Here is a 57,050-nt window from a genome sequence, read left to right as displayed (position 1 = left end):
GTGGATTTTGGAAGGCAGAAGTTCACCCGGCGGGTGAATAAACTGAAAAAGGAAGAATTGTGGCAGAACGAAATGGACGGATATACGGAAGAGTATCTCGATTACATCAAAGTTCTCGCCAACGGTCTTGCCAGCAAACCTGGTGCAGTGATTGAACAGAAGTTTTATTATGACGCATGGGCGCCGGGAGGCTTTGGCACGGCGGACTGTATCCTGATCCATGGTGATACCATACATATCATTGATTTCAAATACGGAAAAGGGGTTCCGGTCAGCGCAGAGAAGAATCCACAGATGATGCTGTACGCGTTGGGAGCCTACGACACTTACAAGCTGCTGTACCCTATACAGAATATCAAGATGACCATCATCCAGCCGCGGCTCGATAGTGTATCCGAATGGGGATGTACGCTGGAGGAGTTGCTAGAGTTCGGTAAGTATGTAAAAGAACGCGCAGTTCTCGCTATAGACGGGAAGGGAGATTTTGCGCCGGACGTATCAACTTGTAGGTTCTGCCGGGCAAAGGCCCAGTGCCGCGCTCGGTCGGACTATAACGTGAAGCAGGCATTTGACCTTGGAGAGCTTCCGCCGCTCATCACACACGCAGAGGCGGGAGAACGGCTGGCAAGATTGGCCGATGTGGCAAAATACCAGAAGGACTTACAGGAATGGGCGCTGGCCGAGTGCCTTGCCGGAAACGAGGTGCCCGGATGGAAAGCCGTGGAAGGCCGCGGCTCCCGGGATTGGATAGATATGGACAAGGCATTCGAGGCATTGCAGGCCAGTGGGACGCCGGAAGCACTTCTGTGGGAAAAGAAGCCGCTTACCCTTGCACAGATTGAGAAGATGCTGGGGAAGAAGGAATTTGACACCTGTGTCGGCAGCATGGTGGTCAAGAACCCCGGGAAGCCGGCACTGGTAAAGGAATCAGATAAACGGGACGCAATTACGAATAAAATAACAGCCGCAGAGGCATTTAAAGAAGGAGAATAAGGATATGGAAAATTTAAGTAACGTAACAACAGGAAAAGTGAGATTGTCTTATGTGCATCTATTTAAACCTTACGCGTATCAGCCGGGGCAGGAAGAGAAGTATCAGGTGACGGTTCTTGTGCCAAAGAGCGACACCGATACGATGGGGCGCATTAACGCTGCTATCGAGGCGGCAAAGCAGAGAGGGATATCCGAGAAGTGGAATGGACAGTGCCCGCCGCTCGTGCCTACTCCGGTGTATGACGGGGATGGTGTCCGGCCGTCTGACGGCATGGCTTTTGGCGCGGAATGTAAAGGCTGCTGGGTGTTCACTGCCAGCGCGAAGGTGGATTATCCCCCGGAGGTCGTAGATAAGATGGGGAACCCTATCATCAATCAGTCAGAGGTCTACAGCGGGATGTATGGACGTGTCAATGTGACATTCTATCCCTACGCATTTGGCGGGAAAAAGGGTATTGGCTGCGGACTCGGCCCTGTACAGAAGTTGGAAGATGGAGAAGCACTTGGCGGCAGTGCCCTGAGCGCTGCACAGGCTTTCGGGACACCGCAGGCAGCACAGCAGCCGAATCCTTATGCACAGCCAGCTTACGGACAGCCGCCAGTGCAACCGGCTTATACCCAACCAGCACAGCCACAGCCGGCGCAGTCTAACATCAATCCGATTACCGGATTGCCATTTTAAGCAGGAGGGGCGTTCACGCCCCTTTCATTGACAGGAGAGATTTATGGCGACACATCATCTGAGTATAGATATTGAGACAAAAAGTAGTGTAGACATCGGAAAAGCAGGTCTATATAAATACGCCCAGTCCGAGGATTTTGAGATTCTCTTGTTCGCATATAAGCGGGATTCACAGGAAGTACAAATCGTAGACCTAGCATCTGGAGAAATAATACCGGAACATATCCTGAACGCACTTGGGCGTCCGGATGTCATCAAACATGCATATAATGCGGCTTTCGAGTGGTACTGCCTCAATCGGGCCGGATACAGCACGCCCCTTGAACAATGGAGGTGCACGATGGCGCATGGCCTGTACTGCGGCTATACCGCAGGACTGGACGCCACCGGAAAAGCAATCGGCCTACCACAGGACAAGCAGAAGCTGACGGCTGGGAAAGCGCTCATCCGGTATTTCTGCGTGCCATGTAAGCCGACGAAATCTAACGGGAATAGGCGGTGGAATCTGCCAGCGCACGCCCCTGAAAAATGGGAGCTGTTCAAAGAATACTGCAGGCAGGACGTAGTGACAGAGCATGAGATCCTGAGACGGCTGAAGCAGTTCCCTATGCCCGAAGAAGAGATAAGGCTTTGGCAGATGGACATCAAGATGAATGCTTTTGGGGTACGTGTGGATTCAGAACTGATCGCTGGTGCGCTGATGATCGATGCGGTCAGCACCAATGAACTGGTGCAGGAGGCATACTGCCTTACGGGACTGGCGAACTCGAACAGCACCCAGCAGCTTCTTGCATGGTTACAGAAAGAGGGCGTAGATGCGCCCAACCTGCAGAAGGCAACGGTGGAGGAATTGCTCCAAGGGAAAGGACTTTCTGAGAAGGCACGGCGGGTACTTGAAATTCGTCAGCAGATGGGGAAGACCTCCATAAAGAAATACGTTGCTATGGATACCGCAAAGGGCACGGATGAGCGTGTCCGGGGACTGACCCAGTATTATGGTGCGAACAGGACCGGCAGGTGGGCCGGAAGATTGGTACAGATGCAGAACCTTCCAAGGAATTACCTGAAAACGCTGGATTATGCAAGGAATTTGGTAAAGGCTCAGAATTACGACGGTCTGAAACTGTTGTACGGAAATGTACCGGATACATTATCACAGTTAATCAGGACTGCTTTTATACCCTCAGAAGGTCATAAGTTCGTGGTAGCGGATTTCAGTGCCATTGAGGCGCGGGTAATCGCATGGCTCGCAGGGGAACAGTGGGTCAATGAGGTATTCGCCACTCATGGAAAGATTTATGAGGCCACGGCTTCACAGATGTTCGGCGTACCAGTGGAGAAGATAATAAAGGGAAATCCGGAGTATGCCCTCCGACAGAAAGGCAAGGTGGCCACGCTGGCCCTCGGTTATCAGGGCGGGGTCAACGCCCTCATTACGATGGGGGCACTGAACATGGGGCTGTCAGAAGAGGAGCTTCCTGACATCGTGCAGCGGTGGAGGAACGCGAATCCAAGAATCCGGGATCTATGGTATGCGGTAGAACAGGCTGCGTTGACGGTGATGCAGACAGCACAGCCGCAAGGCATCCGCGGGCTCATCTTCGCTGTAGAGGGCGACTTGACCTATGGGCAGTCCTTTCTTACGGTGCAATTGCCCAGCGGCAGGAAACTGTTCTACCCCAAACCGTTCCTTCAGGAGAATCAGTTCGGGAAGATGGCCATCCACTATTATACGGTCGGACAGCAGACGAGGAAATGGGAAGTCACATCCACCTATGGCGGGAAGATGACCGAGAACATCATACAGGCGGTCGCCCGCGACTGTCTGGCCGAGACCTTGAAGCGTATCGATGCCCGAGGCTTACAGGTCGTCTTCCACGTACATGACGAGGTCATCATCGATGCGCCCATGGACGTGACCGTGGATGAGATATGTGACCTAATGGCAGAACCGATATCTTGGGCGCCGGGGCTCATCTTAAAGGGCGCAGGATTTGAAAGCAATTATTATATGAAAGACTAAGGAGGCAGGGGAGTGGTAAACAACAGGAAGATGCTTATCAGCATGGCTGGAAGCCGGAATATGAAGCATTGGCCGAGAACTGAAATCCTCTGGTCCGAGTTCACGGATAGATTAAGGACTCCAGTCAGGAGCACGGAGACTTTGGAAGAGTATCTGGCCATGACGAAGCACCAGCAGTCCGAACTAAAGGATGTGGGCGGGTTCGTGGGCGGCACTTTTGCGGGAGACCGGAGAAAGGCCTCCCATGCAGAGGGCCGGGACCTTCTTACGCTGGATATGGACAATATACCTGCAGGAGGCACAGAGGATATCTTAAAACGAGTTTCAGGACTTGGCTGTGCTGCGGCAGTCTACAGCACGCGCAAGCACGCAGGCTATGCTCCGCGGCTGCGAGTTATCGTGCCGCTTGACCGGACAGCGACGGCAGATGAGTATGAACCGGCTGCACGGAAACTGGCATCCCTTCTCGGGATAGAATTCTGCGACCCGACTACGTTCGATGTGTCGCGGCTGATGTATTGGCCGAGCTGCTGTAAGGATAGCGAGTACATATTTGAAGTATATGACAATCCCTTCTGCAGCCTTGAAGGCCTGCTTTCCATGTATGGCGACTGGCATGATATCCAGCAATGGCCTCAGGTACCCGGGGCGGATGCCGTAGAGCGGAGGCGTCTTGCTAAGCAGGAGGACCCGACGACAAAGAGAGGAGTCATCGGCGCGTTCTGCCGGACTTACAGTATCACGCAGGCTATGGAGAAGTTCATACCGGGGATGTACGAAGAGACCACTATGGAGGGGCGCTATACCTTCACAGGAGGCTCTACGATTGGGGGAGCTATTGTCTATGACGGGGACTTATTCCTATACTCCCATCATGCGACAGACCCCTGTTCCGGACAGCTCGTAAATGCTTTTGACATGGTACGGCTGCATATTTATGGCGACAAGGATGCCGAATCAAAAGAAGGGACCCCGGTCAATAAGCTGCCGTCTTTTGTGGAGATGAGCAAACTGGCCTTATCCGATAAGACCGTAGCAGACCTAATAGCAAAAGAACGTTATGAAAAAGCACAGGAGGCTTTTAGGACTGAGCCGGTGCCGGGGACAGGACCGGCACGGGAAGAATACGACCTTGACTGGATAGGGCGTCTCACGAGGAATAGCAATGGCCAGATAGAAAAGACCATCAACAATGCGGCCCTTGTCCTAGAGAACGACCCCTTGCTGAAAGGAAAGATAGTGACCGATGAATTCGCCAGCTGCGGCATGGTGCTGGGAAGGCTGCCGTGGAGCAGGGAAGAGGGGAAACGGCGCTGGAAGGACTTTGACGATGCCGGATTCTATAATTATATGGAACTGTTCTACGGTATCACTGGAAGAGAGAAGCTTGATAATGCACTTATGATCGTCGGCCAGCAGCACAGAATCAACGATGTGAAAGAATACCTGCAGGGACTCTCATGGGACGGCGTGAAGCGTCTGGACACGTTACTTGTGGACTATCTTGGCGCAGAGGATACGGCTTATACCCGTGCGGTCATGCGGAAGTCATTATGTGCCGCAGTGGCAAGAGCCGTCATCGGCGGGGTGAAATTTGACTATATGCCAATTTTTACAGGGCCACAAGGAATAGGAAAGAGCACGTTCTTAAGCATCCTCGGGAAGGATTGGTTCTCGGACTCCCTGACGACGTTTGAGGGAAAGGAGGCTGCTGAGCTGATACAGGGGACATGGCTCAATGAGGTGGGGGAACTTTCTGCATTTACTAAGCAAGAAACACAGGTTATCAAACAGTTCTTAAGCAAGACACATGATATCTATCGTGCGGCATATGGTCGCAGGACAGACAAGTATCCCCGCCGGTGCGTGTTCTTCGGGACTTCCAATGACAGCGAGTTTTTGAAAGACGCAACAGGAAACCGGCGCTTTTGGCCGGTGGATGTGGGAATACACCCGGCAGGGAAGTCCGTGTGGGAACAGCTGCCTCAAGAGACAGACCAGATATGGGCGGAGGCATATGCGTACTGGCAATTAGGGGAGACATTATATCTATCAAAGGAAATAGAAAAGATGGCCGAGAGGGCGCAGGACAGCCACAAGGAGTCTTCAGGGAAAGAGGGACTCATCCGGGAATTTCTGGATAAGAAGGTCCCGGATAACTGGGGCAAGATGAAACTGTCAGATAGGCGGATGTACTTGAATGGGAATCTGAAATTATCAGATGACCGTAGACTGACAGAGAGAGTACATGTATGCGCAGTAGAGATATGGTGTGAGTGCTTTGGGGGAGACCCCCGGCTTATGCAGCGCCGGGATAGTGTGGAAATCAATAATATCCTGCTTGGGTTCAAGGACTGGAAAAGGCTGGAGACACCGAGGAAATATGAACCATATGGTTCCCAGAGATGTTTCGAAAAAGTAACTACAAAAGAATGTAGTTGAGCAGAAAAAGTTTGTAGTACGTAGTTTTTTCAAGACTACACAGTCTACATAAAAAACACAATGTAGTCGCTACTTTGTAGTCAGGGAAAACGCCATAAAATCAACAAAAACTAATATATAACTACATAAACTACAAACTTTCTATATAAGTAAAAAAATAGATAATAAAATAGTATACCGCGCTACCTAAATCGCCTAATACGGACACATCATATACGCGTATGCGCACGAAGGTAGGCGGGAGGAGGAATTATGAGGGAAGCAGAAATTGAAAAAATCTTGGTAAGGGAAGCCAAGCGGCAGGGAGGTCGGGCCTATAAGTGGGTGAGCCCCGGGAACGATGGTGTCCCAGATAGGATAGTTATCTTTCCGGACAGGGTGCCGGTCTTCGTCGAGCTGAAGTCGGATACCGGGAAACTGAGCGCCCTACAAAAAGTACAGATAGACCGGCTGAGAAAACTTGGCCAGCAGGTGGAAGTAGTCAAGGGCATCGATGGAGTCAGCCAGTTCTTTCAGGATTACGGGTATGGGGAGGTAAGCAAAGAAATTGATAGCAAATACGAGCTGTGAAGGAGAACGTGTGATGGTTAAGGACATTGCAGGATATGAGGGACTTTACGGTATTGATGAAATGGGAAATGTTTGGTCATACAGGAATAACCTAATTCTTAAGCCATATGTGAATACCGGAGGATATCTGAGAGTTAATCTTTGTAGTCATGGGAAAGTAGAGCACAGGTATATTCATAGACTTGTGGCGGAGGCTTTTTTAGATAACCCCATGGGGTATGAAATTGTGAATCACATTAACGTAGACCCTCGGGATAATAGATTGGTTAACCTTGAGTGGTGTGACCAAGGCTATAACATTCGGTATTCGAGGGATATGGGAAACCAGAACGATATACCTGTTAGAGCATTTTCACCAATTACTGGAGAAATTAAGGAATTTAAAAATTTAAGAGCCGCAGGTGAGGAATTGTTCGGAAAGTGGTGGGCATTAAGATATCTATGTCGGAGGCATGGGAAAAATTTAACAAGGGCATGTGGATGTTTGAGGTGATTGAAAAATGAAATTTGTACCACATGAGTATCAAAGATTTTGTATTCAAAAAATTATAGACACCAAAAAAGTTGGTATTTGGCAAGATATGGGTTTAGGCAAGACAGTGACCACGCTGACGGCTGTCAAAGAGCTGAAGTATGACCGGTTCCAAGTCAGGAAGGTGCTCGTGATAGCACCGAAGAAAGTGGCGGAGGGAACATGGGCAAAAGAGAAGGATAAGTGGGACCATACAAAGATGCTGCGCATATCATCGGTCCTTGGCAGTCAGGCAAAGCGTATTCGTGCCCTCAACACTCCTGCGGATATCTATGTCATTAACCGGGAAAATGTGGTGTGGCTGGTAGACTATTACCGGAACAGCTGGCCCTTTGACATGGTGGTCGTGGATGAGTCCAGCAGTTTCAAGAGCCACAAGGCGAAACGCTTCAAGGCATTGGCCAGCATCGGGGCGCACATAGAGCGGCTGGTGGAGCTTACTGGAACTCCGTCGCCAAATGGCCTTGACGACCTGTGGAGCCAGATATATCTGCTGGACGGCGGTGAACGGCTGGGCAGGAAGTATACGCAGTTCAGGGAGCGGTATTTCGACCCCGGGGAACGTGGGCAGAACGTGATATACAACTACAAGGCGAAACCCGGTAGTGAAGATAGTATTCTGGAGAAGATATCGGATATCTGCATCAGCATGAAGGCAGAGGATTATCTGCAGCTTCCTGATGTTACATACCATGAGATACCCGTTGTTCTGGATGATAAGGCCTCGAAGGCTTACCACGAACTGGAGAGGAAAATGGTGCTGGAACTTCCAGAAGCAGAAGATGATATCAGTGTTACCAGTGCAGCGGCCTTAAGCAACAAACTCCTGCAGCTTGGGAACGGGGCAATCTACGACGAAGGCCATGAAGCCCATGAAGTTCATGGCTGCAAGATAGAAGCCTTTCTGGAATTGATAGAATCCCTGCAGGGAAAACCGGCGTTGGTGTTCTATAATTTCCAACATGACAGGGCGCGTATCCAAAAGGCTTTGGAGAAATCGAGATTACGGGTCCGTGAGCTGAAGACGACACAGGATGAGGATGCGTGGAATAACCATGAGGTCGATATCCTGCTTACCCATCCTGCCAGCAGCGCCTACGGACTGAACCTGCAGCAGGGCGGCAATCACGTAATATGGTTCGGCCTGACTTGGAATTATGAGCTATACACACAGGCCAATAAAAGGCTGCACCGTCAGGGACAGAAGGAAAAGGTCATCGTGCATCACCTGATCTGCACGGGTACCCGTGACGAGGATGTCATGGAAGCCCTAAAGCGAAAAGAAGATGTGCAAGAGTGGGTGATGCAGAGCCTGAAAGCAAGAATCCGAAAGATCAAAGATGAACATAAAGCATAAGAAGGAGCTGAACAAATATGAAGTATAGAACAGAAAAGCATATCGTTGGAGACGATGGAAAGAGATTTAGAGTGGGCGATACGGTCAGCTTTTACCATCCTAACGGTGCTGGATGCTGCGGCGTGCAAATAACAAAAATCACAGATACTGGATTTCATTACAGCGCTGGCGGTAGACGGGAGAAGAGCGTGCAGTATAAGGACTTGGAAGAAATTGATTCGTTAAATTAACCTTTAAGGAGGAAAAGCATGGATGAATATGTAGTCATATGTCCATATTGCGGGGGTAAAATGCAGTGTACAGAACCGCATATACACACTAATAGAAATGGAATTGGTGTCAAATTGCAATGTCATTTTTGGTGTCCCGATTGCCGTTCTGGTGCACCGTGGGTTGACAGAGATTTTGCATCAGGCGATGAGTGTAGAGAAGCTGCATATAAAAAAGCTCTTGGGCGCGTAAACTGAGATTTGACGGAGGTAAGAAATTGAAAAATAAAATCATAGTAGCGGCTATTATGCTACTTACGGTAATACTTATTACGGCATGTTCGGACTTGGTCCGAGGAACATCGAATGATAACGAGGAAGTTCGAGAGGAGGATGAAACAGAACAAACAAATCCTTCTCCGGACGAGCCTGCGGTCAGCATTGATACGCACAAGCGATTAGAGGGCTGGACGATTACGGTATACGCAGAAGAGGAACGAGTCTTCCAGTACACAGGCGATATAGAGCTGGGCAGGCCCAGAGAAATTATTGTTAGGATAGAGGAGGGTGTGGATGTCGGGGAGTAATAAATTCAGTCAGGTGCGACACTTGGACGAACTGGAGACAATCAATCCCGGAGCTGATGCCAAGCGTTGTTTTGAACGTACACCATATCAGTATCCTGATGTGTCTGAGATAATTAAAAAAATGAGGAGAGGGGATGCCAATGGAAAAGTCAGTCCTGAGCGATTACATAGATGCTTGTGAATTCTTGAAGGAGACAGAAAAGGAGATCAAGAAACTCGAAGGTAAACGAAGGATAGTCCAAGATAAGGTCAAGGGCAGCAATCCGGAATGGCCCTACGAGGAGCGTTCCTTCGCGCTGGGGGGAGTAGTAGAGACAGATGAAGACTCGGACCGGCTACGGCATGAGAGAAGGCTTCGGGAAATACAACGGGAGGCTGCAGAAGAGTTGAAGCTTCGGGTCGAAGAGTGGATGATAAATATTCCATTCCGGATGCAGAGAATTATCAAATATAAGTTTTTTAATCGATTGTCATGGGATGAAGTAGCGGTGTTATTGAAGGCAAAGTCAGGAGAGAGTATCCGCAAGGAATTTGAAAATTTTATGAAACAATGAAAGTTATTCCGCTTTTTCCGTTTTTTCCGTTTCCAAAGTGCTAATATGATATTAAGCCGAGTTGGAAACAACAGTGCATGATTTTTTTGGTCTTCAATGACCCTCCTCACGATTGTTTACTTTACAGAAATGCCCTATTCGTCAAATGTCGACAGATAGGGTGTTTTTGTTGAATATTGCCAGAATATGGAGTATTATGAGAATATACATTGTGTGGAGGGAGATTTTATGGGAGATATAAATTTATATAAACCTGAATTTAATTTGGAAAGAGATACTTTTCTAGGAACTAAAGAGGTAAAAACTAAAAAACTATTTTATTTGTCTAAGATGGCGCAAGATGAACAATGGAATTATTCAGGGGAAAATGAAAACAAAATATTATATAATTATTTGTGTTATACATATGATAGATTAAAGCAGGAAGATTCTATCAAGCGGAACGAAGAACGTTATAAAATTTTAGTGTGTGATAACGATGAGTATATGTGTTTTAACACGGGCTTATTAACACGTAGTAATGGTACAGATATTTATGCATACTTTGGGAAAAATACAAGTGCTTATGCTAGGTCAGGGCAAAATTGGTTTCTGATAGGATTTTATCAAAAGACTGATTCAGAGATGTCAAAATTTAAATATTATCCAGAAATTGCAGATTATTTTACAAATCCAGCAGACTTTATATATGATAAAAAACTTCAGTTGTACATCGATTATGATCATATCATAGATGATAACTATGAACGATTTGAAAAATTAGGTTTGAGTGATAAGCATATTATTAAGGCTTTATTGGAAAATGCTGTAAAAACTATAACAGAAAAGGTAAAAAGAAACTACAAATTAGCTATACCACAATTCTATACAGATAAAGGAACTATGCAATCTAAAATACAGCTATTGCTTCCGCTATTTCTATTTGGAAGGGAATATGCCGATTTAGCTTTAGTTGTTGATAAGTCAGAATATAGATATGTAGGAAAAACAATATTAACTTTGGAGTGGGCTTATGTGAATTCAAGAAGAATTGTGAGACCGGATGCAGAATGGTTAAAAATATAAAAAAAATGTAAAAAAACTATTGTAAAGCGTAAAAGGATGGGGTATATTAAAGGTAGGTTAATGAGGAGGTTAATTGAAGACTAAATAGGTTATTTATTTTGTTTTAGTTGTTTATAAAAAAAGGATATAAATTATAGGTTGATTAATATGTTAATATATTTATAGAAGAGCACCCTCCGGGGTGCTTTTCTAATGCAATAAAACAGGTTAAAGAGCCGAAAGGTTTTTTAATATATACAACCTCTTGAAATAATACCCACGAACAGTATTACAGAAAGAGGGTTAGACATGAATAGTTTTATATCTTGGATTGGCGGCAAGAAGCTGCTAAAGAAGAAAATCATTGAACAATTCCCAGAACACTTTGACAGGTACATCGAAGTATTTGGAGGTGCAGGCTGGGTGTTGTTCGACAGAGAAAAGCATGCAAACATGGAAGTATACAACGACATCAATGGGGATTTGGTAAACCTATTTCGCTGTGTCAAGTATCATCCAGAAGCGCTGCAGAAAGAACTTGAGTGGAGCTTCGTATCCCGTGAACAGTTCTTTGACTATATTTCCCAGAATGATATCCGGGGAATGACAGACATACAGAGAGCCGCAAGGTTCTATTGTAGAATCAAGTTAAGCTTTGGTGCGGACCTTCGGTCGTTTGGTGTGCGGTCACGGGATATGCAGAAGACAATATCTTACCTGCAGGAAGTATCAGAGCGATTGAACAGAGTAGTAATTGAGAATGCTGACTTCGAACGGTTGTTGAAGACATACGACCGGGAGTCGGCATTGTTTTATTTGGATCCACCCTACTATGAAGCAGAAAAATATTATCCTGATAGATTTCAGCCGGAGGACCATACACGTTTGCGGGATGCGCTTTCCCGAATTACGGGGAAATTCGTGCTATCTTACAATGATTGTCCGGAAGTTAGGGAATTATATACAGGATATCATATTGTTGAAGTAGAAAGGCTGGATAACCTTGCAACGAAAACTAACCCACGTCGTTACAGGGAGTTAATCATAAAGAACTATTAAATTGATGTGGGTATTATTTTGAGAAAGCCAGAATTGAAGGTGGTGAAGTGGCCGGCTATGATAACATAAAGGATGCAAATATGAATCGAACTCCGGAGGAACGCCGGGAATTAGCACAAAGAGCAGGAAAAACATCTGGTGAGGCAAGGCGGCGTAAGGCCAACTTCCGAAAGACCCTGAACCTGCTTTTAACAACAGAAGTGAATACGGATATGACACCGGTATTGAAGGCGCTGGGGGTAGACAGTACCCTTGAGTCAGCAATGCTGATGTCCATGATACGGGCAGCACTTGAGGGAGACGTTAAGGCTGCCAATTTTGTTGCCCAGTATGCAGGACAATCACAGCAGACGGAAGCTGATGAGGAAGAGCAGCGTATCCGGACTGATAGAGCTAAGAGGGCAAGAGAGCAGGAGGTTGGAGATGCTAACGGGGCGGAGGAGAATATACAATCCTTCTTGAAGGCTATGAACCCAACACAAGAGGAGCTTGATAATTTGTTTGCTGAGGAGGTTGAGGACGATGCCAAAGAAGCAGAAGAAGCCGACGGCATTTAAGTTTATGCCCTTTTCGAATCAACAAAAACGGCTTATGCACTGGTGGAGGCCCGGACTTGTATCTGCAAATAATGATTTTGTTATTGCGGATGGAGCAATCCGTTCGGGAAAGACAATAGCCTGCATCATTGGTTTCCTTACCTGGTCACAGGAAATGTTTTCGGGAGAGTCCTTTATCTTGGCAGGAAAGACGATGGGGGCGCTGAAAAAGAACGTCATCCGACCTATGCTCCAGATACTGGAAGCGTGGGGGTGGCCATATACATATATCCGTTCTGGAACTGATGCAAGAGTAGAGATTGGCAGTAATGTTTACTATCTATACGGTGCAAATACAGAAGCCGCACAAGATGCATTGCAGGGATTGACGGCTGCAGGAGCTTATCTGGATGAGGCGGCACTTTTTCCAAAGTCTTTTATAGACCAAGCCATTGGTCGATGTTCGGTAGAGGGATTTAAAATTTGGATGAATTGCAACCCGGTCGGTCCTCACCATTACATCCGGGAAGAATACATCCTGTGCGCAAAAGAAAAAAGAGTATATCATCTGCATTTTAAAATGACCGATAATTTAACATTATCCCCTAAGATGCTTGAGAGCTACAAGAGGCGCTGGGCACACGGAAGTGTATTTTACAAGCGTTTTATACTCGGGTATTGGGTGGCGGCAGAGGGGCTTATTTATCAGCAGTTTGCGGATAACGTGGCTGATTATATAATAACCAGCAAGTGGCTGCTGGACAATGAAATCATGTATGCAGTAATCGGGGTCGATTTCGGAGGTACGAAGTCGGCTCATTCTTTTACTTTAACAGGATTTACGAAAGGCTATAAACAAGTAGTTGTTCTGGATGAATACTACTGCAAAAAACGTATCAATCCAAAGCAGTTACAGGATGACTTTGTAGGTTTTGTTCGTCGGGCAAGGATAAAGTACAAGGTATATGAGGCATATTGTGATAGTGCAGAGCAGACTCTGATTGCCGGACTGGAATCTGCCTGTATGCAGGCGCATGTAGCTATTGATATCAAAAATGCGATTAAGGGGCCAATTAATGACCGAATTGCTTTTTATAACAGCCTGATAGCACAAAACAGGTGGAAAGTCATGAAGCATTGCACTCACATCATAGAAGCATTTGAACAGGCTGTGTATGATGATAAAAAGCCGCATCAGGATATCAGGCTTGATGATGGTCTGATGAATGTGGATAGTTTGGACAGCACAGAATACAGCACAGAAGCGGTGCAGGATGACATCTTGTATATCGCTGCATAAGAAGGAGGTGATAGAAATGGGAGTAATACAGAATTACTTACAGAAACGCAAGAGCTTTGGAACAGTTGCCGATTCCACGTACAATCATATTTCGGACTGGCTTGCGTGGTATCGGGGCAGTGTCAAGAAATTCCATACATACTGGATATATGACGGCATCCAGAGCAAGAAGCAGGAACGTTATAAGCTGGGAATGGCGAAGAAGGTCTGTGAAGACTGGGCTAACCTCTTGTTGAATGAAAAGGTGGCAATAAAAGCTGGGGATTTTGATGAGAAGTTATTAGAAATCCTAGAGACTAATAACTTTTTTGTGCGTGCCAACCAGCTCATAGAAATTACGTTTGCGCTAGGTACAGGGGCATTGGTTGAATATCTGGATGCAGACGAGAATCCGATGATTGATTATATACGAGCAGATATGATTTACCCACTATCTTGGGATAACGGGGATATTACTGAGTGTGCATTTGGAAGTATTAAGACAGTCAATGAGGAAGAAAGAATCTACCTGCAGTTACACCGAAAAGGGATAAGGGAAAAAGGAGAGGACGCAAATCTATACTATATTGAAAATAAGTATCTGGATGCGAAGACAGGAGACGAGGCGGAGCTTCCAGACGATATTAAGGAAATTGTCCCCACAAAGTGTGATAAGCCTCTCTTCCAGATTATCACGCCGAATATTGTTAATAACTTAGAGCTTGATAGTCCCATGGGAATCTCCGTATTTGCAAATGCCGTTGACCAAGTCAAAGGTAGCGATTTGGTCTATGATAGCTATATGAATGAGTTTGTGCTCGGACGTAAGAGAATCTTAGTACCTTATAGCCAAGCAAAAATAGATATGCAGAAGGCTGGTAATGCAGAACCAGTATTTGACCCGAATGATACAGTCTATTTTGTAATGCCGGGAGACAGGCAGGGTGATATGAAGCCCACAGAAGTAGATATGAGTATTCGGGCGGCTGAGCACGAACAGGGCATTAATAAATGTTTGGACCTAATGTCTTTGAAATGTGGTATGGGTACGGGCCGGTATAAGTTTGACAAGGGTGGTGTAAAAACTGCAACAGAAGTCATATCAGATAAGGATGACCTATATCAAAATCTACAGAAACATAAAACACCTGTAAGTACGGCACTGGTAGGCATGGTAAAAGCACTGTATTTTCTTGAAAAAGGTTCAGGGGATATAGAGGTTACAGTGGACCTTGATGATTCTATCATTGAAGACACCAATACTACGGTCGACCGGAATATCAATCTTGTACAAGCCGGTCTGCGCTCAAAGATAGCCGCAATTATGGAGATTAATAAGTGCGGCGAGGCTGAGGCTAAAAAAGAATTAGAACGCATTAAACAGGATAATCAGATAACCGGACAGGATATCGATTGGACAGAAAGCGAAGAAGATGAAGAGGCAAATGATGAAGTACCAGAGTCCGGAGGTGATGATGTAGATGAATCTTCTGGAGAATCAACAGGCGGCAGAGCGGATTGACAGTGTATACATAGATTTGGAATCTTCTTTGATGCAGAACATTGTCCGGCATTTAAAAGGCTATGAACAGCCTATTGCGTCGGACAAGTGGCAGCTTCAGAAACTTGCGGAAATCGGGAAGTTGAATCAGGAGAATATTAAGCTTATCTCTCAAATGGCCGGAATCAGTCAGACTGCAGCTGAAAGGATGCTGCAGGATATGGCAGAGGAAGCAATCAACGCGATTGACCCGGGACTGCAGTATCTTGCAAAGCGGAACCTTGCCGGAGAAGCCGTTGCGGCATCTAAAAGCAGGAATGTGGAACAGGCGGTCAAGGCCATGAACAGGCAGGCAAAAGATGTTCTAAACAAGAGTAATACGACGATGTTGTATAAAGCTCAAGAAGCGTATAAAGGGCTTGTGAACAGCATTGTTAAGACTGCAGAAGAAATCGCTGATAAGCAGAGCTTTATTGACTTATTAAATAAACACGCCACCGCAGCTACGATTGGAACTGAGTCTCGCCAGCAGGCTATGAGGAAGTGCATCCGGGAATTTAGCGAGAAAGGAATTCCTGCGTTTGTGGATAAGAAGGGCAGGAACTGGACACCGGAGGCTTATGTTAATATGGCCATGCGGAATACGGCTAAGAACACAGCGGATGAAGTGCAAACGGCGCGTTGCAGAGATGCAGGTGTCAATCTGATTGCCATAGATAGCCATTCCGGGGCACGTCCCAAGTGTGCAAAGGACCAAGGAAAGATATTCTCGCTGGATAATACCAGCGGATATACGGAGGATGTAAACGGGAAGAAGATAAAGTATTATCCTTGGAGCTCATCCAGTTATGGAGCTCCAGACGGTATCCTTGGAATCAACTGCGGACATCATAAGCGGCCATTTGTTCCCGGAGTGAATATTCAGCGTTATTTTCCCACGGAGGACATGGATGCAAACAATGCACTATACAAAGAAACGCAGGTACAGCGTGCGCTCGAACGGGATGTCCGGAAACAGAAAAGGGAATGCATGCTGTATGATGAACTGGGAGATGAGGAAGCATTTGAAAAAGCTGCAGTCAAATTGAAACAGGAAGAGGCACGACTGAAGAACTATGTTGACGGCAAGGAACATCTGCACCGTCGTAAGGACAGGGAACAGGTCGTCGGATTTGATAAGGGAACAAGCGCAAGAGCGGTATCTGTTAATAAGGGGGTACAGAAGAAGTATGCCAAACAACATTTGAATTCCGTTTCCTTGCAGGATACAGCAAAACAGGGTATAATAAAAGCAGAGAGATTTGAAAGTAGAAAATTTGCCGATAAATTACTCCGTCCAGAAACAGAAAAACTCTGGCCGAAGCTCACTCCGTTAGAGAAGGATTCAGCTTTTCGCTATACCGAAGGTTCAGGCAGATTCAATCGACCACTGAGAGGATATGATGGGAGCTGGGATAATTTTGTTGGAATAGGGAAAGTTTCGCTTGATAATGAGGGGGCAGAGAAATATATACGCGGCTTAAAGGATGCAATCAATAAGTCTGAACTGCCTAAAGACATGTGGCTGTTCAGAGGTTCTGACGTGCAATCACTTGCGGGCCTTCTCGGTATTGATAAAAGTAAAATTGTTCCTTCAAATATATCTGCTATAAATCGAAAATTTGCAGGTATGCCAATTACTGACCAAGCATTTTTCAGCACCGGTGTTTCAGCAGATTCAGGATTCCGGGATAAGATATCATACGAGATATTGGCACCTAAAGGAACGAAAGGGATATATGCAGAACCATTCAGTGCCTTTGGTAATACAAATACATGGGGAGAATGGGATGGCAAAGAGAAAGGCGTGTCAGTAGGAACAGAAGCAGAGTTTATATTACAGGCAGGTACGAGTTTCGTAATCAAAGAAATAAAAGAAGTATCTGGAAAAGTAACTGTTGTTATGGAGGTTATCAGGTAGAAAGGGGCAGGTGCTATGAGTAGATTAAATGGATTAAGGCCCATGTCGGGAATGCAGATGCCAGATGTCGAAAAGATTAAATGCAGGACGTGCAAATTCGCAGAAAAGGAACACATAGGTAGGGCTTGGTGCGAAAAGTATCCTCAAGGCACGTATAAACCGTATGAGGTATGCTTTGATAATACTGATTGTCCCGATTATGAGGAAGGGGAAGACCTCTTACCATACGAAATTGAAATATAAGTACCACTTAATCAGAAATGGTTGGGTGGTATTTTTATGCCCTAAAATACGGGTTGGCAACCGGAGACAGTCGCACAGACTATAAACGGTGAAAGGAGCAGAGAAAATGAAACACATGAATCTAAGAAAGAAATTAATGCCTATGAACATCCAATTTTTCGCGGAAAGTTCAGAAGAAGGCAAGGACGGCCCAGATGCTGGGGGTGACGACCCGGACGGTGATGACCCGGACGAAGACGGAGAAGAGGATTCTGAGGAGAAGAAATATACGCAGAAAGATATAGACGATGTCGTAGAAAAACGTCTGGCAAGAGAAAAACGCAAGTGGCAGCGTCAACAATCTCAGAAGCCCAAACAGAAAACTGATAGTAAACCCAAGGAATCAGACAATGATGTCGAAGAGACCGAGGCAAGTGAAAAAATCAGGAAAGCAGAAGAAAAGGCAGCCGCACTTGAATTAAGATGGACATGTCTGGAGCACGATGTTAAAAAAGATTGTGTTGATGATGTTCTGGCACTTGCGAAAGTATACCAGAACAAAGACGATAATCTAGATATCGAGGATGCGATTGATAAGGTTCTGGAAAAATATCCACAGTTCAAGGATGGAGATACTTCTGATGACGACGACGGTGAACCTGATAAAAAAGGTTGGGGACAACGCCACGGAAAGCCACCTAAAAAAGAGAAGACTGTGGACGATGTATTAAAAGAACAACTATTTGGTAAATAAGAAAGGATGATTACTATGGCAGCATTCACATTAGCGCAGGCTAAAAATTTAAGTCAGGATAAACTGACGAACTATGTAATTGATGAGTTTAGAAAGTCCCCCTTGTTGGACGCAATGGTATTTGACGATACTGTGAAGCCTCAGGGAGGAAACACAATGACCTATGTGTACAACAGGCTAAAAACAATGGCAACTGCGGAGGGAAGAGCACTCAATACTGAGTACAAGCCACAGCAGGCGGACACAGAACAGGTGTCGGTAAATCTTAAAGTATTTGGTGGCTCATTTCAGATTGACCGAGTTATTGCAAACTATGAAAAACAGGTTCTTGATCTGGTGAAATTTCAGCTTGAACAGAAGACAACGGCGGTCCGTACCTTATTTCAGGATTGGTTCATCAATGGAGACAGTGCAAAGGATACAACTGCATTTGACGGAATGGCGAAGGCCCTCAAGGGATCCAGTACCGAAGTAACATTAGACGCAAGCTCCCTTTTACAGCTTGATTCTGCGGCGAACGTAAAAGCAAACTGGCAGTCCTTCCTGTACGAGCTTCGGCAGGTGGAGAAGCTACTGGATGGAGAGCCGGGAGTTATTGCGGTTAATAACGATTTGTTTGCTGTATTTCAGTCCGTTGCAGATTTTTCTACCCAGTTCCAGCAGACAAAGACGGAGTTGGGAACTCATATTGTGAAGTACGGAAATGCGACAATCATGAAGATGGGCGATAAGCCGGGAACATCTACGCCGATTATTGAGACGGATGCTACAGCGGGTACCACAGATATGTACTTATTCCGTATTGGTTTGGATGCGGTTCACGGTGTAACGCCTGAGGGCACGAAAGAGCCTAAGATATTTCTTCCGGATATGACAAGGCCGGGAGCGGTGAAGACAGGAGAAGTTGAGATGGTGGCAGCTATGGCGCTTAAAGCTACCCGTTCCGCTGCTGTTCTACACGGTATTCAGGTTGCTCCGGCACAAAAAGTAGGGGCATAAATGAGGATTGGGGGCGAGGGAATGCCTTATGTAACACAAAATTATTATTATGATGCATTTCATGGGGAGCCGGTAAATGAATCCGACTTCCCATCGCTTTTAGAGCGGGCTTCTGAGCTAGTGGAAGAGATGACCATGTATCGCATATCTTCTCATCGTATGGAAACTTACGGATGCGAGATACAGGAGCGTATAAAAAAGGCCGTGTGCGCCCAGATAGAATATTTGGATGCGAACGGTGGTAGCGACATGGACAATGGTGCAGACTTCCAGAGCGCTGGCCTTGGGAAATTTAATTTTTCCAAAGCATCGGGGGCGTCTGGAAGTACAGAACAATCTATATACGCACCGCGTGCGCTTCGTCTGCTGGCACCTACGGGACTTCTTTATAGGGGAGGTGGCTGCTATGCGCCCTATACCTAAAGCGCTTCTTATACACACTGTTACGCACGCCAAGGAAGAAAGAGTAGACCGTTGGAGTGAAGGATGCCTTACTGACGAGCAGACATTACAGCGAGTCCGAATAGAACCATCAAGCAAGGTAGTACGAGATAGTAATAGTGCCGAAATCCAATTAGCAGCGACATTGTTCTACGATTGTAAGAATAGCCGGCCGCGAGGAGTGGCGTTCACCGAAGATGATATCATTATTTTTAACGGACAAAAACATAAAATCCAGCTTGTTGAGCCACTTTACGATGAGGGCAGGTTGCACCATTACGAATTGGGGCTGATTAAACATGCCTAAGATAAGTACCAGAGTAACTTTTAACAGACCAGCAGCTGTAGCACGCATTAAGGCGGCCAATAATGCGGCGCTTACTGATATGGGAAATCAGGCGCTTGAAGATGCTAATATGCATGTTCCAGTAGACCAACATATTCTGAAAAATAGTGGGTTGGCGTCAAGTGATAAAAAAGCGGTAGAAGGGAAGTTCATGTTGCGTTGGGCCACGCCATATGCACAGTATCTTTGGAATGGTGACGTAATGTATGGAAACCCCACGAACCGGACGTATGGTCCAAAGAAACTATCTTTTACAAGCGCGTTGGCGCAGGAAGAATGGGCGAAGTACGCCAAGGAAGTTTACGGGGAGGAATGGAAGAAAGTATATCAGGCATCGTTGAAAAGGAGGTTGAGACAGTGACACCGCAATTTGAATTTTTTGATATGCTGATCAGCATTATAGAAAAAGAGTGTAATGTCCAGATTGACGTTGATGAACTTAAGGCACAGGGCGGCATTTATGCGGAGCTGGGCGAGGGATTTACTGGCACTACCTATTATAACAAGCAGACTGTGAAAACTCTGCCGGTGCTATTCCTGTGTCGGCATAAGAGCCAGAAGCAATGCTTAGAATGGCTATCTTCCATTAGTAATTATTTACAACGGTTGAAGGCATATCCTAAAGGAGACACTTTTAGCTGGCTTGATTCCACTATTGCGAAAGAGCCGTCTAAAATCGGCAGGGACGAGGACGGGACGTATCATTATTCCTGTATCATAAACAATATGATTCACTGTTAAGAAAGGACAAAAAAGCATGAAGTTAGATATTCAATTTTTCGCAGAGCCGGCACTACCTAAAAATACAATCACGCCGGAAATGAACTATGAAACAGAAGCATTTATAAATACTGCGCCAGAGGGCGATGTGGCAGCTTGGGCAAGCCTTGCAGAGCTTACTAAGAACATGGCTCAGTCACTCAACGAAGTACTGTATCAGGCAACTTATTACGCAAATAAGGGCTGGGGAAGTACCGAGGTGACGGGTGCGCAGATGACTCTTACCCTTACAGGGGATGTAAAAGCGGGTGATGAGGCTTGTAATTACATTTTGAGTGATAAGGTCATGTACGAGCTTGGAAATGCAAGAAAGACACATCTGAAGCTACAGAAAGGCAAGAAGGTAATTATCTGGCCAATAACATTGGCGAACATCACGCCGGCTTACGGTGACTCCGGAGCTGTTAACGCTCTTACAGTTACAATTCATGGAAATGGCCGTCCGGCAATCAGTACAACAACGTAGGGAGAGCTAGAGGTGCTCTCCCTTTTTGGAGGTATAAATATGGCTTATCAAGCAAAGCGGCATAACACATACACAGAAGAGTTTGAACTTGTAAATGAATTTGGTGAGGTAGTACACACTCTTCATGTCAGTATAGACCCCGGAAGTATGGTAGAAAAATTAAGCGGGCAGTACACAGAATTGCTTAGAACACAGACGGAAATCCAGAGTATAGACCCAGAGGAAAAGGGGGAGTTGATTGGTGCATATCAGAAGTTGGGCAATGCAGTGATTGCTATTTTGAAATCAGTTTTTGGGGATGATGACACAGAAATAATCCTCGAATTCTATAACAATCGTTATAATGAGATGGCTCTTGAAGTCATGCCATTCATTACGGACGTTGTGATACCTAAAATACGTGAAATAACCCAACAAAACAGAAAAAGTATCCAGCAGAAGTATAACCGAAAACAGCGGCGCGCATTTAAGAAGGTGAAGTAAATGGGGTTCCTTACTGAGATACCCAGACGGGAGATTGTTACCAGTAAAGGGAAATTAATTGTAAATCCTGCATTTGATACAATTCTTGAGATACAGAAACTATATCGAGAAGAAGGTCTTACTGACTATGAAAAAGCAGAGCAGGCATTAAGGATGCTTGTAAAAAACGACTGGAATCTTAGGCTATATAGTCCCGGCGAAAAACTCAAGGTATTGAATGAGATCTATCGGTTGCATGTGAATGTAAAGAAACGGCCGGAACTGAGGAAGTCGCCAATTCCAATTCTTGATTTTGAAGAGGATGGCGATTATATCTATGCTTCGTTCATGCAGGACTATCATATTGACTTAATAGATGAGCAGGGGCGGCTTCCTTGGAAGAAGTTCCTTTTTCTATTCAATGGTCTGTCTGATAAGACCAAGATTAAGCGGGTGATGCGCATCCGGGATATGGAGATACCGCCCTTTAATGGTAAGAATCAGAAGCAGGTTCAGGAGATAATTGAACTAAAATCATATTACGCGCTGCCTGTTCGAGGAGGCGGGGGACAGTCAGGATTGGACCGCTTGTTCAGCACGCTGGAAGGGATGGCAAGACATTGAAAGCTGACGGAAAAAAGATTAAAAAAGTGCCGTGCCCGTATTGCGGTACTGGACAGAATGTTTTTTATATTGAAGGAGCTAAGTGTAGCAAGCTCTATATCAAGTGTAAGAATAAAGACTGTAGGAAAGAGTTTGAGATAAGACTATAACAGCCATTGTGCCACTGTGCCGGCGTTTCAATAAAAAGGCAGGTGGGTATATGTGGCAAAAGAAGGCGAGGTAATCTATGAACTGCGGGCAGATGACAGTAAGGTAGAAGCAGATCTCGCCCAAGCGAATAAGAAAGTAGAAAAGTCTGTCAAGAAGTCTGCGGATGAGACTGTAAAAATAGAAGAACAGAAGACGAAGAGTATAAAAGCAGAGTCCGATAAGACAGTAAAAAATGCTGAGAAAGCAGCCGATAATGTCTCGGAAGCATGGGAAGAAGCTGGCAAAGACGCTGAGCAGGCAATGAAATTCGAGGTCGAGGATAAAGCGGTAGACATCAATGTAGAAGCTGATATTTCTAAGGCTGAATCAGACATAGATAGCCTGAGTGCTGATGATATGGAAGTAGATGTCAATGCTGACACCGGAAAAGCAGAAAACAAGATAAAGAATGTGAGCCGGGATAAAAACATTGATGTCGATGTAAATGCTGACATAGCGGATGCCGAAGAAGGAATTGAAAGTCTGGCAGATGTGGCAGATGACGTAGGTGAAGAAATAAGTAATGGACCTCTTGGCAATATAGGAGGTTTCCTATCATCATCCTTTGCAGATGCTGCATCCGGAGCGGTTCCGCTACTGGGCAAAGTAGGTGAACTGACAGAAGGACTGTCGGGTTCCGCTATTGCCGCTGTTGGTATTGGCGCGGCATTTGTCGGTGTAGGAGCACTTGCGGTAGGTACTGCGGATAACATGCAAAGTGCTATGAATCAGTTCGCTGCTGCTACGGGAACTAGTAAGGAAGAGACTGAACGCTATCAAGCGGTGCTTGAAGATATCTATGCCGATAATTATGGAGAAAACTTCGCAGATATTGCGGACGCGATGGCAAGGGTAAAGCAGAATCTTGGGGATATGGACGATGCCAGTCTGCAGAGTGTTACTGAATCCGCATTTGCGCTGCGGGATACCTTTGAGTATGACATAACAGAATCTACTCGGGCGGCCAAGGCAATGATGGACAACTTTGGGGTATCAGGCGATGAGGCAATGAATCTAATCGCGGCGGGGGCCCAGAATGGACTTGACTATTCCGGTGAGTTACTTGACAGTATCTCCGAGTATTCCGTACAGTTCGGAAAAGTCGGACTTGATGCAGATGACATGTTCGCAATCTTTCAAAAAGGCGCTGAGACCGGAGCATGGAATCTGGACAAGATTGGCGATGCCGTCAAAGAAATGTCTATCCGTGTGATAGATGGTTCTGATACCACGCGAGAAGGATTCGAGACAATCGGTCTCGATGCGGATGAAATGGCGGCTAAGTTCGGGCAGGGCGGGGAAGCTGCCAAGGAAGCCTTTCAGCAGACGATTGAGGCGTTGGCAGAACTGGAAGACCCGTTGGAACAGAATACGGCGGGAGTCGACCTGTTCGGGACTATGTGGGAGGATCTTGGGCCCGAAGTTGTTACGCAGTTGGCCGATATACAGTCAGGAGCGTATGATACCGCTGATGCCATGAACCAAATCAAAGATGTCAAGTACGATGACCTTGGCGCTATGTTTGAAGAATTAAAGCGCAATGTAGAAGTGCTGCTGGTTCCATTGGGAGAAGCACTCCTTCCATTGCTGTCTACGTTGATAGAATCGGTGCTTCCAGTTATTACAGACCTTCTTGGCCCGCTCATAAGTCAATTCGCGGCGTTGCTTGAGCCAATCGTGACATTGATAGGAGCTGCAGTACAGCCATTGATATCTGCGCTCGTAAGCCTTGTGACAACAGCGATTCAGCCACTTATGCCGGTCCTGAATGCCTTGATGGGAGTGTTCAGTGCAGTTTTCGGGAGCATAAGTGGAACAGTCACAAGTATTATAGGGAACATCACGAATATCTTCCGGAATTTAATTGATTTCGTGAAGAATGTCTTTACCGGGAATTGGAAAGCAGCATGGAACAACGTCAAGGAAATATTCTCTAATGCAGTCAGCGCCTTGGTTGGTATATTTAAAGCGCCGATTAATGCGATTGTAGATGGTTGGAATAGTCTGGCAAGCAGTATCGGTAGTGTAACAGCACCGGACTGGGTTCCGATTGTCGGTGGAAAGTCATTTAGCCTACCCAAGATGTCACGTCTGAAAATAGGAATGGACTATGTTCCCAATGACATGTTCCCGGCGTGGCTGGATGAGGGTGAAGCGGTGCTGACCAAAGAGGAAAATGCACTGCTGAGGTCGCACGGTGGACTTGAGGGCATGATAGGTAAGATAGAGCGTTCTAGCCAAAATGAAATAAATGTTTCAGTGACTGGTGGTACAGATATAGATTATAACAAAATAGGAGAAGCTACAGCAAACGCCCTGATACGAGCAGAAGTAGGCTTTATGTGTGATGAACGTATATTTGCAAGATTGATAAAGGATTTGATTAATTATGATTGATATATATTACGAGAATAATGCCCGCGAAAAAATCAGTTTTGTCAAATGGCCGTATATGATTTTTGATGGAGATATCTTTGATTCTGAATGGGATGAGATTGAAAATGATGACCATATACAAGGATTTGAAAAGAAGATAACTGAGAAAAAAATCTCTCTAACAATCTCCGAGTATGGCCCCAATTTCAAGAAATCCATGGATGCGTTAGAGGATGTTCCAGAGAAAGATATTCTGGAAGGAGTGCCGGGGAAGCTGTGGGCAGGGAACTGTTATTTAAAGTGTTATATAAAGGCGACTGAAAAAGATAGATGGGTAAATGATTTGCAGCATATAGATGCAGAACTTAAGATTATAACGGATTATCCTTATTGGATAAATGAGGTAGAACACCGATTCTTGAGGAACTCTGGCTTTGCACCGGGGGATAGCATCTGGCTTGAGTATCCGTATGAATACCCATACGAATACGCAAAAGATAGGAATTCTCAGTATCTTGTGAACAGTAATTATACTGGAAGTGGCTTCAAGATGATTATATATGGGCCATGTATCAACCCTATAATTCGTGTTGCAAACCATGTCTATGAAATACGGACGACTTTATACGAGGGAGAATACGCGGTTATTGATTCAAGCTCTCGTAATGCGGTAGACCGGTCTATCATAAAAGTCTTGAATGACGGCACCAAAGAAGACCTATTTAATAGTAGGAACAAAGACAGTGAGATATGGGAGAAGATACCACCCGGAAGAAATACGGTTACATGGAATGGAAACTTCGGATTTGATATCGTACTTTTCAATGAAAGGAGCTCTCCACTATGGAATTCATAACAACAAATAAATATGGAGAAGAAAATGGGTATTTGAGGCATTGTGGTGTGGAGCTAAATGTGGGGCAAGATAATGACTTTGAAATCAAAGTTCAGAACAAATATTATGACAAAGAAAAACATTGGTTTGGTTGTCTGTTCTACTGCCCTGATACGGAATATGGTGGCATTATTCGTGGAATAAATCCAGTTACGGAAGACGGTATTGTAAAGCTTACAGGGCCAATATGGAGAGGGATGCTTGCGAAGAAGGCAATCCGGCCAGACGTGAACGATTACCTATATCTAAATGGGGAGGCTAATCTGGTATTAAAAGGTTTGATAAAATCCCTGTCGCTAGATAGTCTGTTCGCAGTTTCGGATGATGATAGTGGGATAGTGTTTCATAACTATCAAGTGCCCTTACAAGAATATCTGTTAACCGGTTTTACGGATGCGCTCGAACGTTATTCAGGCCGCGTAGAGATTAAGTATATAAGTGGTGAGGCTAATGGTAAGGGATATGTGTTACTGCAGGTAAAAAAGACGGTGGATTATTCGGAACAGATTGAAATAAGTGAGGATGGTAATGTCAAGCTCAACATCCTTGATTATCGAGATGGCGTGAACCATTTGATATGTCTTGGAAAAGGGGAGCTTGCAGAACGCCATCGAGTTGATTTGTACGCATGGCCAGATGGAAGTGTACGAAAAGAACAGTATTACACAGGGCTCGAAGAGAGTGTACTCTACTATGAGAATACCAGCTCTGAGAGCGTGGATGACTTAGAAGCAGATGGTAGGGACAAGTTTGAGGATGTGAAAAATTATAAACAGCTCCGCATCGCTGTCTCTGATATGGACCTTGAGCTTGGAGATATTGTTGGCGGTCGAGAAAGAATAACAGAGATTACCATGAAGAGTCCGGTAGTGCGAAAGATTATCACTGTCAATGGAAAAGGCAAACTTAGCATAGATTACAAATTGAAGGGAGAGAATTAGATGATAAAATCTGAATTGGTCGATGGCTTCAAAGGCGATGGGCATGTTGAAGTCGAACAGCTTGGTGATATTAACATTGGTACTTACGGTCCAGATGATTATGTGCTAGAGACCGGTAAGCAATTACAAGCTCAGGTCATTACGAATAATAAAGTTCGTATATTTGATGGCGTGATGGTCATTCAGGGCAGGCGTGATGTAATTGCGGCCAATGCTTATACAGATGTGCCAATTGACAATGGGGCGCAGGGAGTAAAGCGAAATGACATTATTGTAAGGAGATACACAAAAGACTCTGCGTCAGAGATTGAAAACACTGAATTTGCTGTAATAAAAGGAACTCCGGGAGCTGCCGCAACAGATCCGGTGGTTACAGTTGGGAATATCAGGAATGGTGACACATTGCATAACATGAAACTGTACCGTGTGCGAATTGAAGGACTTAATATTGTTGGGGTAGATAAGCTCTATAAGACAAACATGAGTTTGTCCACGTTAAATAGCAATTTAACGGCTTTAAATAATAATTTAGGATATGAATTAGGAAGTAGCGGATATACATATTATAAAAAGTATAATGACGGTACGCTCCTAATGTGGGGTATCGTAAGTATTGGCTACACCACTGGCTCGGGGACTATTAATTTCCCAATTGCTTTCAAGGATACTCTTTCTTATCAGCTCTTTGTGCAGCAAAAGTATGTGAGTTCGGCGTATGTATTTGAGATTATATCAGCGCAAAAAATGACCGGAAGTTTAGCAAACGTGTACAGCCGGAAGTATCCTACCACAACTGATAAGGTTGAGACACATGATGCCGACTGGTTCGCAGTAGGCCGTTGGAAATAACGCATAAATAAAATTTACTTCCAGCGACCGACCGCTATAATACTGATATCAGTCAACAATCCTGACGTACTTACCGGGTTGCAGAATGTCAGTCCTACCGATTGTAAGTCACTAGATGCACGTATGCTCGCCACATATGTCATACCTGCGGAACCGGCAGAAGCGGCTATCGAAGGTTTTGTAATGAATGCTTTTTCAAACTCGAAATATTGGGCTCCTGTGTGATACACAGAACCATATGCCGTGCTGTAGTTGTATGTTGCGCTCTTGGCAATCCAGCATAGTTGCGTACCATCTCTATAACGTACATAACCGGCGCCAGATTCTACGATGCCTCCGGTGCCTAAATTGCTATTTAACTGTGCTAAACTCATGTTTCTTATAGAGATTGAAAAGATGTTACCTGTTAATCAAGAGCCTCAAATAGGCTCTTATTTTTATGTGCGACGTCGCACAGAAAGGAGATTCTATGAAACTTATTTTTAATGATGGCGCCGAGCTGACTATTCAGCAGGCTTATGTCGACTCGGCCGGTGCTCTTCGAATCAAAACAATCAGCGCCACACAGGAACAGCTCCGAGCACTGTTCCAAGACACTGTCAAAACGGCAAAAATGACTGTCGAGGAGATGGGGCAGACTCAAGCCGTGTATGAGGGATACACGAGGTATGACGGAACAATGGTCTATACTGGTGGGATTCTTGAGCCCTGTTTGTACAAGAAGGGCGAAACGCCGGCGGAAATCATGGCGAAACTTCAGGCTGAAAACACAGAGCTAAAAGCACAGAGCGAAATGCTCACAGCTTGTATGCTGGAAATGTCAGAGCTGGTATATCAGTAATGGTAACTCTATTAACCAATTTAATCATATTATTCACACGAAAGGAAGGTATAGAAATGATGGCAATGTTATGGGCACAGCAGATTATGTTAGGTAAGAAAACTTATGGACAGGTACCTCGATTGCTGAAGGAGCAGGTACGCGAGATTCTGGTAGACTCTGGAATGGAAGAGCTAACAACAGAAACTACACAGTAGGAGGCAGCATGCAGGTTGATTTCGGAACGCTATTAACGGTTGTATCCGTTTTCTTTGCGGTATATTTTGCCGCGAAAAATAATAACAGACAACAGGACGCGGATGTCAGCCACAGGGCATCCGAGACGGCGATGATTAGTCAAAAACTAGACAATATTAATGACGACACCAAGGAAATCAAGAAAGAACTCACGGATGTGAAAAGGAATGTAAGTGAGCTTTCAGAGCGTGTAATTATTGTGGAGCAGTCCACGAAATCGGCGCATCACCGAATAGATGATATGGAAGGGTACGATGAAAGTGGACGGAAAATAAGAAGGAGAAGAAGGCAATGAAAAATAATCAAAAGAAATGGTTAAAAGCGGCGGCGGTACGAGCTGTTAAAACGGTAGCACAGACCGCTGTAGCAACAATTGGAACCGCAACGGTACTCGGAGAAGTAGATGTAATGATGGTTGTTTCAGCATCCGTATTGGCCGGAGTGCTGTCCCTGCTGACAAGTGTGGCAGGCTTGCCAGAAGTAGAGGAGGAATAGAGGCATGGCAATAAAGATAGTTCAGGTCACATTGAATGGACAGACCTATGATGCAACCTATGACAGCGCATCGGGAAAGTATAAGGTCACGCTCACAGCTCCGTCTACGACATCTTACAATCGGGATGGACATTATTATCCACTTACCGTAAAAGCAACGGACACGGCGGGAAATATAACCACTAAGGATGATAAGGACAGCACCCTTGGCAGTAGCTTGAGGTTAAGAGTCAAGGAGACGGTCAAGCCAGCCATTTCCATTACATACCCAACAGCAGGCGCGGCTATTATCAATAACAAGCCAGCATTCTCGTGGAAAGTCACAGATGCTGGAGCCGGAGTCAATCCAGACACTGTCGGAATCACAATTGACAGTGGCGTCCAAATTACAGGTTCGGCTATTACCAAAACTGCAATATCAGGCGGCTATCAGTGTACTTATACGCCGTCTACCGCACTCTCTGACGGAAGTCATACAGCCAAGTTCGATGTATCAGACTACGATGACAATGCGGCTACGCAGAGTAGTGTAACGTTCAAGATTGACACTGTACCGCCGACTCTGAACGTTACAGCACCGACGGATAAGCTAGTCACCAAAAATACAGCCTGCCCTGTAACAGGTAATACCAATGACATCACTTCCAGTCCAGTATCTCTAAAGGTTAATGGGACGACAGCAACAGTCAACGCGGATGGTACGTTCTCAACAACCGTCAATCTGGTTGAAGGTTCTAATACAATTACGATTGTGGCCACAGACAGTGCAGGAAAGAGCACGACAGTAACCCGTCAGGTAACACTGGACACCAAGGCCCCCGTCATCAAGTCTGCGAGCCTATCCAAGAGCACATGTACAACCGGAGAGTCCATTACTATCCTCATCGAAGTAGAGGACTAGCTATGGTTGCGAGGGTGTTCGGTAGGATAGATGGAGGCATAGAAGTGGCTTTTAAGCGGGAAGGGAGCTCCTATATATTGGAGTTCCCTAAAAAGCTCAATAGCGGGAACTACATCGTAGAGGTGTATGCAGAAGATACGGCAGGGAATGTGGGTTACTATAGTACACTGCTATGTACAATTGACCCAAGCGGAGCATGTGTACATCTTTCACCGGCCAGATTCTTTTTATGCCCAGAGACAGAGTCGGTGATATTGAAACCAATGAAAGAGCAAGTCCACTTAGAAGCTATTTCACCGGTACAATGTAGAGGAGAAGGATAATGATTAAGTTTTTGAAAGGCGAAGATAAGCACGTAAAATTCCGTGTCCACTCTGCAAAGGGAGAGGACATGATTGTGGAGAGTGCTTTATATAGATTCGCACGGTATGGTGATGAAGAGGCATCCGGGAAGTGTGAGATACTTAACGACGGCCAACAGACTATTCTGGACATGAAACTGTATCCTCGCGAGATTGGCATGTATGAGCTTGAGATAACATATATCGTGGCGGACGAGACACTGAAGCACAGGGAAGAGGTGCAGGTAATATAAATGATTGAGATAACGGAGGTTAATCTGTCAAAGCAGACGGCTGAAACCGGTGAAATGGTAATTGTCACAATCGGGGTACGGGAGACACTTGACTATCCATACGATTATCCTCATGATTACCCGATTGTGTATGTGGGAAATGGACAATAGGATATGTGCGGTGGCGCACAGAAAGGGGAAAAGTTATGGCAAAATTATTTTTGATTGCAGGCCACGGAGCAGGAGACCCGGGAGCCTGCGGAAACGGGTACACGGAAGCGGAAAGAGTAAGGGTACTTGCAGAGCGGATTAAAGTACTTGGTGGTGGCAATGTTATGCTTGCCGATACGAGCCGGAATTGGTACAAAGACAATGGTATCAGTCATCTGACTATCTCGAAGGAGTATCAGATTGCAGAATTGCACATGGACAGTTCCAAATTTAAATCAGCGCGCGGGGGTCATGTTATTATCAACGGTAATTATCCTGCGGATAAATACGACAAGGCTTTAGCTAATTTCATAGAAGATATTTTACCGGGAAGAGCTGAGAAGATAGAGCCAAGAACGGACCTTGCAAATCCTAAAAGAGCTGCGGCTAAAGGGTATAGCTATCGGCTTGTTGAATGTGGTTTCATTTCTAATGCAACAGATGTGGGAATTTTTAATAGTCGTATGGATGACATTGCGCGAGGTGTGCTGAATGCATTTGGAATACCCCCTTTAGGCTCGAATGCTGGGAACAATACGGCTTCCCCGGGGAATGGTACAGGAAGTTTTCTTGTCAGAGTCCTCTGTGACCTCAATATCCGGACAGGACCCGGAGTCGGATATACAATCGCAGGATGCATCAAGGACAAGGGTACATACACCATTGTAGAAACCAAAGATGTTAACGGCGTACCATGGGGCAAGCTCAAGAGCGGAGCCGGCTGGATAAGCATCCACCAGAAGTATGTACAGAGAGTATAATAGAACACCCCCTTCTCCGTAATGGATTAGGGGGTATCATTGTTGGTTTTTGCCCTTTGAATTTGAATTTCTCGCCCTATACGAATTGCTTCTTTGTCCTTATCAGAAAGCATTTCGTAGGCGGCTTTCTCAGCCTCGTATTGCTCAATCTTTGTTTTGAGGCCCGTGTCCAGTTCTTCCGGCAAGGCGATATCTTTCAATGACTCATCGGCTTCTACTTCTTTGATTATCTTGTCAGCTTCTCGCGTCAACTCATTTTTGAGGAGCTTTTCCATACGTTCATGTTCATTCTCCATGTTGACCACCACCTTATATAACAATTATATATCCGTAGATGGGAAAAAGAGATGGAAAATATTGGCAAATAAATTGGTCTATATTGTATCATCTACATTGAAAAAAGTTATAAAAAATCAATACCGTTTGCAACACGTTTACAACAAAAATGCCTGCAAATGGCGTATTTACGTTGAATATCGTTAACCATTTCTTAAATCAAAAAATTAACAAACAATTTTGAAAAATAAAAATCAAAAAAGCCGGGTTTTTGGACCCGGCAGAAAAGAGAAAATTATGAAAAAGAAAATTTATGTGAAAAAGCATTTCGCTTTGTTAGATACTAATATAAAAGGGAAATGTGAGAGAATTGTGACCTTAATCTAAAGTATTTGTAAAAGGATTCTTATAGAAATATGAAGAGACATTTAATGTCAATTTGCACTTGATTTCATATAATAAAGTGAAGGAAGGTGACTACTATGAGTTTAAATGGAATTGATATATCTGAATATCAAAGTGGAATTGACCTAAGGCTAGTGCCATGTGATTTTGTAATCTGCAAAGCGACTCAGGGCACTAGTTATGTGAACCCAGACTGTGACCGTGCTTATCAGCAGGCGAAAGGACTTGGGAAAAAACTTGGGGTGTATCACTATTTTAGCGGTGGAAATCCTGTCAGTGAAGCACAGTATTTTGTAAATAATATTAAAGGATATATTGGAGAGGCACTTCTTGCCCTTGACTGGGAACAGAATGAAAATGTCAGCTTCGGCCAAGGAGCTGCTGTTGCGGTACAGTTTTTAAATGAAGTATTCCGGCTGACTGGCGTCAGGCCGCTCATATATATGAGTAAAAGTACGTGTAGGAATTATAATTGGAGCAGTGTAGTAAATGGTAATTATGGGTTATGGATGGCGCAGTACGCAAATAATGACCCGACAGGATACCAATCCAATCCATGGACGGATAATCTGGGAATAGGGGCATTCAAATTTTACGCGATACACCAGTATTCCTCAACGGGAAGGCTGGCAGGTTATGACGGTAATTTAGATCTCGACATTTTCTACGGAGACAGAGGAGCATGGGACGCGTATGCGAAAGGAAGGAGAACCGAGAATGAAACGGAACCTTCGACGCCGGAGGCGGTTACGTATATTGTCAAGCGTGGAGATACACTGAGCGGAATTGCGGCAATGTTTGGAACAACTTATCAGCAATTGGCAGCCGAAAATGGCATTACAAATCCAAATCTGATTTATCCGGGGCAGGTGCTGAGAATCAGAGGCGGTTCACAGCCATTATATTACACTGTAAAAAGAGGAGATACTCTCTCGGAAATTGCGGCTAGGTATGGAACGACCTATCAGCAGCTGGCCCAGTTGAATGGAATAACGAATCCAAACTTAATTTACGCGGGTCAGGTAATAAGAATAAGATAAAATAAATTATAGGATGAACAAAATATACGGCGGTAAGGTCAACTTATAGACATTACCGCCGAATTAATGAGAGTTGGAGACAGGTTTTGCTATTTATTCAAGCAGTGATATGGGTGACGGTAAGGGAAAGTAAAATTCCGGTATACCTGTTGAATAGGGTGCAATGTCATACTGTTGATAATAAATTACGATTTTATTATCTTGCAAATAAAAATTTGCTAGGTCAAAATTATCCAATAATAAAGAACTGTAATCGTCAAAATATGAGCCGGGGGAAAGCGTAAGGCGTTCCCTGATTTGCTGTGCTATGCACTGGTGGAGGTTATGCAGGGATATGGATGAAAGCTGGAGGATGTCATTAAGTGTTATTGCGCTTCCGGTATGGAAATCCCATGTGTCTGATGTGCGCTTTGTCTCTCCGTGGGCTCCACCCATAAAACGATACGTATCTATATATAAGCTGGTAATACATCCTAAGTTATAGGTTATCTCATAAACTACATCAAAGGTATAACTTTGGACGGGCCCGTCAGGCTGTCTGTAGCGTAAATTTTTTACTGTCTGATTATAGAGTTCGGTGCGGCAGAATGCTTCCGCAGCTCGAGCGGCTCTGGTATAATGTTTGTTTATCTTTTGCGCTGCCGCTTTGCTGCATGTAGTACCGAAGGAAGGGTAATTGATTTTGTAGATGAAGACGGGCATATTATGGTAATACATGGTATCCTGTAAAATATTGTTTATGATAGTCTGCATGTGGACCTCGAAGAATTCAAGAAGTTATATTAATGTATGCGGCAAAATAGAAAAGGACCCGCAAACGCGGGTCAATTTTCTTGAGACTTTAAATGGCAATAAAGAATATCTAAAAATTCACCCGCAGACGGCTGACGCTCCAGATTGTATCTTGTAATTTGGATAAGATATCTTCTATTTCCCCGTTTCCAACAGTTTGCTATTGCAGTTCGGATACAGCTCTCAATATTATCGGCGGCAGTGTTGAACTTTTCCCCTGTTGCCTCATACAGGCTGGTGATATGAAGCAGATAATCTTCATCTTCCAGACATAGCTGCAAGATAAAGACAAGATACCGGAAACCTTTACAAGTTTTATGTATGCCCAGCTTTAGTAACAAATCAGATACTGCATTCATGCAAATCCTCCTTCCGCTTATGCAGTTGTTTGTTAATTATTCTACACACAAAGTTCTTTGAAAAGAGAAAATAGGAGAAAAAATTAGAATAAATGAGTAAAAGATATAAGCAACAAACAATTTCGACATATTATGACAGAATAATATAAATTTTTTCCTGCAGAATATTAATGACTTCTTAAGAAAGTACATACTTGGGTCTTAAAAAATCTTTGTTAATCTTGTATACTATAAGGGAGGTGATGAAAATGTCAAAAATTTTAGTATGTGATGATGACAAAGATATAGTGGAGGCTATCGATATTTACTTAACGCAAGAAGGATACGAAATATTAAAGGCCTACAATGGGGAAGAAGCAATTAAAGTATTAAAGGAAGAAGACGTAGATCTTCTTATTATAGATGTTATGATGCCGCGTTTGGACGGTATCAGAGCGACACTTAAGATTCGTGAGGAGATGAGCCTTCCGATTATTATTTTATCGGCGAAATCCGAAGACGCTGATAAAATACTGGGTCTTAATATTGGGGCAGACGATTATATGACAAAGCCCTTTAACCCTTTGGAATTGGTGGCTCGTGTCAAATCACAGATGAGACGTTACACGCAGCTTGGGAGTACTGCAAAAGAAGCGAATAAGAATGAATACAAGACAGGCGGTCTTGTGATCCGGGACGATTTGAAGGAAATTACAGTGGACGGGGAACCGGTTAAGCTTACTCCTATCGAATATAACATTTTATTATTACTTGTTAAAAATCAAGGAAAGGTTTTTTCCATCGACCAGATATATGAAAATATCTGGAATGAGGAGGCGATTGGCGCTGACAACACGGTTGCAGTGCACATCCGGCATATCAGGGAGAAGATTGAAATTAATCCGAAGGAGCCGCGTTACCTAAAAGTAGTATGGGGAGTTGGCTATAAGGTGGAAAAAATCTAGTTAGGAGGATGTATGAATAAATGGTACCAAAGTGCACCGTGTAAAGGAATTCTCGTGCTCCTTGAACACGTGTTTGCGGTGGTCATGGCCGTCTGCCTTGTGTGGACGCTCACATATCCGGCAGGAGGACTTAGTGCGGCCGTGTTAGAGAAGCCTCAGAAGAACTATTCTGATTCAAAGGGATTCCAACGGCAGCTGCAGGACATTGCGGGGATGATAGTTTGGTCAGTACCCGTATCAGAGCAGTTCGAGACGGACGGTGTGTACGATAAAACAAAGATTGTTGATATTAAGGAATACACAGAGAATCAAACAATTTCGGGAGAAAATAAAAGTGGCCTTGCGTATACGTTAGAATCTATGATTGCGATTGGCGGTCTGAGTGCTGGATATACTAGTGCAGAATCGGATTATAATGATATTATTGTCTGTAAAAAGCCCGACGGAAGCTTTTATTACTACTATGGGACAGATTTTACGCAGGAAGTGGAGGCAGGGAATCTTGTCTTCGGCAATCTGGATAAAGCAAAGGAGCTTTACGCCATCAGCAGTAATACGGAGATGGTATCCGCGATACTGGAGGGATGGTTAGGAAATAGTGACTCAGTCTTTGAGAATATTCAGGACGGTGAGGGGCAGACGGTATATGAACGCTGTTGGAAATATGACGGGTATCAGATGATAGAGGCTGCAAAGCCTGTAGGAGCAGAGAATATTCTGGAGATTGTCAATGAAAATCCTGAATGGAACGGAAAGCTATCGGAGGCACTCAGAGACATTACGAGTGCGGCCAGCAATATTGCCACTGCGGATATGGACTATCAGAATACGCTGGATAGTTGGTCTGAGGGTAATACTAATATAGTGTACCTGTTGGTAGATTTAGACGCGAACCATGTATTTACAAATAGAGCCGCGTATCAGAGCGCGGCAGAATGGAAAAGCAGTCTTAAGGAATTAAAGAAACTAGGGAAATACGTTGTCATAGCGCCAAAGCTTGCAGATTTTGAGAGTAATATGGAGGACGCTTCAGCCGAACAGTGGCGGACCCTGATTAAGAATAATGCTTGGACGGGGAATTATATTTGTGCCTTTGCCGTAGATACAGATTATCCGATTCAAGACCGGTTCTATCAGGAGAGCAAGATATATGGGCAGTACGCGCCGGCTGTACGTGGGATTTTTGTCGCCGGGGTCGTATCGGCCGCCATGTTTCTCTTTATCTTAATATGGCTGACAACTATCGCGGGCCGTTCTAATAAGGAAGACGGCGTCCGGCTTATGGCTGTGGATAAACTTAAGACCGAGATATTTCTGGCATTTTCCGGTGGATTTCTTGCGGTGACAATTTACGGAGGAATCCAAGTTTTAGAGAATGCATTTGGTGGTACTTATTACAATTATACGGTGAGCACATTAACGTCATCTACAGGATACAGTATTGCGGATGGAAGCAGCACGCTCAATGCAGAACAGCTCTTCTTTATTGGCGCCGCCGCGCTGGGGATATGTGCTGCAGGACTTATTTTGTGGCTTGGAATTGTGCGCCGGATGAAGGCTAAGACTTTATGGCAGAACAGTGTTTTGAAATGGGCCGGCAGCTTTCTTAAGATGGTGCTTATGCATATAGGAATTGTCTGGAAAATAATTCTGGCCTTCGGGGCATTTGTCCTGATTCATTGGATTGCCATGATGGTGTGGGATCCGGGAATCTGGTTTTTCCTGATGCTTCTGGCCGAGGGGGCCGCGTTTGTATATCTTATGCGCGGAGCTATCGGAAAGAGCCGCATCAAAAGAGGTGTGGAAGCGATTGCCCGGGGGCAAGTGGAATATCAGATTCCGTTGACCGGTTTACGCGGAGAACAGCTTGAAGTCGCCAAGTATATTAATAAGATTGGGGACGGACTTGATAAGGCGTTAGAGGAGAGCATGAAAAATGAGCGCTTAAAGACAGATTTGATTACCAATGTTTCTCACGATATTAAGACGCCGCTCACCTCCATTATTAATTACGTGGAACTTCTTAAGAGGGAAAATTTTGAGGACCCTAGAATACAGAATTATTTGAAAGTGTTGGAGGAAAAGGCGTTCAGGCTGAAGACTCTGACGGAGGACGTGGTGGAAGCGTCGAAAGTCAGCAGCGGCAATATCAAACTTGAGATGATGAACTTGAATCTGATTGAACTTATCAATCAGACGAGCGCGGAATTCGATGAAAAGTTTGAGGCAAGAGATTTACAGTTTATTCTTCATACACCGTCCGAACCAGTTATTATATATGCTGACGGACGGAGAATGTGGAGGGTGTTCGCCAATGTTTTCAGCAATGCTGCCAAATATGCGATGGAGCACTCCAGAGTGTATGCAGACTTGTACCAGAACGACAGGGAAGTATTTTTTACAATAAAAAATATATCAGAACAGCCCCTTAATATTTCGCCGGATGAACTGACGGAACGTTTTATCCGGGGGGATGTATCCAGAAGTACAGAAGGAAGCGGGCTTGGCCTTTCAATTGCAAGGAATTTGACGGAGCTTCAAGGCGGAAGTTTTGAGTTATATTTGGATGGTGACTTGTTTAAAGTCATGATTCGGTTTCCACGGGTCAGGACGGAAGAGCAGGATTCCGACGAAGGAGAAGCAAAGGCAGCTGATAATGGCCCCTTGGAGGGCAACGGTTATTCGTACTGTGGGGATATAGGCAGAAAAGATATATAATGGAGAGGGAAGAGACTTCAGAAGGGGTCTTTTCCCTTTTTTCCTTATTTATCTTGCGTTTAGGAAATGCAGGCTTTAAAATAGACAGAGAAGTTTATGTCAGGAGCGTATAGATGAATACAATTAAGCAAATAGTAAAAGAAAGTTTTACGATAGAGTTCTTGTCCGCGGTGTTGAGCGGCCCAAGGACGAAGGATGGAAATACTAAAATCAAGATTCGCCCAGTCAAGAAAAGAGATGAGCTTGTCTATCAGTGTGAAGAGCATAGAAATAATCAGGTGTATCATCAAAATCTAACTGCCAAGGAAATAGAGACATATATAGAGAAGCAGATGGATAACTTTCGCCAGATGCAGGTGGAGACGAAAAAAAGCCGTTATCACATACTTGTCAGTAAAAAGGGAAAGGTTACAGTACAGAAAAAATCTCAGGCGGCCACTCTCAGGGAGGTAGACTATTCCCATAATAGAAAGAAGCGCTATATACTTGAAGAGGGGATAGAGGTTCCCTTTCTGCAGGATTTAGGGGTTATGACGCAGGACGGGGCGGTTGTGAAATCTAAGTTCGATAAGTTTCGCCAGATTAACCGTTTTTTGGAGTTTATCGAGGATATCCTCCCCAAGCTGCCTTCCGATAGAGAAGTCACGATTCTGGATTTCGGCTGTGGAAAGTCATATTTGACTTTTGCTATGTATTATTATTTACATGAATTGAAAAAGTATGATGTGAGAATTATAGGTCTGGATTTGAAAAAAGATGTAATCCGTCATTGTAACCAGTTGGCAGAGAAGTATGGCTACCATAAGTTAAAGTTTCTTGAGGGCAATATTGCAGATTATACAGGGGTGGAGGAAGTGGATATGGTAGTGACACTTCATGCCTGTGATACCGCCACAGATTTCGCCTTGGCGAAAGCGGTCGGCTGGAAAGCTAAAGTCATTTTGTCCGTGCCGTGCTGTCAGCATGAGCTAAATGCGCAGATGGAAAATGATGTTTTGGCGCCTCTCTTTTCTTATGGATTGATTAAAGAAAGAATGGCGGCTCTTGTGACAGATGCCATGAGAGCTGAATATCTAAAAAGAGAAGGCTATGAGACCCAGATTCTTGAATTTATCGATATGGCGCATACGCCGAAAAATATTCTTATCCGGGCAGTGTACACCGGAAAACGAGGAGCCAACAGTGAGACGATCGCGGCCTGTGAGGAGATGCTTCATATAAAGCCCACATTAGCCACGCTTCTTGCACAGGATAAGGATACGGGGAAGTAGCATTCAAACAATAAAGGGGATACAATATGATAAAAAAGATAGCAGTCCGGGCAGGGGTGCTCACCGCAGTATTCATTGCGGCTGTCATTCTGTTCAGTTACCTTACAAATCGTGGAAATACCGATATGAGCGCAGACATGGGCTCGGCGACGCTGCCCAGAATTTCTTTTACGACAGAAGGATATGAGGTTAATTCTCTGCCGGGTTACAAAGAGGATATGGTCATCTCATCTATGAGAGATACAGTGACTCCGGTCAGCGATTATATGCTTGATATGAATGTTGAAAAATATGACGCCAAGGTGGACAGCGTGACATGGCAGGTGTATACGCTGAATGGTGAGGAGTGCCTTCAGGAGGAGACGGTCAAGGATGTAAAAGACACGGTTTCCATGCAGTTTTCCGCGGAGAAGACGATGACGGCAGAACGAGTTCTGAAGGTCATACTTCATCTGGAGGATCAAGATGTCTATTACTATACTAGAATTGTAGATGCCGCGGAGGCGAACTATAGGACATGTCTGGATTTTGCCCAGAATTTTTTGGAAACAGAGATGGTGAAGGACAAGGCGGATTCGCTGAGTGATGTCATTGAGCCAAGTTCAGAAGGGGATAATACTACACTTCAAACGGTAACGATACATTCTGATGTAGATCATGTGACATGGGGAGACCTGAAACCAGCCATTTCTGGAGATGTCCGGTGGGAAGTACTGGAATGTAATGAGAATTATACTTCCATTCAGTTGAACTACAGTGTAAAGTGCGCCGGAGTGACGGAGGATCCGGATGCCTTATATACGGTAAAGGAATTTTTTCGAATTCGTGTGGTTGGAGATAAGACGTATCTGCTCGATTATAACCGTACCATGAATCAAGTGTTTGACGGTGGGGAGAAAGCTCTGAGCCAGAAAGGGGTTTTGCTAGGAATTGCGCCGGCAGATTTAGAATATAAAAACAATTCCGAAGGCACGATTGTTTCGTTTATACAGAACAATGAATTGTGGAATTATAATAAAGATAATGATGAGATGTCTCTTGTATTCAGTTTTGCCAGCTCTGAGAGCCGGGATGTCAGGAATCTATACGACCAGCATGATATACGGATAGTTTCCGTCGATAAAAATGGAAATACGATTTTTACGGTTTGCGGGTATATGAACAGAGGGGCACATGAGGGGCGCTCGGGGGCTGCGGTCTACTATTTTGATGCTGAAAAAAGTTCTGTGGAAGAAAAAGCCTTTGTTCCGAGTGCCAAAGGGTACTCTGTGATTAAGGAAGAGTTCGGAAAGTATGTCTATTATAGCAGTAAGTCTGAGAGACTGTATGTAATGATGGACGGAACCCTATACTGTGTAGACATGAAGGAAGACACAAGAGAGGTATTGGTGCGTGGCTTGACATCCGGACAGTACACGGCTTCGGAGGACGGGCACCTGCTTGCATATCAGAGCGGCGGAGATTTGAATCAATCTCAGAAGATTACTGTATTGAACCTGCAGACCGGTGATTCTTTCGATGTGGCGGCTGAGGGGGAAGAATATATCCGTCCCATCGGATTTATCAAAAATGATTTTGTTTATGGGACACTGCGCGGAGCGGATGCGGGGCATACGACTGCAGGGCAGAGTGTCTATCCGATGTATAAATTGGATATAGTGAACCAGAAACAGGAGATTGTGAAAAATTATCAAGTACAGGAGCTCTATATTCTGGATACGTTTATCACCGATAATATGATGACAATCAACCGGGTCTCCAAAAATGAAGATGTTTACACACCGGCGGCTGCCGATTATATCACGAATAACGAGGAAGCGGCGGAGAGCAATATTAAACTGGAGACCTATTCGGATGAAGTGAGGCAGAAGGTAGTGCGCCTTGCCTATGAAGATGGAATACGGGATACGGAAGCCAAGCTTCTGAAACCGAAGCAAGTTCTGTTTGACAAGCCAATGATGGTGCACTTTGATGAGGCCGAGACAACAGGTAAATATTATGTTTTTGCGCTTGGGGAACTTCAAGGGGTCTATGATAAGGCGGCCTATGCGGTACAGAATGCAGATGATTTGAATGGTGTTGCGGTTTCTTCCAAGCAGGCCTATGTCTGGGAGAAGAGCAACAAACCGTCTATCTATGAAGTGGACAATATGGAGCCATTCACTGCCGCCGAGGGGGAGAACACGCTGGCGGCCTGCTTAAGGCAGATGCTTACAAAGGAAGGGAAAGAGGCAGATGTAGTTAATGAACTGGCTAATGGGATGGCACCGGAAGAAATATTGAGCGGCCATATCGGCGGGGAAGGCTTGGATTTGACCGGATGCACAACGGAGCAGATACTGTATACAATCAGCCGGGAGACGCCGGTAATCGCGATGACAGGCGGAGACCACGCAGTCCTGCTGATAGGTTATAATAAGACCAATGTAGCGTACCTTGACCCGGCGGACGGACAAAGATACTCCGTGCCAATTACTGATTTAGAGAGTATGGTGGAACAAAACGGCAATACGTTTATTGGATATGCGATTTAGGAAGTACTTGTGTTGGGCGTTGATATTAGAATTACAGAACTAATTGATGAGAAAGTAAAAAATACCGGATAAACAGTCTGTTAAAAATCAGTTGTTTTTGTTCTACCTAAATTGCGGTTATTGGTAAGTCGGAATCACACATGCTGAAAAAACTTGAAAAAATTTGAGGTATCTGTTATGACATAAGCATAAAAGGAACAACCGCCCACGAGTGGTTTGACCTGTGAAAGAAGTAGAAAACACCACCCTGACACCTAGCCAAAGTTTCAAGGGTGGTTTTTCTATGCGGTACTAATGACTAATCAAGTATATGAATGTCAGTAGCTTGCTTCACAATCAGAGTGTAGTCCCTTGTAAATTCACTTAAGGGGCTGTCAAACAAGCCCCTTAAAAAACATTGCGTTAGTTTTATTTGACTTGAAATATTCAGGCCTATGAAATGATTTTATTTTTCAGTATGTCTATTTCTGTCTTAGACACTTGACAGTTAAGAAGATAATTTTCGGCGGTGCCGTAAGTCTTATGCAGATGGGCCAGCGTTTCTTCCATGTTTTGGGAATCGGCGTGGAGCATAAAATCAGGGACGTCAAGGCCCATGGATGCGAGCTGGGCTTTTTGCCCTGCTATGATGTGTTCTGTAAATACTTCTGTGGCGGCGTAGTCTTCGATAATGGTATCATCGGCGACGCCCGCGAGGGAAAGGAGCAGCATAGTGGTCACACCGGTTCTGTCCTTGCCGGCGGTGCAGTGATAGAGGGAAGCGCCTGTGTTTTCTGCAAAGAGGCGGAACATTTTTCCGAACTGTGCTTTGCCGGTCTCCAAGAACTGGATGTAAAGCTGTCCCATGGTGACGGGGATGTTTTCCCGTGTGAACTGGGAGTGGATTCCGTCTATCAATTGGATGTTTTCATAGCGGATGCCGGGCACGTGGACAAAGGCGGATGCCTGCCGCCCGGTCTCGTCTGCGGAGCGCAGGTCGACGGTGAGAGTCACCCCTTTATCAATGAAAAATTGTACGTCTTTTTCTGTGTATCCGGCTGTGTTGTCGGAGCGGAAAAAGACGTTTTCTTTTGTCAGACATCCGTCCTGTGTTTCATAGCCCCCGATATCCCGTACGTTGCAGGCCCCTTCGATGGGGAGCAGATGAGAATAAATATCGTTCATAAATAAATTCCTCCGTCTATTTTGTGAGTACTTCTGCGCCGTCTTCGGTGATCAGTACCATATATTCTATTTGGGCGGACAGGCCGTCATCTTCTGTGTACACTGTCCAGCCGTTATCTTCATCAACAAAGAAGTCTGGACTGCCTTCGTTGATCATAGGCTCAATCGTAAATATCATGCCGGGTACCAGAAGCATTTCGCTGCCTTTGGGGGTGACGTAGCTTACCCACGGGTCTTCGTGGAATTCCAGTCCAATACCATGTCCGCCGATTTCTTCTACGACGGAGTAGCCATTTGCCTTGGCGTGGCTGTTGATGGCGTAGGCGATATCCCCAAGGTGGTTCCACGGCTTAGCCTGCTCCAGCCCAAGCTTCACACACTCTTCTGTGACGCGGACCAATCTTTCCGCGCGCTCACTTGTCTTTCCGATGATAAACATGCGGGAGGCATCGGAAAAGTATCCGTCAAGTATCGTAGACACATCTACATTGATAATGTCTCCTTCTTCTAAAAGAATGGTATCATCCGGGATTCCGTGGCAGATTTCGTTATTTAGGGAAGTGCACACACTTTTTGGGAAACCTTGATAGTGGAGGGGGGCTGGGATGCCGCCGTGTGCCACTGTATAATCGTAGACAAGACGGTCGATTTCCTCCGTACTCATTCCTGCGTGAATATGGGATTCTACATGGTCGAGAACAGCCGTGTTTAATTCGGCGCTCTTTTTTATTTGTTCAATTTGAGAAACGGTTTTTAAAATGTCCCGTGTGGGAACGATGTCCCCTTTTTCTTTGTGATATAAAATTTTATCTTCGATGATGCGGTGGCATTTTTTGTATTTCTTTCCACTTCCGCACCAGCACATTTCGTTGCGCTCCATATTTTTACCTGACTTTCTTTGTATTTATTACAATCTATAGTATAGCCATTTGTCGGAGAAACGTCAATGAAAGCGGATGTTTTGATTGTTTAGAGGGAAAGAATAAGTTATAATAGCAGTAGAGCGATGACAACAGAAAGGACGTGGGACATATGTTAAGAATAGGAATGCTTACCAGCGGCGGTGACTGTCAGGCTTTGAATGCGGCCATGAGAGGCGTTGTAAAAGGTGTATTTTCTGAGCGTGATGATGTAGAGATTTATGGATTTCAAGAAGGATATAAGGGACTGATCTATTCGAATTTTAAGATGCTGACATCCAGAGATTTTTCGGGGATTCTGACAGTTGGCGGCACAATCCTTGGGACGAGCAGACAGCCGTTTAAGCTGATGCGGGTTCCGGGGGAGGACGGGCTTGATAAAGTGGAGGCTATGAAGCATACTTATCATAAGCTGAATCTCAATTGTCTTGTTGTCCTTGGAGGAAACGGCACGCATAAGACGGCCAATATGCTCCGTGAGGAGGGGTTGAATGTGATAACCCTGCCGAAGACGATTGACAACGATCTCTGGGGGACGGATATGACCTTTGGTTTTCAGAGTGCGGTGGATATTGCAACGGATACGATTGACCGGATTCATACGACGGCGACTTCCCACAGCCGGGTGTTCATCATTGAGGTGATGGGACACAAGGTTGGCTGGGTGACGTTGCATGCGGGGATAGCGGGCGGCGCGGATATCATTCTGCTGCCTGAGATACCTTATGATCTGGATGTAATCATCAAGGCCATTAACGGACGGGCCAAAGCGGGAAAGAGATTTACCATCATAGCAGTGGCAGAGGGGGCTATTTCTAAGGATGACGCTGCGCTTCCGAAAAAGAGGTTGAAGGAGAAGCAGGCTAAGAAGACGTATCCTTCCGTGGCTTATGAGCTGGCGGAGAAGATACAGAACCGCACGGATCAAGAAGTGCGTATCACCGTGCCGGGGCATACGCAGCGGGGCGGTTCTCCGTGTCCCTATGACCGGGTTCTGGCTACCAGACTTGGGGCAGCCGCAGCGGGCCTGATCTTGAAGGAAGATTATGGATATATGGTGGCCATAAAGAACGGGGAAATCAAGAAGGTGCCGCTTCAGGAGGTTGCCGGTAAGCTGAAGAGCGTCGATCCTAAAGCGGATATTATTAAAGAAGCCAAGCTGACAGGAATCAGTTTCGGCGATGAATAGGAAAGAACCTTGGAGGAGTGAAACACATGTCGTATACTGCCTTATACCGTAAGTTCCGCCCTGCGGAATTTGCGGACGTGAAGGGACAAGATCATATTATTACAACATTGAAGAATCAAATTAAGGCACAGAGAATCGGCCATGCCTACCTGTTCTGCGGGACAAGGGGGACTGGAAAGACGACGGTGGCGAAAATATTCGCGAAAGCGGTGAATTGTGAACATCCGGTGGACGGCAGTCCTTGCGGTGAGTGCGAGATGTGTAAAGGCATCGGAGCGGGGATATCTATGAATGTGATAGAGATTGACGCCGCGTCGAATAATGGTGTCGACAATATCAGGGAGATTCGGGATGAAGTATCCTACCGTCCTACGGAGGGAAGGTATAAAGTTTATATCATCGATGAGGTGCATATGCTTTCCATCGGGGCTTTCAACGCGCTGCTGAAGACACTTGAGGAGCCGCCGGATTACGTCATCTTTATTTTGGCGACTACGGAGGCCCATAAGATTCCGATTACGATTCTGTCCAGATGCCAGCGTTATGACTTCAAGCGTATTACAATAGATACGATAGCCGCCAGACTCACAGAGCTGATGGAAAAAGAGCAGGTTGAGGTTGAAGAGCGCGCTATCCGGTATCTTGCCAAGGCTGCGGACGGTTCTATGCGTGATGCGTTGAGCCTTCTGGATCAGTGTATTGCATTTTATCTGGGGCAGACTTTGACTTATGACAATGTGCTTGAGGTGCTGGGAGCTGTGGATACCGAGGTGTTCAGCCGGCTTCTGCGGGAGATTATAGCACAGGATGTATCCCGGGTGCTGAAGACGGTGGAAGAGCTGGTTATGCAGGGGAGAGAATTGTCCCAGCTTTCTGCGGATTTCACATGGTATTTAAGGAACTTGCTTCTTGTGAAAAGTTCTGATAATATGGAGGATGTGCTGGATGTATCTACAGAGAATCTTGCGCAGTTGAAGGAAGAGGCAGCGATGATAGATTCGGAAGTGCTTCTCCGCTATATCCGCATTTTTTCGGAGTTGACGAACCAGCTCAGGTACGCGACGCAGAAGCGTGTGCTTCTGGAAGTGACGCTTATTAAGATGTGCAAGCCACAGATGGAGAGTTCAAAAGACAGCCTTTTGGATAGGATACGTGCGCTGGAAAAGCAGGTGGAGGAAGGGGTTACGTCCGCGCCTGTGGAGCAGAAGGTCGTCTATGTGAATGGCGAAGCGCCGAAGCCACAGCCCAAACCGGAGCTGCCAAGGGCGCTCACGGAAGAGGTGAAGCAGGTGGCGTCTAATTTCCGGGGAATTGCAAACGAGGCGTCGGGTATGCTGCGTAATTATTTAAAGCAGGCCAAGTTAAGCGCTGGGAATCAGGACCAGCTGCTTGTTGTACTTCCCGATGAAATCAGTGCGGGAGTTGTAGGAACTGCGGATCATGTGCAGGAGCTGGAACAGCTTATTGAACAAAAGGTAGGCAAGCATATTCCGGTAGAAGTGCGTCAGCTGGAAACAGGGCGGCGGTTCGAGGAAAGCTTTGTAGATATAGAGAAGATGATTCATATGGATATTACCATTGAGGACGAATAAAGGAGGATTAGTATTATGGCAAAACGTGGAGGATTTCCGGGCGGAGGGATGCCCGGCAATATGGCTAATTTAATGAAGCAGGCTCAGAAAATGCAGCGCCAGATGGAAGAGCAGGCGAAAGAGATGGAGACGAAGGAATTTACGGCTACGGCAGGCGGCGGAGCGGTAGAGGTTACTATCAACGGGAAGAAGGAAGTGCAGAAGGTGAAGCTTTCTGAGGAAGTTGTGGATCCGGATGACATTGAGATGCTGGAAGATTTGATTGTGGCGGCTGTCAATGAAGCTATCCGTCAGGCCGATGAAGAGAACGCATCCGCTATGGGCAAGCTTACAGGCGGTATGGGCGGCGGAATGCCGGGATTATTCTAGGAGTGCAGGCATGGATTATTATAGCAGTCAGATAAGCAAGTTAATTGATGAATTTTCGCGACTGCCCGGAATCGGAACAAAGTCAGCCCAAAGGCTGGCTTTTCATATGATAAATATGCCGAAAGAACAGGTGGAAGAGATGGCGCGCACCATGGTAGAGGCACGCAATAATGTTCGCTACTGCAAGGAATGCTGGACTTTAACGGACCGTGAGGTGTGCCCGATTTGTGCGAGCAGCGAGAGAGACCATAAGACCATTATGGTGGTAGAGACAGCCCGTGATCTGGCGGCCTATGAAAAGACAGGGAAGTACGAGGGAGTCTATCATGTACTGCATGGCGCCATTTCACCGATGCTGGGTATCGGGCCGGGAGATATAAGGCTGAAGGAGCTGATGGAGCGGCTGCAGGGGGATGTGGATGAAGTCATTATCGCCACAAACTCCAGTCTCGAGGGTGAGACTACGGCTATGTATATCAGTAAGCTGATCAAGCCCACCGGAATTAAAGTCAGCCGTATAGCCAGCGGCGTACCTGTGGGCGGTGACTTGGAATATATAGACGAAGTGACATTGCTGAGAGCACTGGAAGGAAGAACAGAGCTTTAAGCAAGGGGCAAAGGGGACAGGTCCCAACGCGTTGGGACCTGTCCCCGTCTACAATTTTGAGAATTGTCTGGAAATTCTGGAGGTGTGAATCGGGATGAAAAGGAATAAGGTTACGTCTTCTGATATTGCGAAAGCCGCAGGGGTATCGCAGTCCACGGTCTCTATGGTTTTGAATAGGAAGTATAATGTTTCTTTTTCGAAGGAGACTATTCGGAAGGTGGAGCAGGCGGCGAAGGAGATGGGATATGAGATTCCGAAGCGCAAGAAACCTAAGGAGAGTAAGAGAGACAAATTAATTGTTGTTTTTTGCTCGAACCTTACGAATCCTTATTATGTGATGCTTCTGCAGGGGATTGAATCCCGGGCGAAGGAGCAAGGGTATGGACTATTTGTCTGCAACACGCAGCGGGATCTGCGGATGGAGGAGCGGTATCTGAAAATGATGCCGGAGCTTCGGCCGCTGGGCATTATCTACACCTGTAATCCCAGCCATTGTTTTATGGATATGGTGGAGGAATTGGCGGGAGAGATACCAATTGCGATTATTAATAACCAGAATGAACATTTGAATGTTGACGCGGTGGAGCTGGACAACTCAAAGCTGGGGCGTCTGATGGCCCGCCATCTGTTGGAACTGGGGCACCGTAAGGTGGCGTATATAGCGCCGCCTCTTACAACACGGCAAAAGCAGCGCTCTAAGAGAGTGGAAGGATTCTTAAAGGAGTTTGACGCCAAAGGGCTGAAGGGGAATGTGATTATCAAGGCGGCAAGTGAAGAGACGGACGAGGATGTGCCAAATATTGATTCGGAATATAAAATCGGATATGACCTGACAAAAGAAGTGCTCAAGGAAGAGAAAGATGTGACGGCGATTGTGGGCCTCAACGATATGATTGCATTTGGAATCCTTGACGCCCTGCACGAAGAAAAATACAAGGTTCCTGGCGACATTTCCGTAATGGGATGTGATAACACGCTGTTTGCGAGGATGCACAAAGTTTCTCTTACTACGATTGAGCATTTTGTAGTCTTCAAAGGACGGGACGCCTGCGATATTATTATGAAAAAAATTATGTCCCAGAATAGTACCTATTCCGATATTCAGCCGATCAGCACTTACCATGTAGAATATGAACCGAAATTGATAGCCAGAGGGACGACCTCCTATGCAAAAACAAAAATTAGTTCATTTTCGAAAAATATTACTAATAATTCTAAGAGAAAGAACAATAAATAGACGTATTAGTGTGAATGAATGAAGTAAATGTCTAGAATATTTATTAATAAAATGATAATATTAATTGAGAAAATTACTAATAAATAATATGCCTATTGACCAATTTCTAATAAATAGGATATAATCTAAGCAAATCGGGCAGTTGGCATATAGACGCGGGTAAATGCTGTCAGATTGCGGGAAAATATAACGATTTCTTAAAATCAAGGAGGAAAAGAAGAATGAAATTTTTCATCGACACAGCGAACGTGGAAGACATCAAAAAAGCGAATGATATGGGCGTAATCTGCGGAGTAACAACAAATCCGTCTTTAATCGCTAAAGAAGGACGTGACTTTGCAGAAGTTATCGCAGAGATTACTTCTATCGTGGACGGGCCAATCAGCGGGGAAGTGAAGGCGACCACAACAGACGCTGAGGGCATGATTGCAGAAGGAAGAGAGATTGCCAAAATCCATCCGAACATGGTTGTTAAAATTCCGATGACCGTCGAAGGCCTGAAAGCTTGCAAAGTATTAAGCGCAGAAGGAATCAAGACGAATGTAACATTGATTTTCACCGCAAATCAGGCACTGTTGGCAGCAAGAGCAGGCGCAACTTATGTATCCCCATTCCTCGGACGTCTGGACGACATTTCCGTGCGCGGTATTGACTTGATCAGCGAAATCGCGGAAATCTTCGCAGTGGCAGGGGATATCGACACCGAGATTATAGCGGCGAGCGTGCGCACGACCATGCATGTGACAGACTGTGCACTTGCGGGAGCACATATTGCGACAGTACCATATAAGGTAATTGAACAAATGACACACCACCCACTGACAGATGCTGGTATCGCTAAATTCCAGGCAGACTACAAGGCTGTTTTCGGAGAGTAGGGAGAATAAGCGCCGTGGCGAATGGTGAGGGCAATCATTCAAGCAAAAACGGATACATAGAACTTAATCACTTATTATTAGGAGGCAAATTTCATGAACAAGCTTGAACTTATGAAGACTGCAAATGAAGTGCGCAAGGATATCGTGACAGCAGTATATTCTGCAAAGTCAGGACATCCGGGCGGATCTTTATCAGCAGCAGACATCTATACTTACTTATTTTTTGAAGAAATGAACGTTGATCCGGCAGAGCCGAAAAAGGCAGACCGTGACCGTTTCGTATTATCCAAAGGGCACACCGCTCCAGGATACTACTCAGCACTTGCCGAGAGAGGATTTTTCCCGGTAGAAGACTTAAAGACACTTCGTCACGTGGGCTCCTACCTTCAGGGACATCCGGATATGAAGCACATCCCGGGTGTCGATATGTCAAGCGGCTCACTTGGACAGGGCGTATCCGCAGCAGTAGGAATGGCTATCTCCGCTAAACTTTCTGGCGACGACTACCGTGTATACACACTGGTGGGCGACGGCGAGATTCAGGAAGGACAGGTTTGGGAGGCTGCTATGCTGGCAGGATTCCAGAAGCTGGACAATCTTGTGTTTATCATTGACAATAACAATCTTCAGATTGACGGACCAATCGACGAAGTGAACTCTCCATATCCAATCGACAAGAAGTTCGAAGCGTTCAACTTCCATGTAATCAACATTGATGGTCACAATTTCGATGAGATTGACGCTGCATTCAAGGAAGCGAAAGCAACCAAGGGTATGCCGACCGCTATTATTGCTAAGACCGTAAAAGGAAAAGGTGTTTCTTTCATGGAGAATCAGGCAGGATGGCACGGAAAAGCTCCGAGTGAAGAAGAATATAAGACAGCTATGGCAGATTTAGAGAAAGTAGGTGAAGCATTATGTCAGAAGTAAAGAAGATCGCAACAAGAGAAAGCTACGGTAATGCTTTGGCAGAATTAGGTAAATTACATGACGACGTTGTTGTATTGGACGCTGACCTTGCAGGCGCAACCAAGACGGGCGTTTTCAAAAAAGCGTTCCCTCAGCGTTTTATCGACTGCGGTATCGCAGAGGGAAATATGATTGGCGTTGCGGCAGGTATCGCTACAACCGGAAAAGTTCCGTTTGCCAGCTCCTTTGCAATGTTTGCAGCCGGACGTGCGTTTGAACAGGTTCGTAACTCCGTTGGATATCCGAAGAACAATGTGAAAATCGGTGCGACCCACGCCGGAATCTCTGTAGGAGAGGATGGGGCTACACATCAGTGTAACGAGGATATCGCATTGATGAGAACAATTCCGGGAATGGTAGTAATCAGCCCGTCTGATGATGTAGAAGCAAAGGCAGCAGTATTTGCAGCTTATGAGCATCAGGGTCCTGTTTACCTTCGTTTCGGAAGACTTGCCGTTCCGGTAATCAATGACACACCGGATTATAAGTTCGAAATCGGAAAAGGTATCGTACTTCGGGAAGGTAAGGATGTGACAATCGTTGCCACAGGCCTTGAAGTGAGTGAATCCCTTACGGCCGCAGAAAAGCTTGCGGCAGATGGAATCGAGGCCAAGGTCATCAATATCCATACAATCAAACCGCTGGATGAAGAATTGATTCTCGCGGCAGCAAAAGAAACCGGAAAAGTGGTTACAGTTGAAGAACATTCTGTAATCGGCGGACTTGGAAGTGCTGTCTGCGATGTCCTGTCTGAGAACCTCCCGACACCGGTTCTTAAGATTGGTGTGATGGATGTGTTCGGCGAGTCCGGCCCGGCAGTAGAATTGGTTAAGAAATACGGTCTTGATGCTGATAGCATTTATGAGAAAGTAAAAGCATTTGTAAAATAGTTTAATATTATGACATCAGGGTCAAAAGGTGCTTTGACCTCAACATTGTATAATGGAGGGAGTCCCCGTCTCATAAGAGGCGGGGATTTTCTGTTTGAGGATAAGCTATATTCACAAATGAAAGAACTTTGACATGAATAGTTCAAGTCAGAAATCTTAATAATTCTCCTGTTCCCTGCGATAGCGGGATACCAGCCAGCGGAGCTGATTCTCGCTGACATTTAATTTGCATGCAGTCTCTGAAAAAGTCAGTGCCTTACGGCGCCACAGTAAATAGTACTTTTCAAATCCATCAGGATAAGGTTTAGGGTAACGGCCCAAATGCTTGCCCTGAGCCTTGGCCGCGGCGATGCCTTCAGCCTGACGCTGACGGATATATTCTCGTTCGGTCTGCGCTACATAAGAGAGAAGCTGCAGAACGATGTCCGAGATCAATGTTCCGATTAAATCTTTTTTTGTTCTTGTATCTAGAAGTGGCATGTCAATAATTACAATGTCTATATTCTTTTCTTTGACTAGATAATTCCATTCCTTTTGTATCTCTTCATAATTACGGCCCAGCCGGTCTATGCTCTTGACGACCAGAATATCACCCTCATGAAGTTTTCGGCGGAGCCGCTTGTATTGCGGACGCTCGAAGTCCTTTCCAGAAATCTTGTCTGCGTAAAGGTTGTGCTTTGAGATTCCCCATTTTAGAAGCTCGACACGCTGTCTTTCATCATTTTGTTCTGCTGTTGATACTCTCATGTACCCATAGTATTTTTTTCCCAATATAAAAACACCTCCTGACGTTATTATCCATCGGAGGCGCTGAATTATTACTACTATTTCAAGAAACCTATACCTTTTTTGCAAAAAAGCAACTAACAAAATACCAATATAATATTAACATCTTTAAAAGCTTCAGGCAAGGGATAAATACAAGATAAATTAATAAAACTACGCTAAATTGATTGGAATAAAAAGGTATACATTAACAAAAATGGAAAATTATGAAAAATATAATTTGGAAAATTTTTTCTTTAAAGGTATACATTTACAGTTACGAGAAAGGACTTAAGAGGATGGTAGAGTACAAATATCTAAAAAGCGAGGAAATGGGACATTTGTGCAGAGAATGTCTGAACCACCGGCATGGGTTGAACCTGAAGCGGCAGGATTGTGTATATGGCTATTATTCGGGACAGTGTGAACGCTGTGGAAAAATGAAACACATTGTAATTGCAATTTCTTTAAAGGCAAGGTGGAAGCTGCTTTTTGGCAAGAAAGGCAGATAATAGAGTAATACTTTAAACCACTGAGAATGTTGGTATAATATTTTAAATATCAGCATGTACTATATTTGATCTTCTCATCGTTATTTATAACGAGTTAAAAGCCGTCCTTTAGGGCGGCTTTTGGCTTGCCAGAACTAGAAACTTGTTTAAATAAAACCTTAATTTTTTCAAAAATTCATACAGCAAGTTAAAAAATTTGCTATACTATTATGGAAATAAAATAGTATTTGTTGAAGAAGGAGATAGATGGTTTGAAGAATTTCAGGGAGAGGGCGGCCAAAAAGCTGCTGGAACTTCGCCGGGACTGGAACGAAGAGTTCAATGATTGTATAAAGGATTTGGCCAGTCATCCTGTGGTACTGCGTATGAAGCTGTACCCTCATCACGGAAAGACCAATTGTTACCAGCACTGTATGCATGTTGCCTACTATAATTACCAGTGGTGCCGGTTCCTGAAGCTGGACGCACGTTCAGCGGCTAGAGGTGGGATGCTGCACGATTTGTTTCTATATGACTGGCACACCCATGCAAAAAAGACTGGTGACCGTTTCCACGGTATGACTCATCCAAAAGAGGCGCTGAAAAATGCAGAAAAATTTTTTGAACTAAATAAGACGGAGAAGGATATTATTCGTTCCCACATGTGGCCCGTGACATTATTTACGCTGCCTCATACAAAAGAGGGATGGATAACGACTATCACAGACAAATATTGTGGGAGCTGCGAGACGAGCAGGCGGGAAAATGTCGATACCACAAGAATACGACGGGATTTATCAAGAGTTGTCGAGCGGTTTTCATATCTGGCTGACATAAAGCGATAAAATTGGTGGTTTTCATATGCTATCATAAGCAAAAATATGCAAAATGAGGTGAGAGTATATGGAAAACCAATTTCCGAAAAATGTACGGCAGATAGGTAATGTTAGTGATACTCCTAGAATTTATGTTGAAGATTATGTCGATACATTTCTAAACCAACTTTGCGATAAAGCGGATGAAAATCCGACAGGGGCCTTTTTGATTGGACATACAGTACGTCAGGAAGAACAGGACTGCATCTATATCTCTGGTGCGGTGCAGATGGAGGAGATAGATACAGAAGGACCGGATATAGCCATAGGGGAGGAAACGTGGAAAAAGGCCGGGGAAGACTGCGAAAAATATTTTGAAGGCGGTAAGATTATAGGCTGGTTTATTTCCCTTCCGGGACATCCTCTTCTATTAAATGGTAATCTTACTAAAATTCATGAACAATATTTTGCGCATACGGGAACGGTATTTATTATGAAGGATGCCGCCGAGAAGGACGAGCTATATTTTGCCTATAAATATAAAGAGCTTATGCAGATGGGCGGGCATTACATATATTATGAGAAAAATCCATCCATGCAGAATTACATGGTGACAAGGCGTAAAAAGATTGGCGTGACTCCCAGTGAAGTTGTGGAGGATAAGGCTGCAAAGAATTTTCGTAGTATCGTGAAAGAGCGGTTCGAAGTTCAAGAGCAGCGGCATACCTCCAGAGTGATGTACGCGGCAAGTGTGTTTCTTGTTTTGGTGGTACTTATTATCGGAGTCACGACCATGAATAATTATGACAAAATGAAGTCGGTACAGTCGTCGCTGGATTATATAAAAGAAACCGTATCGCCCGGCAAGGAGGGGCAGACGGTGGAGACCAGCGCTCAGCCAAAAAGCGGGACAGAGGACTCAGAACCCCAAGAGGATCAAGGGGAAGGCGATACCGATGACGGCGGAAGCGTTGGAGGACAGACAGATGGACAAGCCTCTGGTCAGGACGCTTCCACTCAGGGGAAAACTGACACAAATTCCGGCGGCGATACAGCCGCCAGTACGATGAAAGAAATGAGTGAAGATATCTATATTGTAGAGAAGGGGGACACACTCGCCAGAATCAGCAAGAAAGTATACGGCGATACAAGTCATGTAGATGCAATCTGCAAAATGAACGGTCTATCCGACGGCAACTTAATCTTCATAGGACAGAAATTATTGCTTCCATAGAAAAGTGTGATATAATGAGCGCATAGCCCTGAGGTGGCGTTCGGAGCGGAAGTATGAACGCGGATTGAGAGAAACTCGTTTACCGCCCCGCAGTCGAAAGAAATAAGACAAGAAGAAAAAGGATATAATATGGGTGTTATTATAGAAGTACGGAATCCGTTAGAGGATTTGGAAGAAAAAATTAAAGCGCATAAGCGGCGATTCTGGAGAAAAGTCATTTTGACTACAATTACGTTGCTGGCGGCCGCCGCCAGTACCTATCTGTTGGTGGAGCTGCAGACATATAATGTGGCGAGGACGGTTCAGAGTTACCAAGATGCAGGCAATGACAAGAATAGTTACATGCAGTTTTCGAATGGTGTACTAAAATACAGCCGGGACGGAATTGCATTTTTGAATAGAAAAGCGGAAGAGCAGTGGAACCAGTCTTATCAAATTAAAAATCCTTTTTTAAATATTAATAAGGATTCTGTCGTTGTGGGAGACCGGGGAGGAAATGATATTCTAGTTTTTAATAAAAAGGGACTCAGGGGGGAGGTGCATACCAATTATCCTGTAGAATCGCTGGCGGTGTCGGAGAATGGTATTGTGTGCGCGCTGCTTAAAAATGAAAATACATCTTTAATTGTGTGTTATGATGCGGCAGGAAATATGTTGGTGGAACACAGAGCCTCTATAACCGGGACGGGATATCCGATAGGAATGGCAATTTCTCCTGACGGAGGTATGCTTCAGGTATCTTATCTCTGCGTGGTGGATGGGGTACAGGCTACCCGGATTATCTACTACGATTTTCATAATGGTGGAACGGAGGAGTCAGAACAGCAGGCTGCTGAAGAAGTGTATAAAAATGAAATCATTCCAATGTCCTTTTTTGTGGATGATAATACGTCTATGTTAATCAGCGAGCAGGCTTTTTACATATATAAAGGGAAAGATAAACCGGCTTTATCAAAAAAAGTGGAACTTAATAAGGAAGTAAAAAGCGTGTTCTATGATGACGACTATATAGGGTTTGTATTAAAAGACGACTCTCAGGATAAAAATGAACTAAGGCTGTATAATATGTCAGGAACAGAAAAGCTTTCAAAAACATTCGAGGGAGAATATAGCAATGTAAAGATTGCGGACGGAAGCGTTATGATGTTCGATGGCAAACAGTGTGCTGTGTTTACAACATGGGGTGTGCAAAAGTTTGACGGTGAGATGGAAGAAAATATTCTCGATATTTTACCCCTTTCCGGAATTAATAAATATCTGGTGATGAGTGAACGTGGAATTGAAGAAGTACGATTTGGAAAATAGGAGTTAGTATGAATTGGTTACTGATAAGTGTTAGTGTAATTATAGGAATTGGAGCTATAGTGGGTTTTGCCAGAGGAGCGGTACGCATTGCGGTTTCTCTTTTGGCGACTGTGCTTACGCTTGTGGTAGTATTTTTTGCAACACCGTATGTCAGCAAAGCGATAATGTCTTTTACGCCATTGGATGATATGATAGAGGAACAATGTTTAAAAACAATGGCGGGAGCTGTGGGTGGCAATGCATCGTCGGGCACGGGGCTTACCGAGGAACAGGTGCGTTCATTTCTTGAAGGGGCTGGTGTGTCAGAGGAACAGCTGGCGGCCGCAGGCATTACGGTTGAAGACATTGTGAATGGGAATGTGTCAGGGTCCGACTTAGAAAAGTATGGTATTTCCGCTCATATATTGGAGGGGAAGGGGCATGCTGACGAGGAAATAAAACAGTCCATATTAGATGCTGAGGTGCCGAGACAACTGCAGATTTCCGCTATAGAGGGAGCCGACATTCCAGATGTTTTTAAAGAGTTGCTGCTCAGCAATAACAACAGTGAAGTTTATAATAGTTTAGGAGTCTCTACATTTGCGGAATATCTGAG

Annotated in this window: 65 protein-coding genes (2 of these 65 running past the window's edge); 58 read left to right on the top strand and 7 right to left on the bottom strand. The window is 44.9% G+C overall.

The window, feature by feature from the left end; translation table 11 throughout:
• From BN6465_RS10935 to BN6465_RS10785, 31 genes are all read left to right on the top strand, one after another.
• Positions 1-993 carry the 3' portion of a DUF2800 domain-containing protein gene (locus BN6465_RS10935; RefSeq protein WP_066734691.1) on the top strand. It extends 180 nt beyond the left edge of the window, so 993 of the gene's 1,173 nt are visible here — the last part of the coding sequence; the start codon falls outside the window, past its left edge; the stop codon is at positions 991-993.
• 4 nt (positions 994-997) lie between these two features.
• Complete coding sequence (locus BN6465_RS10930) at positions 998-1,675, top strand: DUF2815 family protein (RefSeq protein ID WP_066734689.1); 678 nt, start codon at positions 998-1,000, stop codon at positions 1,673-1,675.
• Between the two features lie 43 nt (positions 1,676-1,718).
• Positions 1,719-3,698 (top strand): DNA polymerase, encoded by a 1,980-nt coding sequence (locus BN6465_RS10925; RefSeq protein WP_066734686.1) that lies wholly within the window; start codon positions 1,719-1,721, stop codon positions 3,696-3,698.
• A 12-nt stretch (positions 3,699-3,710) separates the two neighbouring features.
• Positions 3,711-6,140 (top strand): virulence-associated E family protein, encoded by a 2,430-nt coding sequence (locus tag BN6465_RS10920; RefSeq protein ID WP_066734680.1) that lies wholly within the window; start codon positions 3,711-3,713, stop codon positions 6,138-6,140.
• A 252-nt stretch (positions 6,141-6,392) separates the two neighbouring features.
• Positions 6,393-6,710, top strand: a complete 318-nt coding sequence (locus BN6465_RS10915) for a VRR-NUC domain-containing protein (RefSeq protein WP_066734678.1) — start codon at positions 6,393-6,395, stop codon at positions 6,708-6,710.
• 13 nt (positions 6,711-6,723) lie between these two features.
• Positions 6,724-7,203 carry an NUMOD4 domain-containing protein gene (locus tag BN6465_RS10910; RefSeq protein ID WP_066734677.1) on the top strand — a complete coding sequence of 160 codons (480 nt, stop codon included), beginning with the start codon at positions 6,724-6,726 and terminating at the stop codon, positions 7,201-7,203.
• Between the two features lie 7 nt (positions 7,204-7,210).
• Positions 7,211-8,599, top strand: a complete 1,389-nt coding sequence (locus tag BN6465_RS10905; RefSeq protein WP_066734674.1) for a DEAD/DEAH box helicase — start codon at positions 7,211-7,213, stop codon at positions 8,597-8,599.
• A gap of 17 nt (positions 8,600-8,616) precedes the next feature.
• Positions 8,617-8,829, top strand: a complete 213-nt coding sequence (locus BN6465_RS10900) for a hypothetical protein (RefSeq protein ID WP_066734672.1) — start codon at positions 8,617-8,619, stop codon at positions 8,827-8,829.
• 257 nt (positions 8,830-9,086) lie between these two features.
• Positions 9,087-9,395, top strand: coding sequence for a hypothetical protein (locus tag BN6465_RS10890; protein WP_066734663.1), 309 nt, complete (start codon positions 9,087-9,089; stop codon positions 9,393-9,395).
• Positions 9,382-9,576 carry a hypothetical protein gene (locus BN6465_RS21000; RefSeq protein ID WP_199882821.1) on the top strand — a complete coding sequence of 65 codons (195 nt, stop codon included), beginning with the start codon at positions 9,382-9,384 and terminating at the stop codon, positions 9,574-9,576. Before BN6465_RS10890 ends, BN6465_RS21000 begins: the two co-directional genes overlap by 14 nt.
• Positions 9,536-9,949, top strand: coding sequence for an RNA polymerase subunit sigma-70 (locus tag BN6465_RS10885; RefSeq protein WP_066734661.1), 414 nt, complete (start codon positions 9,536-9,538; stop codon positions 9,947-9,949). Before BN6465_RS21000 ends, BN6465_RS10885 begins: the two co-directional genes overlap by 41 nt.
• A gap of 228 nt (positions 9,950-10,177) precedes the next feature.
• Positions 10,178-11,014, top strand: a complete 837-nt coding sequence (locus tag BN6465_RS10880; protein ID WP_066734659.1) for a DUF3825 domain-containing protein — start codon at positions 10,178-10,180, stop codon at positions 11,012-11,014.
• Between the two features lie 288 nt (positions 11,015-11,302).
• A complete protein-coding gene (locus tag BN6465_RS10875; RefSeq protein ID WP_066734648.1) occupies positions 11,303-12,052 on the top strand; it encodes a DNA adenine methylase in 750 nt (249 codons plus the stop codon).
• Between the two features lie 80 nt (positions 12,053-12,132).
• A complete protein-coding gene (locus tag BN6465_RS10870; RefSeq protein WP_154670242.1) occupies positions 12,133-12,609 on the top strand; it encodes a hypothetical protein in 477 nt (158 codons plus the stop codon).
• Positions 12,575-13,888 (top strand): PBSX family phage terminase large subunit, encoded by a 1,314-nt coding sequence (locus tag BN6465_RS10865; protein ID WP_066734642.1) that lies wholly within the window; start codon positions 12,575-12,577, stop codon positions 13,886-13,888. The genes BN6465_RS10870 and BN6465_RS10865 overlap by 35 nt, the downstream gene beginning before the upstream one ends.
• 16 nt (positions 13,889-13,904) lie before the next feature.
• Positions 13,905-15,389 carry a phage portal protein gene (locus BN6465_RS10860; protein ID WP_066734639.1) on the top strand — a complete coding sequence of 495 codons (1,485 nt, stop codon included), beginning with the start codon at positions 13,905-13,907 and terminating at the stop codon, positions 15,387-15,389.
• Positions 15,349-17,328 carry a phage minor capsid protein gene (locus BN6465_RS10855; protein ID WP_066734636.1) on the top strand — a complete coding sequence of 660 codons (1,980 nt, stop codon included), beginning with the start codon at positions 15,349-15,351 and terminating at the stop codon, positions 17,326-17,328. The genes BN6465_RS10860 and BN6465_RS10855 overlap by 41 nt, the downstream gene beginning before the upstream one ends.
• 15 nt (positions 17,329-17,343) lie before the next feature.
• Positions 17,344-17,571 (top strand): hypothetical protein, encoded by a 228-nt coding sequence (locus BN6465_RS10850; protein ID WP_066734632.1) that lies wholly within the window; start codon positions 17,344-17,346, stop codon positions 17,569-17,571.
• Between the two features lie 106 nt (positions 17,572-17,677).
• Positions 17,678-18,304 carry a hypothetical protein gene (locus BN6465_RS10845; RefSeq protein ID WP_066734630.1) on the top strand — a complete coding sequence of 209 codons (627 nt, stop codon included), beginning with the start codon at positions 17,678-17,680 and terminating at the stop codon, positions 18,302-18,304.
• 15 nt (positions 18,305-18,319) lie between these two features.
• Positions 18,320-19,303 (top strand): major capsid protein, encoded by a 984-nt coding sequence (locus BN6465_RS10840; RefSeq protein ID WP_066734628.1) that lies wholly within the window; start codon positions 18,320-18,322, stop codon positions 19,301-19,303.
• Positions 19,304-19,324: 21 nt separating this feature from the next.
• Positions 19,325-19,726, top strand: a complete 402-nt coding sequence (locus tag BN6465_RS20995; protein WP_199882820.1) for a head-tail connector protein — start codon at positions 19,325-19,327, stop codon at positions 19,724-19,726.
• A complete protein-coding gene (locus BN6465_RS21715; RefSeq protein ID WP_074017786.1) occupies positions 19,710-20,051 on the top strand; it encodes a putative minor capsid protein in 342 nt (113 codons plus the stop codon). The genes BN6465_RS20995 and BN6465_RS21715 overlap by 17 nt, the downstream gene beginning before the upstream one ends.
• Positions 20,044-20,451: a minor capsid protein gene (locus tag BN6465_RS10825; protein ID WP_066734624.1), complete on the top strand. Its 408-nt coding sequence runs from the start codon at positions 20,044-20,046 to the stop codon at positions 20,449-20,451. The genes BN6465_RS21715 and BN6465_RS10825 overlap by 8 nt, the downstream gene beginning before the upstream one ends.
• On the top strand, positions 20,448-20,831 hold the full coding sequence (locus tag BN6465_RS10820; RefSeq protein WP_066734622.1) for a phage tail terminator protein: 384 nt from the start codon (positions 20,448-20,450) through the stop codon (positions 20,829-20,831). Before BN6465_RS10825 ends, BN6465_RS10820 begins: the two co-directional genes overlap by 4 nt.
• Before the next feature lie 16 nt (positions 20,832-20,847).
• Positions 20,848-21,336, top strand: a complete 489-nt coding sequence (locus BN6465_RS10815; RefSeq protein WP_066734619.1) for a phage tail tube protein — start codon at positions 20,848-20,850, stop codon at positions 21,334-21,336.
• A 39-nt stretch (positions 21,337-21,375) separates the two neighbouring features.
• Positions 21,376-21,819: a hypothetical protein gene (locus BN6465_RS10810; RefSeq protein ID WP_066734616.1), complete on the top strand. Its 444-nt coding sequence runs from the start codon at positions 21,376-21,378 to the stop codon at positions 21,817-21,819.
• Positions 21,820-22,422 carry a Gp15 family bacteriophage protein gene (locus tag BN6465_RS10805; protein WP_066734613.1) on the top strand — a complete coding sequence of 201 codons (603 nt, stop codon included), beginning with the start codon at positions 21,820-21,822 and terminating at the stop codon, positions 22,420-22,422. It begins immediately after the preceding gene.
• A gap of 201 nt (positions 22,423-22,623) precedes the next feature.
• The gene (locus BN6465_RS10800) at positions 22,624-25,008 is read left to right on the top strand and encodes a phage tail tape measure protein (RefSeq protein WP_066734610.1); all 2,385 of its coding nucleotides are present in this window, start codon (positions 22,624-22,626) and stop codon (positions 25,006-25,008) included.
• A 55-nt stretch (positions 25,009-25,063) separates the two neighbouring features.
• Complete coding sequence (locus tag BN6465_RS10795; RefSeq protein ID WP_154670241.1) at positions 25,064-25,843, top strand: hypothetical protein; 780 nt, start codon at positions 25,064-25,066, stop codon at positions 25,841-25,843.
• Positions 25,831-26,823 (top strand): hypothetical protein, encoded by a 993-nt coding sequence (locus BN6465_RS10790; RefSeq protein WP_066734607.1) that lies wholly within the window; start codon positions 25,831-25,833, stop codon positions 26,821-26,823. Before BN6465_RS10795 ends, BN6465_RS10790 begins: the two co-directional genes overlap by 13 nt.
• Entirely contained in the window at positions 26,824-27,672 is an 849-nt protein-coding gene (locus BN6465_RS10785) for a gp53-like domain-containing protein (RefSeq protein WP_066734604.1), read from the top strand.
• 14 nt (positions 27,673-27,686) lie between these two features.
• On the opposite strand, the gene BN6465_RS20230 is transcribed toward BN6465_RS10785, so the two are convergent.
• Complete coding sequence (locus tag BN6465_RS20230) at positions 27,687-28,046, bottom strand: hypothetical protein (RefSeq protein WP_199882819.1); 360 nt, start codon at positions 28,044-28,046, stop codon at positions 27,687-27,689.
• A gap of 95 nt (positions 28,047-28,141) precedes the next feature.
• Between BN6465_RS20230 and BN6465_RS10780 the strand changes: the two genes are divergently transcribed.
• Genes BN6465_RS10780 through BN6465_RS10745 form a run of 9 tightly spaced genes read left to right on the top strand, consistent with a single transcriptional unit; the run spans position 28,142 to position 31,691 of the window.
• A complete protein-coding gene (locus BN6465_RS10780; protein ID WP_066734602.1) occupies positions 28,142-28,513 on the top strand; it encodes a hypothetical protein in 372 nt (123 codons plus the stop codon).
• Positions 28,514-28,569: 56 nt separating this feature from the next.
• Complete coding sequence (locus BN6465_RS10775) at positions 28,570-28,710, top strand: hypothetical protein (RefSeq protein ID WP_227183864.1); 141 nt, start codon at positions 28,570-28,572, stop codon at positions 28,708-28,710.
• Between the two features lie 8 nt (positions 28,711-28,718).
• Complete coding sequence (locus BN6465_RS10770; protein ID WP_066734590.1) at positions 28,719-29,045, top strand: hypothetical protein; 327 nt, start codon at positions 28,719-28,721, stop codon at positions 29,043-29,045.
• Entirely contained in the window at positions 29,042-29,245 is a 204-nt protein-coding gene (locus BN6465_RS10765) for a holin (RefSeq protein WP_066734585.1), read from the top strand. Before BN6465_RS10770 ends, BN6465_RS10765 begins: the two co-directional genes overlap by 4 nt.
• A gap of 4 nt (positions 29,246-29,249) precedes the next feature.
• Positions 29,250-30,146: an Ig-like domain-containing protein gene (locus BN6465_RS10760; protein ID WP_066734582.1), complete on the top strand. Its 897-nt coding sequence runs from the start codon at positions 29,250-29,252 to the stop codon at positions 30,144-30,146.
• Positions 30,098-30,469 carry a PF13754 domain-containing protein gene (locus BN6465_RS10755; RefSeq protein WP_082891653.1) on the top strand — a complete coding sequence of 124 codons (372 nt, stop codon included), beginning with the start codon at positions 30,098-30,100 and terminating at the stop codon, positions 30,467-30,469. The genes BN6465_RS10760 and BN6465_RS10755 overlap by 49 nt, the downstream gene beginning before the upstream one ends.
• Positions 30,469-30,741 carry a hypothetical protein gene (locus tag BN6465_RS10750; protein ID WP_066734576.1) on the top strand — a complete coding sequence of 91 codons (273 nt, stop codon included), beginning with the start codon at positions 30,469-30,471 and terminating at the stop codon, positions 30,739-30,741. Before BN6465_RS10755 ends, BN6465_RS10750 begins: the two co-directional genes overlap by 1 nt.
• A complete protein-coding gene (locus tag BN6465_RS20990) occupies positions 30,742-30,891 on the top strand; it encodes a hypothetical protein (protein ID WP_199882818.1) in 150 nt (49 codons plus the stop codon).
• Positions 30,892-30,926: 35 nt separating this feature from the next.
• On the top strand, positions 30,927-31,691 hold the full coding sequence (locus BN6465_RS10745) for an N-acetylmuramoyl-L-alanine amidase (protein ID WP_066734570.1): 765 nt from the start codon (positions 30,927-30,929) through the stop codon (positions 31,689-31,691).
• A gap of 26 nt (positions 31,692-31,717) precedes the next feature.
• Here the strand turns inward: BN6465_RS10745 and BN6465_RS10740 are convergent, their stop codons facing one another.
• Positions 31,718-31,987, bottom strand: coding sequence for a hypothetical protein (locus BN6465_RS10740; protein WP_066734568.1), 270 nt, complete (start codon positions 31,985-31,987; stop codon positions 31,718-31,720).
• 462 nt (positions 31,988-32,449) lie between these two features.
• On the opposite strand from BN6465_RS10740, the gene BN6465_RS10735 reads away from it, so the two are divergent.
• Complete coding sequence (locus tag BN6465_RS10735; RefSeq protein ID WP_066734566.1) at positions 32,450-33,412, top strand: LysM peptidoglycan-binding domain-containing protein; 963 nt, start codon at positions 32,450-32,452, stop codon at positions 33,410-33,412.
• A 93-nt stretch (positions 33,413-33,505) separates the two neighbouring features.
• Here the strand turns inward: BN6465_RS10735 and BN6465_RS10730 are convergent, their stop codons facing one another.
• Both BN6465_RS10730 and BN6465_RS10725 read right to left on the bottom strand, forming a co-directional pair.
• Entirely contained in the window at positions 33,506-34,165 is a 660-nt protein-coding gene (locus tag BN6465_RS10730; protein ID WP_066734564.1) for a DUF3298 and DUF4163 domain-containing protein, read from the bottom strand.
• 71 nt (positions 34,166-34,236) lie between these two features.
• Entirely contained in the window at positions 34,237-34,563 is a 327-nt protein-coding gene (locus BN6465_RS10725) for a sporulation initiation factor Spo0A C-terminal domain-containing protein (RefSeq protein ID WP_066734562.1), read from the bottom strand.
• Positions 34,564-34,811: 248 nt separating this feature from the next.
• Between BN6465_RS10725 and BN6465_RS10720 the strand changes: the two genes are divergently transcribed.
• The 4 genes from BN6465_RS10720 (at position 34,812) to BN6465_RS10705 (ending at position 42,030) form a co-directional block, all read left to right on the top strand.
• Complete coding sequence (locus BN6465_RS10720) at positions 34,812-35,507, top strand: response regulator transcription factor (RefSeq protein WP_066734560.1); 696 nt, start codon at positions 34,812-34,814, stop codon at positions 35,505-35,507.
• 12 nt (positions 35,508-35,519) lie between these two features.
• The gene (locus tag BN6465_RS10715; protein ID WP_066734558.1) at positions 35,520-38,225 is read left to right on the top strand and encodes a sensor histidine kinase; all 2,706 of its coding nucleotides are present in this window, start codon (positions 35,520-35,522) and stop codon (positions 38,223-38,225) included.
• Positions 38,226-38,338: 113 nt separating this feature from the next.
• Positions 38,339-39,496, top strand: a complete 1,158-nt coding sequence (locus BN6465_RS10710; protein ID WP_066734555.1) for a class I SAM-dependent methyltransferase — start codon at positions 38,339-38,341, stop codon at positions 39,494-39,496.
• 26 nt (positions 39,497-39,522) lie between these two features.
• The gene (locus BN6465_RS10705; protein ID WP_227183866.1) at positions 39,523-42,030 is read left to right on the top strand and encodes a cysteine peptidase family C39 domain-containing protein; all 2,508 of its coding nucleotides are present in this window, start codon (positions 39,523-39,525) and stop codon (positions 42,028-42,030) included.
• A 432-nt stretch (positions 42,031-42,462) separates the two neighbouring features.
• Here the strand turns inward: BN6465_RS10705 and BN6465_RS10700 are convergent, their stop codons facing one another.
• Positions 42,463-43,194 (bottom strand): tyrosine-protein phosphatase, encoded by a 732-nt coding sequence (locus BN6465_RS10700; protein ID WP_066734553.1) that lies wholly within the window; start codon positions 43,192-43,194, stop codon positions 42,463-42,465.
• Between the two features lie 16 nt (positions 43,195-43,210).
• Complete coding sequence (locus BN6465_RS10695; RefSeq protein WP_066734550.1) at positions 43,211-44,074, bottom strand: methionyl aminopeptidase; 864 nt, start codon at positions 44,072-44,074, stop codon at positions 43,211-43,213.
• 152 nt (positions 44,075-44,226) lie between these two features.
• On the opposite strand from BN6465_RS10695, the gene BN6465_RS10690 reads away from it, so the two are divergent.
• From BN6465_RS10690 to BN6465_RS10655, 8 genes are all read left to right on the top strand, one after another.
• Positions 44,227-45,303, top strand: a complete 1,077-nt coding sequence (locus BN6465_RS10690; protein ID WP_066734547.1) for a 6-phosphofructokinase — start codon at positions 44,227-44,229, stop codon at positions 45,301-45,303.
• A 26-nt stretch (positions 45,304-45,329) separates the two neighbouring features.
• A complete protein-coding gene (gene dnaX, locus BN6465_RS10685; protein WP_066734545.1) occupies positions 45,330-46,895 on the top strand; it encodes a DNA polymerase III subunit gamma/tau in 1,566 nt (521 codons plus the stop codon).
• 15 nt (positions 46,896-46,910) lie between these two features.
• A complete protein-coding gene (locus BN6465_RS10680) occupies positions 46,911-47,264 on the top strand; it encodes a YbaB/EbfC family nucleoid-associated protein (protein ID WP_066734543.1) in 354 nt (117 codons plus the stop codon).
• Between the two features lie 10 nt (positions 47,265-47,274).
• Complete coding sequence (gene recR, locus BN6465_RS10675; RefSeq protein WP_066734529.1) at positions 47,275-47,871, top strand: recombination mediator RecR; 597 nt, start codon at positions 47,275-47,277, stop codon at positions 47,869-47,871.
• 94 nt (positions 47,872-47,965) lie between these two features.
• On the top strand, positions 47,966-49,108 hold the full coding sequence (locus BN6465_RS10670) for a LacI family DNA-binding transcriptional regulator (protein ID WP_066734527.1): 1,143 nt from the start codon (positions 47,966-47,968) through the stop codon (positions 49,106-49,108).
• Positions 49,109-49,329: 221 nt separating this feature from the next.
• Positions 49,330-49,986 (top strand): fructose-6-phosphate aldolase, encoded by a 657-nt coding sequence (gene fsa / locus BN6465_RS10665; protein WP_066734525.1) that lies wholly within the window; start codon positions 49,330-49,332, stop codon positions 49,984-49,986.
• A 93-nt stretch (positions 49,987-50,079) separates the two neighbouring features.
• A complete protein-coding gene (locus BN6465_RS10660; RefSeq protein WP_066734523.1) occupies positions 50,080-50,916 on the top strand; it encodes a transketolase in 837 nt (278 codons plus the stop codon).
• Positions 50,904-51,845 carry a transketolase family protein gene (locus tag BN6465_RS10655; protein ID WP_066734520.1) on the top strand — a complete coding sequence of 314 codons (942 nt, stop codon included), beginning with the start codon at positions 50,904-50,906 and terminating at the stop codon, positions 51,843-51,845. The genes BN6465_RS10660 and BN6465_RS10655 overlap by 13 nt, the downstream gene beginning before the upstream one ends.
• Before the next feature lie 156 nt (positions 51,846-52,001).
• On the opposite strand, the gene BN6465_RS10650 is transcribed toward BN6465_RS10655, so the two are convergent.
• Positions 52,002-52,616: a recombinase family protein gene (locus BN6465_RS10650; protein WP_242868065.1), complete on the bottom strand. Its 615-nt coding sequence runs from the start codon at positions 52,614-52,616 to the stop codon at positions 52,002-52,004.
• A 293-nt stretch (positions 52,617-52,909) separates the two neighbouring features.
• On the opposite strand from BN6465_RS10650, the gene BN6465_RS10645 reads away from it, so the two are divergent.
• From BN6465_RS10645 to BN6465_RS10625, 5 genes are all read left to right on the top strand, one after another.
• Positions 52,910-53,122 carry a hypothetical protein gene (locus BN6465_RS10645; RefSeq protein WP_154670240.1) on the top strand — a complete coding sequence of 71 codons (213 nt, stop codon included), beginning with the start codon at positions 52,910-52,912 and terminating at the stop codon, positions 53,120-53,122.
• 284 nt (positions 53,123-53,406) lie between these two features.
• Positions 53,407-53,946: an HDIG domain-containing metalloprotein gene (locus BN6465_RS10640; protein ID WP_408605609.1), complete on the top strand. Its 540-nt coding sequence runs from the start codon at positions 53,407-53,409 to the stop codon at positions 53,944-53,946.
• 58 nt (positions 53,947-54,004) lie between these two features.
• Complete coding sequence (locus BN6465_RS10635; protein ID WP_066734502.1) at positions 54,005-55,150, top strand: LysM peptidoglycan-binding domain-containing protein; 1,146 nt, start codon at positions 54,005-54,007, stop codon at positions 55,148-55,150.
• 129 nt (positions 55,151-55,279) lie between these two features.
• Entirely contained in the window at positions 55,280-56,455 is a 1,176-nt protein-coding gene (locus BN6465_RS10630; RefSeq protein WP_066734500.1) for a DUF5711 family protein, read from the top strand.
• A gap of 8 nt (positions 56,456-56,463) precedes the next feature.
• Positions 56,464-57,050, top strand: partial view of a CvpA family protein gene (locus tag BN6465_RS10625; RefSeq protein WP_066734498.1) — the 5' portion only. 322 nt of this gene lie beyond the right edge of the window; the window shows 587 of its 909 coding nt (coding positions 1-587); its start codon is at positions 56,464-56,466; its stop codon lies beyond the right edge, outside the window.

Origin of the sequence: Bariatricus massiliensis (assembly GCF_900086725.1) — a bacterium.
Classification (GTDB): Bacteria; Bacillota; Clostridia; order Lachnospirales; family Lachnospiraceae; genus Allocoprococcus; species Allocoprococcus massiliensis.
Note: the sequence above shows the minus strand (reverse complement) of the source record. Positions and strands in the feature narration are given on the sequence as shown.

Excerpts from the sequence above, each read along its gene's own strand:
- BN6465_RS10840 (WP_066734628.1), top strand. The coding sequence starts at position 18,320 with ATGGCAGCATTCACATTAGCGCAGGCTAAAAATTTAAGTCAGGATAAA.
- BN6465_RS10875 (WP_066734648.1), top strand. The coding sequence starts at position 11,303 with ATGAATAGTTTTATATCTTGGATTGGCGGCAAGAAGCTGCTAAAGAAG.
- dnaX (WP_066734545.1), top strand. The coding sequence starts at position 45,330 with ATGTCGTATACTGCCTTATACCGTAAGTTCCGCCCTGCGGAATTTGCG.
- BN6465_RS20995 (WP_199882820.1), top strand. The coding sequence starts at position 19,325 with ATGCCTTATGTAACACAAAATTATTATTATGATGCATTTCATGGGGAG.
- BN6465_RS10785 (WP_066734604.1), top strand. The coding sequence starts at position 26,824 with ATGATAAAATCTGAATTGGTCGATGGCTTCAAAGGCGATGGGCATGTT.
- BN6465_RS10740 (WP_066734568.1), bottom strand. The coding sequence starts at position 31,987 with ATGGAGAATGAACATGAACGTATGGAAAAGCTCCTCAAAAATGAGTTG.
- BN6465_RS10645 (WP_154670240.1), top strand. The coding sequence starts at position 52,910 with ATGGTAGAGTACAAATATCTAAAAAGCGAGGAAATGGGACATTTGTGC.
- BN6465_RS10865 (WP_066734642.1), top strand. The coding sequence starts at position 12,575 with ATGCCAAAGAAGCAGAAGAAGCCGACGGCATTTAAGTTTATGCCCTTT.
- BN6465_RS10760 (WP_066734582.1), top strand. The coding sequence starts at position 29,250 with ATGGCAATAAAGATAGTTCAGGTCACATTGAATGGACAGACCTATGAT.
- BN6465_RS10770 (WP_066734590.1), top strand. The coding sequence starts at position 28,719 with ATGCAGGTTGATTTCGGAACGCTATTAACGGTTGTATCCGTTTTCTTT.
- BN6465_RS10725 (WP_066734562.1), bottom strand. The coding sequence starts at position 34,563 with ATGAATGCAGTATCTGATTTGTTACTAAAGCTGGGCATACATAAAACT.
- BN6465_RS10850 (WP_066734632.1), top strand. The coding sequence starts at position 17,344 with ATGAGTAGATTAAATGGATTAAGGCCCATGTCGGGAATGCAGATGCCA.
- BN6465_RS10700 (WP_066734553.1), bottom strand. The coding sequence starts at position 43,194 with ATGAACGATATTTATTCTCATCTGCTCCCCATCGAAGGGGCCTGCAAC.
- BN6465_RS10805 (WP_066734613.1), top strand. The coding sequence starts at position 21,820 with ATGGGGTTCCTTACTGAGATACCCAGACGGGAGATTGTTACCAGTAAA.
- BN6465_RS10630 (WP_066734500.1), top strand. The coding sequence starts at position 55,280 with ATGGGTGTTATTATAGAAGTACGGAATCCGTTAGAGGATTTGGAAGAA.
- BN6465_RS10845 (WP_066734630.1), top strand. The coding sequence starts at position 17,678 with ATGAAACACATGAATCTAAGAAAGAAATTAATGCCTATGAACATCCAA.
- BN6465_RS10655 (WP_066734520.1), top strand. The coding sequence starts at position 50,904 with ATGTCAGAAGTAAAGAAGATCGCAACAAGAGAAAGCTACGGTAATGCT.
- BN6465_RS10815 (WP_066734619.1), top strand. The coding sequence starts at position 20,848 with ATGAAGTTAGATATTCAATTTTTCGCAGAGCCGGCACTACCTAAAAAT.
- BN6465_RS10900 (WP_066734672.1), top strand. The coding sequence starts at position 8,617 with ATGAAGTATAGAACAGAAAAGCATATCGTTGGAGACGATGGAAAGAGA.
- BN6465_RS10670 (WP_066734527.1), top strand. The coding sequence starts at position 47,966 with ATGAAAAGGAATAAGGTTACGTCTTCTGATATTGCGAAAGCCGCAGGG.
- BN6465_RS10735 (WP_066734566.1), top strand. The coding sequence starts at position 32,450 with ATGAGTTTAAATGGAATTGATATATCTGAATATCAAAGTGGAATTGAC.
- BN6465_RS10720 (WP_066734560.1), top strand. The coding sequence starts at position 34,812 with ATGTCAAAAATTTTAGTATGTGATGATGACAAAGATATAGTGGAGGCT.
- BN6465_RS10880 (WP_066734659.1), top strand. The coding sequence starts at position 10,178 with ATGGGAGATATAAATTTATATAAACCTGAATTTAATTTGGAAAGAGAT.
- BN6465_RS10660 (WP_066734523.1), top strand. The coding sequence starts at position 50,080 with ATGAACAAGCTTGAACTTATGAAGACTGCAAATGAAGTGCGCAAGGAT.
- BN6465_RS10810 (WP_066734616.1), top strand. The coding sequence starts at position 21,376 with ATGGCTTATCAAGCAAAGCGGCATAACACATACACAGAAGAGTTTGAA.
- BN6465_RS10885 (WP_066734661.1), top strand. The coding sequence starts at position 9,536 with ATGGAAAAGTCAGTCCTGAGCGATTACATAGATGCTTGTGAATTCTTG.
- BN6465_RS10925 (WP_066734686.1), top strand. The coding sequence starts at position 1,719 with ATGGCGACACATCATCTGAGTATAGATATTGAGACAAAAAGTAGTGTA.
- BN6465_RS21000 (WP_199882821.1), top strand. The coding sequence starts at position 9,382 with ATGTCGGGGAGTAATAAATTCAGTCAGGTGCGACACTTGGACGAACTG.
- BN6465_RS10695 (WP_066734550.1), bottom strand. The coding sequence starts at position 44,074 with ATGGAGCGCAACGAAATGTGCTGGTGCGGAAGTGGAAAGAAATACAAA.
- BN6465_RS10825 (WP_066734624.1), top strand. The coding sequence starts at position 20,044 with ATGCCTAAGATAAGTACCAGAGTAACTTTTAACAGACCAGCAGCTGTA.
- BN6465_RS10905 (WP_066734674.1), top strand. The coding sequence starts at position 7,211 with ATGAAATTTGTACCACATGAGTATCAAAGATTTTGTATTCAAAAAATT.
- BN6465_RS10680 (WP_066734543.1), top strand. The coding sequence starts at position 46,911 with ATGGCAAAACGTGGAGGATTTCCGGGCGGAGGGATGCCCGGCAATATG.
- BN6465_RS10870 (WP_154670242.1), top strand. The coding sequence starts at position 12,133 with ATGAATCGAACTCCGGAGGAACGCCGGGAATTAGCACAAAGAGCAGGA.
- BN6465_RS10780 (WP_066734602.1), top strand. The coding sequence starts at position 28,142 with ATGAAACTTATTTTTAATGATGGCGCCGAGCTGACTATTCAGCAGGCT.
- recR (WP_066734529.1), top strand. The coding sequence starts at position 47,275 with ATGGATTATTATAGCAGTCAGATAAGCAAGTTAATTGATGAATTTTCG.
- fsa (WP_066734525.1), top strand. The coding sequence starts at position 49,330 with ATGAAATTTTTCATCGACACAGCGAACGTGGAAGACATCAAAAAAGCG.
- BN6465_RS10690 (WP_066734547.1), top strand. The coding sequence starts at position 44,227 with ATGTTAAGAATAGGAATGCTTACCAGCGGCGGTGACTGTCAGGCTTTG.
- BN6465_RS10860 (WP_066734639.1), top strand. The coding sequence starts at position 13,905 with ATGGGAGTAATACAGAATTACTTACAGAAACGCAAGAGCTTTGGAACA.
- BN6465_RS10790 (WP_066734607.1), top strand. The coding sequence starts at position 25,831 with ATGGAATTCATAACAACAAATAAATATGGAGAAGAAAATGGGTATTTG.
- BN6465_RS10730 (WP_066734564.1), bottom strand. The coding sequence starts at position 34,165 with ATGCAGACTATCATAAACAATATTTTACAGGATACCATGTATTACCAT.
- BN6465_RS10705 (WP_227183866.1), top strand. The coding sequence starts at position 39,523 with ATGATAAAAAAGATAGCAGTCCGGGCAGGGGTGCTCACCGCAGTATTC.
- BN6465_RS10765 (WP_066734585.1), top strand. The coding sequence starts at position 29,042 with ATGAAAAATAATCAAAAGAAATGGTTAAAAGCGGCGGCGGTACGAGCT.
- BN6465_RS10910 (WP_066734677.1), top strand. The coding sequence starts at position 6,724 with ATGGTTAAGGACATTGCAGGATATGAGGGACTTTACGGTATTGATGAA.
- BN6465_RS10855 (WP_066734636.1), top strand. The coding sequence starts at position 15,349 with ATGAATCTTCTGGAGAATCAACAGGCGGCAGAGCGGATTGACAGTGTA.
- BN6465_RS10715 (WP_066734558.1), top strand. The coding sequence starts at position 35,520 with ATGAATAAATGGTACCAAAGTGCACCGTGTAAAGGAATTCTCGTGCTC.
- BN6465_RS10635 (WP_066734502.1), top strand. The coding sequence starts at position 54,005 with ATGGAAAACCAATTTCCGAAAAATGTACGGCAGATAGGTAATGTTAGT.
- BN6465_RS20990 (WP_199882818.1), top strand. The coding sequence starts at position 30,742 with ATGATTGAGATAACGGAGGTTAATCTGTCAAAGCAGACGGCTGAAACC.
- BN6465_RS10930 (WP_066734689.1), top strand. The coding sequence starts at position 998 with ATGGAAAATTTAAGTAACGTAACAACAGGAAAAGTGAGATTGTCTTAT.
- BN6465_RS10745 (WP_066734570.1), top strand. The coding sequence starts at position 30,927 with ATGGCAAAATTATTTTTGATTGCAGGCCACGGAGCAGGAGACCCGGGA.
- BN6465_RS21715 (WP_074017786.1), top strand. The coding sequence starts at position 19,710 with ATGCGCCCTATACCTAAAGCGCTTCTTATACACACTGTTACGCACGCC.
- BN6465_RS10755 (WP_082891653.1), top strand. The coding sequence starts at position 30,098 with ATGTACAACCGGAGAGTCCATTACTATCCTCATCGAAGTAGAGGACTA.
- BN6465_RS10750 (WP_066734576.1), top strand. The coding sequence starts at position 30,469 with ATGATTAAGTTTTTGAAAGGCGAAGATAAGCACGTAAAATTCCGTGTC.
- BN6465_RS10710 (WP_066734555.1), top strand. The coding sequence starts at position 38,339 with ATGAATACAATTAAGCAAATAGTAAAAGAAAGTTTTACGATAGAGTTC.
- BN6465_RS10775 (WP_227183864.1), top strand. The coding sequence starts at position 28,570 with ATGATGGCAATGTTATGGGCACAGCAGATTATGTTAGGTAAGAAAACT.
- BN6465_RS20230 (WP_199882819.1), bottom strand. The coding sequence starts at position 28,046 with ATGAGTTTAGCACAGTTAAATAGCAATTTAGGCACCGGAGGCATCGTA.
- BN6465_RS10915 (WP_066734678.1), top strand. The coding sequence starts at position 6,393 with ATGAGGGAAGCAGAAATTGAAAAAATCTTGGTAAGGGAAGCCAAGCGG.
- BN6465_RS10795 (WP_154670241.1), top strand. The coding sequence starts at position 25,064 with ATGATTTTTGATGGAGATATCTTTGATTCTGAATGGGATGAGATTGAA.